The organism is Micromonospora chalcea (assembly GCF_002926165.1).
Taxonomy (GTDB): domain Bacteria; phylum Actinomycetota; class Actinomycetes; order Mycobacteriales; family Micromonosporaceae; genus Micromonospora; species Micromonospora chalcea.
On sequence record NZ_MAGP01000119.1, the window covers coordinates 1 to 56253 of the forward strand.

Annotated in this window: 55 protein-coding genes and 1 riboswitch; of the genes, 16 read left to right on the forward strand and 39 right to left on the reverse strand. The window is 74.0% G+C overall.

Going from position 1 to position 56253, the window contains the following annotated elements; genetic code table 11:
* Positions 1-568 precede the first annotated feature (568 nt).
* Complete coding sequence (tyrS, locus tag BAW75_RS17750) at positions 569-1852, reverse strand: tyrosine--tRNA ligase (RefSeq protein ID WP_104114322.1); 1284 nt, start codon at positions 1850-1852, stop codon at positions 569-571.
* Between the two features lie 101 nt (positions 1853-1953).
* Between tyrS and BAW75_RS17755 the strand changes: the two genes are divergently transcribed.
* The 4 genes from BAW75_RS17755 to BAW75_RS17770 all read left to right on the forward strand — a co-directional run bounded on the left by BAW75_RS17755 (position 1954) and on the right by BAW75_RS17770 (position 4322).
* On the forward strand, positions 1954-2343 hold the full coding sequence (locus BAW75_RS17755; protein WP_104114286.1) for a PaaI family thioesterase: 390 nt from the start codon (positions 1954-1956) through the stop codon (positions 2341-2343).
* Positions 2344-2414: 71 nt separating this feature from the next.
* On the forward strand, positions 2415-3641 hold the full coding sequence (locus tag BAW75_RS17760; protein ID WP_104114287.1) for an NRAMP family divalent metal transporter: 1227 nt from the start codon (positions 2415-2417) through the stop codon (positions 3639-3641).
* On the forward strand, positions 3638-4018 hold the full coding sequence (locus tag BAW75_RS17765; protein ID WP_104114288.1) for a hypothetical protein: 381 nt from the start codon (positions 3638-3640) through the stop codon (positions 4016-4018). The genes BAW75_RS17760 and BAW75_RS17765 overlap by 4 nt, the downstream gene beginning before the upstream one ends.
* Positions 4005-4322, forward strand: coding sequence for a hypothetical protein (locus BAW75_RS17770; RefSeq protein ID WP_104114289.1), 318 nt, complete (start codon positions 4005-4007; stop codon positions 4320-4322). The genes BAW75_RS17765 and BAW75_RS17770 overlap by 14 nt, the downstream gene beginning before the upstream one ends.
* 25 nt (positions 4323-4347) lie before the next feature.
* Here BAW75_RS17770 and BAW75_RS17775 read toward each other — a convergent pair whose 3' ends face one another.
* The 3 genes from BAW75_RS17775 to BAW75_RS17785 all read right to left on the reverse strand — a co-directional run bounded on the left by BAW75_RS17775 (position 4348) and on the right by BAW75_RS17785 (position 6987).
* A complete protein-coding gene (locus tag BAW75_RS17775; protein ID WP_104114290.1) occupies positions 4348-5703 on the reverse strand; it encodes a hemolysin family protein in 1356 nt (451 codons plus the stop codon).
* Between the two features lie 144 nt (positions 5704-5847).
* Positions 5848-6474 carry a hypothetical protein gene (locus BAW75_RS17780; protein ID WP_043324908.1) on the reverse strand — a complete coding sequence of 209 codons (627 nt, stop codon included), beginning with the start codon at positions 6472-6474 and terminating at the stop codon, positions 5848-5850.
* 9 nt (positions 6475-6483) lie between these two features.
* Positions 6484-6987, reverse strand: a complete 504-nt coding sequence (locus BAW75_RS17785; RefSeq protein WP_104114291.1) for a GNAT family N-acetyltransferase — start codon at positions 6985-6987, stop codon at positions 6484-6486.
* 133 nt (positions 6988-7120) lie between these two features.
* Between BAW75_RS17785 and ppdK the strand changes: the two genes are divergently transcribed.
* From ppdK to pflA, 5 genes are all read left to right on the forward strand, one after another.
* The gene (ppdK, locus tag BAW75_RS17790) at positions 7121-9781 is read left to right on the forward strand and encodes a pyruvate, phosphate dikinase (protein ID WP_104114292.1); all 2661 of its coding nucleotides are present in this window, start codon (positions 7121-7123) and stop codon (positions 9779-9781) included.
* Positions 9782-9793: 12 nt separating this feature from the next.
* Positions 9794-10237, forward strand: coding sequence for a hypothetical protein (locus BAW75_RS17795; RefSeq protein ID WP_104114293.1), 444 nt, complete (start codon positions 9794-9796; stop codon positions 10235-10237).
* Positions 10238-10407: 170 nt separating this feature from the next.
* A complete protein-coding gene (gene adhP / locus BAW75_RS17800) occupies positions 10408-11418 on the forward strand; it encodes an alcohol dehydrogenase AdhP (protein WP_104114294.1) in 1011 nt (336 codons plus the stop codon).
* A gap of 62 nt (positions 11419-11480) precedes the next feature.
* Positions 11481-13724, forward strand: coding sequence for a formate C-acetyltransferase (gene pflB / locus BAW75_RS17805; protein ID WP_104114295.1), 2244 nt, complete (start codon positions 11481-11483; stop codon positions 13722-13724).
* Positions 13721-14518, forward strand: coding sequence for a pyruvate formate-lyase-activating protein (gene pflA / locus BAW75_RS17810; protein WP_104114296.1), 798 nt, complete (start codon positions 13721-13723; stop codon positions 14516-14518). The genes pflB and pflA overlap by 4 nt, the downstream gene beginning before the upstream one ends.
* A 12-nt stretch (positions 14519-14530) precedes the next feature.
* Here pflA and BAW75_RS17815 read toward each other — a convergent pair whose 3' ends face one another.
* Entirely contained in the window at positions 14531-15001 is a 471-nt protein-coding gene (locus BAW75_RS17815) for a cyclic nucleotide-binding domain-containing protein (RefSeq protein ID WP_043324912.1), read from the reverse strand.
* 158 nt (positions 15002-15159) lie between these two features.
* Between BAW75_RS17815 and BAW75_RS17820 the strand changes: the two genes are divergently transcribed.
* Positions 15160-16068, forward strand: a complete 909-nt coding sequence (locus tag BAW75_RS17820) for a universal stress protein (RefSeq protein ID WP_043324913.1) — start codon at positions 15160-15162, stop codon at positions 16066-16068.
* A 71-nt stretch (positions 16069-16139) separates the two neighbouring features.
* On the forward strand, positions 16140-17024 hold the full coding sequence (locus BAW75_RS17825; RefSeq protein WP_069087693.1) for a universal stress protein: 885 nt from the start codon (positions 16140-16142) through the stop codon (positions 17022-17024).
* A 186-nt stretch (positions 17025-17210) separates the two neighbouring features.
* On the opposite strand, the gene BAW75_RS17830 is transcribed toward BAW75_RS17825, so the two are convergent.
* Both BAW75_RS17830 and BAW75_RS17835 read right to left on the reverse strand, forming a co-directional pair.
* Positions 17211-17837 carry a CE1759 family FMN reductase gene (locus BAW75_RS17830; RefSeq protein ID WP_043324915.1) on the reverse strand — a complete coding sequence of 209 codons (627 nt, stop codon included), beginning with the start codon at positions 17835-17837 and terminating at the stop codon, positions 17211-17213.
* Positions 17834-18934 (reverse strand): LLM class flavin-dependent oxidoreductase, encoded by a 1101-nt coding sequence (locus BAW75_RS17835; protein WP_043324916.1) that lies wholly within the window; start codon positions 18932-18934, stop codon positions 17834-17836. Before BAW75_RS17835 ends, BAW75_RS17830 begins: the two co-directional genes overlap by 4 nt.
* A 139-nt stretch (positions 18935-19073) precedes the next feature.
* Here BAW75_RS17835 and BAW75_RS17840 point away from each other — a divergent pair, with 139 nt between their 5' ends.
* The 3 genes from BAW75_RS17840 (at position 19074) to BAW75_RS17850 (ending at position 20712) form a co-directional block, all read left to right on the forward strand.
* A complete protein-coding gene (locus tag BAW75_RS17840; protein WP_104114297.1) occupies positions 19074-19712 on the forward strand; it encodes a DNA-3-methyladenine glycosylase in 639 nt (212 codons plus the stop codon).
* A gap of 146 nt (positions 19713-19858) precedes the next feature.
* The gene (locus BAW75_RS17845) at positions 19859-20293 is read left to right on the forward strand and encodes a hypothetical protein (protein ID WP_030502457.1); all 435 of its coding nucleotides are present in this window, start codon (positions 19859-19861) and stop codon (positions 20291-20293) included.
* A gap of 65 nt (positions 20294-20358) precedes the next feature.
* Complete coding sequence (locus BAW75_RS17850; protein WP_043324918.1) at positions 20359-20712, forward strand: MmcQ/YjbR family DNA-binding protein; 354 nt, start codon at positions 20359-20361, stop codon at positions 20710-20712.
* 50 nt (positions 20713-20762) lie between these two features.
* Here BAW75_RS17850 and argH read toward each other — a convergent pair whose 3' ends face one another.
* From argH to rpe, 25 genes are all read right to left on the reverse strand, one after another.
* Positions 20763-22226: an argininosuccinate lyase gene (gene argH, locus BAW75_RS17855; RefSeq protein ID WP_104114298.1), complete on the reverse strand. Its 1464-nt coding sequence runs from the start codon at positions 22224-22226 to the stop codon at positions 20763-20765.
* Positions 22227-22240: 14 nt separating this feature from the next.
* Positions 22241-23446: an argininosuccinate synthase gene (locus tag BAW75_RS17860; protein WP_104114299.1), complete on the reverse strand. Its 1206-nt coding sequence runs from the start codon at positions 23444-23446 to the stop codon at positions 22241-22243.
* Positions 23443-23955: an arginine repressor gene (locus BAW75_RS17865; RefSeq protein WP_104114300.1), complete on the reverse strand. Its 513-nt coding sequence runs from the start codon at positions 23953-23955 to the stop codon at positions 23443-23445. Before BAW75_RS17865 ends, BAW75_RS17860 begins: the two co-directional genes overlap by 4 nt.
* Positions 23952-24878: an ornithine carbamoyltransferase gene (gene argF, locus BAW75_RS17870; protein ID WP_104114301.1), complete on the reverse strand. Its 927-nt coding sequence runs from the start codon at positions 24876-24878 to the stop codon at positions 23952-23954. Before argF ends, BAW75_RS17865 begins: the two co-directional genes overlap by 4 nt.
* Positions 24875-26119, reverse strand: a complete 1245-nt coding sequence (locus BAW75_RS17875; protein WP_104114302.1) for an acetylornithine transaminase — start codon at positions 26117-26119, stop codon at positions 24875-24877. The genes argF and BAW75_RS17875 overlap by 4 nt, the downstream gene beginning before the upstream one ends.
* Positions 26116-27003: an acetylglutamate kinase gene (gene argB, locus BAW75_RS17880; protein WP_043324923.1), complete on the reverse strand. Its 888-nt coding sequence runs from the start codon at positions 27001-27003 to the stop codon at positions 26116-26118. Before argB ends, BAW75_RS17875 begins: the two co-directional genes overlap by 4 nt.
* Positions 27000-28172 (reverse strand): bifunctional glutamate N-acetyltransferase/amino-acid acetyltransferase ArgJ, encoded by a 1173-nt coding sequence (gene argJ / locus BAW75_RS17885; protein ID WP_104114303.1) that lies wholly within the window; start codon positions 28170-28172, stop codon positions 27000-27002. Before argJ ends, argB begins: the two co-directional genes overlap by 4 nt.
* Positions 28169-29170: an N-acetyl-gamma-glutamyl-phosphate reductase gene (argC, locus tag BAW75_RS17890; protein ID WP_104114304.1), complete on the reverse strand. Its 1002-nt coding sequence runs from the start codon at positions 29168-29170 to the stop codon at positions 28169-28171. The genes argJ and argC overlap by 4 nt, the downstream gene beginning before the upstream one ends.
* A 171-nt stretch (positions 29171-29341) precedes the next feature.
* Positions 29342-31888 (reverse strand): phenylalanine--tRNA ligase subunit beta, encoded by a 2547-nt coding sequence (pheT, locus tag BAW75_RS17895; protein WP_104114305.1) that lies wholly within the window; start codon positions 31886-31888, stop codon positions 29342-29344.
* Positions 31889-31914: 26 nt separating this feature from the next.
* Positions 31915-32976, reverse strand: coding sequence for a phenylalanine--tRNA ligase subunit alpha (gene pheS, locus BAW75_RS17900; protein WP_104114306.1), 1062 nt, complete (start codon positions 32974-32976; stop codon positions 31915-31917).
* A gap of 167 nt (positions 32977-33143) precedes the next feature.
* On the reverse strand, positions 33144-34028 hold the full coding sequence (locus tag BAW75_RS17905; protein WP_104114307.1) for a TrmH family RNA methyltransferase: 885 nt from the start codon (positions 34026-34028) through the stop codon (positions 33144-33146).
* Between the two features lie 32 nt (positions 34029-34060).
* Positions 34061-34453, reverse strand: a complete 393-nt coding sequence (gene rplT, locus BAW75_RS17910; RefSeq protein ID WP_043324928.1) for a 50S ribosomal protein L20 — start codon at positions 34451-34453, stop codon at positions 34061-34063.
* 32 nt (positions 34454-34485) lie between these two features.
* The gene (gene rpmI, locus BAW75_RS17915) at positions 34486-34680 is read right to left on the reverse strand and encodes a 50S ribosomal protein L35 (protein ID WP_026267805.1); all 195 of its coding nucleotides are present in this window, start codon (positions 34678-34680) and stop codon (positions 34486-34488) included.
* A gap of 19 nt (positions 34681-34699) precedes the next feature.
* Positions 34700-35347, reverse strand: coding sequence for a translation initiation factor IF-3 (gene infC / locus BAW75_RS17920; RefSeq protein ID WP_043324929.1), 648 nt, complete (start codon positions 35345-35347; stop codon positions 34700-34702).
* A 325-nt stretch (positions 35348-35672) separates the two neighbouring features.
* Entirely contained in the window at positions 35673-36146 is a 474-nt protein-coding gene (locus BAW75_RS17925) for a PH domain-containing protein (RefSeq protein WP_030502474.1), read from the reverse strand.
* Positions 36143-37105 (reverse strand): DMT family transporter, encoded by a 963-nt coding sequence (locus BAW75_RS17930; protein ID WP_069087685.1) that lies wholly within the window; start codon positions 37103-37105, stop codon positions 36143-36145. Before BAW75_RS17930 ends, BAW75_RS17925 begins: the two co-directional genes overlap by 4 nt.
* Positions 37102-37947 (reverse strand): ATP phosphoribosyltransferase, encoded by an 846-nt coding sequence (gene hisG, locus BAW75_RS17935; RefSeq protein WP_043324931.1) that lies wholly within the window; start codon positions 37945-37947, stop codon positions 37102-37104. The genes BAW75_RS17930 and hisG overlap by 4 nt, the downstream gene beginning before the upstream one ends.
* Before the next feature lie 43 nt (positions 37948-37990).
* Complete coding sequence (locus BAW75_RS17940; protein ID WP_043324932.1) at positions 37991-38254, reverse strand: phosphoribosyl-ATP diphosphatase; 264 nt, start codon at positions 38252-38254, stop codon at positions 37991-37993.
* Positions 38255-38298: 44 nt separating this feature from the next.
* Positions 38299-38796 carry a 6,7-dimethyl-8-ribityllumazine synthase gene (ribH, locus tag BAW75_RS17945; protein ID WP_104114308.1) on the reverse strand — a complete coding sequence of 166 codons (498 nt, stop codon included), beginning with the start codon at positions 38794-38796 and terminating at the stop codon, positions 38299-38301.
* 4 nt (positions 38797-38800) lie between these two features.
* Positions 38801-40066: a bifunctional 3,4-dihydroxy-2-butanone-4-phosphate synthase/GTP cyclohydrolase II gene (locus BAW75_RS17950; RefSeq protein ID WP_104114309.1), complete on the reverse strand. Its 1266-nt coding sequence runs from the start codon at positions 40064-40066 to the stop codon at positions 38801-38803.
* The gene (gene pnuC / locus BAW75_RS17955; RefSeq protein ID WP_104114310.1) at positions 40063-40758 is read right to left on the reverse strand and encodes a nicotinamide riboside transporter PnuC; all 696 of its coding nucleotides are present in this window, start codon (positions 40756-40758) and stop codon (positions 40063-40065) included. The genes BAW75_RS17950 and pnuC overlap by 4 nt, the downstream gene beginning before the upstream one ends.
* Positions 40758-41369 (reverse strand): riboflavin synthase, encoded by a 612-nt coding sequence (locus tag BAW75_RS17960; protein WP_064448497.1) that lies wholly within the window; start codon positions 41367-41369, stop codon positions 40758-40760. Before BAW75_RS17960 ends, pnuC begins: the two co-directional genes overlap by 1 nt.
* 1 nt (position 41370) lies before the next feature.
* A complete protein-coding gene (gene ribD / locus BAW75_RS17965) occupies positions 41371-42432 on the reverse strand; it encodes a bifunctional diaminohydroxyphosphoribosylaminopyrimidine deaminase/5-amino-6-(5-phosphoribosylamino)uracil reductase RibD (protein ID WP_104114311.1) in 1062 nt (353 codons plus the stop codon).
* A gap of 169 nt (positions 42433-42601) precedes the next feature.
* Positions 42602-42774, reverse strand: a riboswitch (FMN riboswitch).
* Positions 42775-42847: 73 nt separating this feature from the next.
* Positions 42848-43804, reverse strand: coding sequence for a response regulator (locus BAW75_RS17970; RefSeq protein WP_043324938.1), 957 nt, complete (start codon positions 43802-43804; stop codon positions 42848-42850).
* 1 nt (position 43805) lies between these two features.
* Entirely contained in the window at positions 43806-44486 is a 681-nt protein-coding gene (gene rpe, locus BAW75_RS17975; RefSeq protein WP_104114312.1) for a ribulose-phosphate 3-epimerase, read from the reverse strand.
* A gap of 261 nt (positions 44487-44747) precedes the next feature.
* On the opposite strand from rpe, the gene BAW75_RS17980 reads away from it, so the two are divergent.
* Together BAW75_RS17980 and BAW75_RS17985 are read left to right on the forward strand one after the other, a co-directional pair.
* On the forward strand, positions 44748-45635 hold the full coding sequence (locus BAW75_RS17980; protein ID WP_104114313.1) for a septum formation family protein: 888 nt from the start codon (positions 44748-44750) through the stop codon (positions 45633-45635).
* Positions 45636-45711: 76 nt separating this feature from the next.
* On the forward strand, positions 45712-46602 hold the full coding sequence (locus BAW75_RS17985; RefSeq protein ID WP_104114314.1) for a septum formation family protein: 891 nt from the start codon (positions 45712-45714) through the stop codon (positions 46600-46602).
* Positions 46603-46645: 43 nt separating this feature from the next.
* Here the strand turns inward: BAW75_RS17985 and BAW75_RS17990 are convergent, their stop codons facing one another.
* The 7 genes from BAW75_RS17990 to BAW75_RS18020 all read right to left on the reverse strand — a co-directional run bounded on the left by BAW75_RS17990 (position 46646) and on the right by BAW75_RS18020 (position 56243).
* A complete protein-coding gene (locus tag BAW75_RS17990; RefSeq protein WP_104114315.1) occupies positions 46646-48394 on the reverse strand; it encodes a M28 family peptidase in 1749 nt (582 codons plus the stop codon).
* A 224-nt stretch (positions 48395-48618) separates the two neighbouring features.
* Positions 48619-50202 (reverse strand): RsmB/NOP family class I SAM-dependent RNA methyltransferase, encoded by a 1584-nt coding sequence (locus BAW75_RS17995; protein ID WP_104114316.1) that lies wholly within the window; start codon positions 50200-50202, stop codon positions 48619-48621.
* Positions 50199-51125 (reverse strand): methionyl-tRNA formyltransferase, encoded by a 927-nt coding sequence (fmt, locus tag BAW75_RS18000; RefSeq protein ID WP_104114323.1) that lies wholly within the window; start codon positions 51123-51125, stop codon positions 50199-50201. Before fmt ends, BAW75_RS17995 begins: the two co-directional genes overlap by 4 nt.
* Positions 51126-51130: 5 nt before the next feature.
* Complete coding sequence (gene def, locus BAW75_RS18005; RefSeq protein WP_043324943.1) at positions 51131-51691, reverse strand: peptide deformylase; 561 nt, start codon at positions 51689-51691, stop codon at positions 51131-51133.
* Between the two features lie 42 nt (positions 51692-51733).
* Complete coding sequence (locus tag BAW75_RS18010; RefSeq protein ID WP_104114317.1) at positions 51734-52996, reverse strand: cytochrome P450; 1263 nt, start codon at positions 52994-52996, stop codon at positions 51734-51736.
* 94 nt (positions 52997-53090) lie between these two features.
* A complete protein-coding gene (locus BAW75_RS18015; protein WP_104114318.1) occupies positions 53091-54071 on the reverse strand; it encodes an AAA family ATPase in 981 nt (326 codons plus the stop codon).
* A gap of 225 nt (positions 54072-54296) precedes the next feature.
* Complete coding sequence (locus BAW75_RS18020) at positions 54297-56243, reverse strand: primosomal protein N' (protein WP_104114319.1); 1947 nt, start codon at positions 56241-56243, stop codon at positions 54297-54299.
* Positions 56244-56253: the final 10 nt, after the last annotated feature.

Consider the following 56253-nt stretch of genomic DNA (forward strand, 5'->3'; position numbering starts at 1 on the left):
AGGAATCCCAACCAGCAACCATTCCAAAGAACAGCCACCAGTCCGGGGTATAAAACAATTGGCACTGGCTTTACAAGCACCCTGTTGAGTTCTCAAAGAACAACCACACACCAACCAGAAACCCCGCGCCGCGGAGCCCCCAGCCGGGGCATTTCGTTCAACCACCCGCCGCTCTCGCGCCGGGCACTTTTACTACGTTACCCGGTGGTTTTTGCCGTGTCAAACCGGGGTCAACCGGTTTGTCGTGCATCACCTTTTTACCGGGCACCCCGATTCAACCGACTTCCGTCGGTCGTTCCGAGGAATTCGGCAGGCCGGCCGCCCGCGGTTTCCCGCTGGCTCGTCCGTTTCCCTGCCGGCCGATAACCTTACCCGGTCGGTTCCGCCTCGCCAAATCCGCCTCCCGGCGAATCCGGGGCACCACCCGGTTCTCAGGTCCTGCGCTCCGGCCTTCCAGGTCTTTCGCCCTGTTTCGTCCGTTCCGCGCTGGCAGAGAGAAAGTTACGCGCCCAGCGGAGTGATCGTCAAATCCGCTGGGCGCGTCCCGCGTCACATTGTCGACAACGGACTATCCGCGCAGCTCGACACCGGCGAACGAGCGCTTGCCCCGGCGCAGCACGAGGTACCGGCCGTGCAGCAGGTCGTCCGCCGACACGGTGGCGTCCACCTCGGAGATCCGGGTGTTGTTCACGTACGCGCCACCCTCGGCGATCACCCGGCGGGCCTCCTTCATGCTCGGCACCAAGCCGGACTCCTTGAGCAGGCCGGCGACGTCCGGCAGCTCGTCGAGACGCACCAGGCCGGCCTCGGTCAGCGCGGCGCGCAGCGTCTCCGGGGCCAGCTCGTCGAGCGAGCCCCGCCCGAACAGCGCCTGGCTCGCCGCGACCGCCTGGGCCGTCTCCCGCTCGCCGTGCACCAGCGTGGTCAGCTCCTCGGCGAGCGCCCGCTGGGCCAGGCGCGCCTGCGGGCGTTCCGCGGTCGCCTTCTCCAGCTCCTCCAGCTCCTCACGGGAGCGGAAGCTGAAGTACCGCAGGTAGCGGCTGACGTCGCGGTCGTCGGCGTTGACCCAGAACTGGTAGAACGCGTACGGGCTGGTCATCTGCGGGTCGAGCCAGATCGCGCCGGACTCGCTCTTGCCGAACTTGGTGCCGTCGGACTTCGTCACCAGCGGGGTGGTGAACGCCTGCACCGGCCCGGCGCCGCGCCGGCGAACGTAGTCCACCCCTGCGGTGATGTTGCCCCACTGGTCGGAGCCGCCGTACTGGAGCTGGCAGCCGTGCCGGCGGTGCAGCTCGAAGAAGTCGTTGGCCTGCAGCAGCTGGTAGCTGAACTCGGTGAAGCTGATGCCCGTCTCCAGGCGCGCCCTGACCACCTCGCGGGCGAGCATCTTGTTCACCGGGAAGTGCTTGCCGACGTCGCGGAGGAACTCCACCACCGACATCTCGCCGGTCCAGTCCAGGTTGTTGACCAGTTGCGCCGCGTTCTCCCCGGTGTACGTGACGAACGGCGAGAGTTGCTCGCGGATGCGCTCCACCCAGCCGGCGACCACGTCGGGCGAGTTGAGCGTCCGCTCGGCGCTCTCCTTCGGGTCACCGATCTGGCCGGTGGCGCCGCCGACCAGCAGCAGCGGACGGTGCCCGGCGAGCTGGAGCCGGCGCGCGGTGAGGACCTGCATGAGGTGGCCGACGTGCAGGCTCGGGGCGGTCGGGTCGAAGCCCACATAGAACGTGGCCTGCCCGCCCCCGAGCAGGTCGCGCAGCTCGTCGAGGCCGGTCGAGTCCTGGATCAGGCCCCGCCACAGCAGGTCGTCGGTCAGGGAGTCCCGCCCCTGCGGGAGGTTGCTGTCGGTCACGGTCACCGATTCTCCCCCATTCCCGGACCCGGGCCGTACCGGGTTTGCCGAGGTGCGGCCGACTAGGCTGGCGGCGCCGTCGAACGCGAGGAGGAACCGCGGTGGACATGCCGAACCTGACCGGTGGCTTCGTGGCCCTGCTGGGCCTGACGTTCGACGAGGTCAGCGGGGACCGGGTGGTGATCCGCTGGAAGGTGCGCCCGGAGCTGCACCAGCCGTACGGGATCCAGCACGGTGGCGTCTACTGCTCGGTGGTCGAGACGGCGGCCAGCATCGGCGGCGCGCTCTGGCTGGGCGACAAGGGCAACGTGGTCGGGGTGTCGAACCAGACCGACTTCCTGCGCGCGGACCCGGACGGCGAGCTGACCGCCGTCGGCACGCCCGTGCACCGGGGCCGCAGCCAGCAGCTCTGGCTCGTGGAGATCACCGACGCGGACGGCCGGCTGGTGGCCCGCGGCCAGGTGCGCCTGCAAAACCTGACCGCCTCCTGACGCATTCGCCCGAAACCGGGCACTGACGCCGATATCGTCGCCTCGGTGAGATCGTCCGCTCCCGAACCGACGTGAGGAAGCTGTTCGCCGCCACGCTCGGCGTGCTGTCGGCCGTCGGCGGCTTCGTCGACATCGGTGACCTGGTGGCGGCCAGTCAGGCCGGCGCGCTGTTCGGCATGGCCCACACCTGGGTGCTGCTGGCCGGCGTGGTCGGCATCTGCGCGTACGCGGAGATGGCCGGCCGGATCGCGGCGGTGAGCGGGCGGGCGGTCTTCGACCTGGTCCGGGAGCGGCTCGGGCCGCGGGTGGCGCTGCTCAACCTGGTCGCGTCGTGGCTGGTCACGGTGGTCACGCTCGCCGCGGAGCTGGGCGGGGTGGCGCTGGCGCTGCAACTGGCCACCCGGGTGAGTCACCTGTTCTGGGTGCCGCTCGCCGCGCTGGCCGTCTGGCTGGTGCTGTGGCGGCTGCGCTTCGAGCTGATGGAGCGGATCTTCGGCCTCGCCGGGCTGGCGCTGCTGGTGTTCGCGGTCGCGCTGGTGGCGCTGCCGACCGACTGGCCGGAACTCGGGCAGGGCGCGTGGCAGATCAGCGCGGCCGGGCACGGCTGGCCGCTGTACTGGTTCGTGGCGGTGGCGCTGTTCGCCGCCGCGGTGAGCCCGTACGAGGTGTTCTTCTTCTCCTCCGGCGGCGTCGAGGAGCGCTGGAGCGCGGCGGACCTGGCGCGGGCCCGGTCGAACGTGCTGATCGGCTTTCCGGTGGGTGGTTTCCTGGCGTTGTCGCTGGTGGCCGTGGCGACGGTGGCCTACCACCCGTCCGGGGTGTCGCTCAGTACGCTCGACGAGGTGGCGCGGCCGGTGGCCACGGCGCTCGGTGGGGCCGGCCTGGCCACCGCCGTGCTGGCGTTCTTCGCGGTGACGTTCGGCGCGGCGCTGGAGACGGGCCTGTCGGCGGCGTACGCGGCGGCGCAGTACTTCGGGTGGCAGTGGGGCAAGCGGGTCCGCCCCCGGGAGGCGGCCCGGTTCCACAGCGTCCTGCTGGTCGGTCTGCTGCTCGGCGTGGTGATGCTGATGACGACCGTGGACCCGGTGCGGCTGACCGAGTACATGCTGGTGCTGAGCGCTGTGGTGCTGCCGCTGACGTACCTGCCGATCCTGGTGGTCGCGAACGACAGGGGGTACCTCGGCGACCGGGTCAACGGGCGCTGGATGAACCTGCTCGGCGCGGTGTTCCTGCTGCTCATCGTCGCGGCGTCGGTGGCCGCGATCCCACTGGCGATCATGACGGGGATGGGTCCATGAGGGTTCAGCTGGCCAAGCGGCTGCTCGACCGGCAGATCGTCGACGTGGACGGACGGCTGGTCGGGCGGGTCGACGACATCGCGTTCGCCGTCGACGACGAGGGTTTCCCGTACGTGGACAGCCTGCTCACCGGGCAGAGGGCGCTCGGGGAGCGGATCGGCGGGCGGGTCGGTCGGCTGCTGATGGCGGTGGCGGACCGGTTCACCGACGACCCGCCGGTCCCGCCGTTGCGCGTACCGCTGTCGCAGGTCGCCCACGTGGACAGCGCGGTGCGGCTGCGCTGCCGGGCGGCGGACCTGCCGCCGTCGCCGGTGGAGGCGTGGCTGCGCCGGCACCTGATCGAGCGGATACCGGGGTCCGGCCGTGCGAGCGGGTGAGCTGCTCGGCCGTACCGCCTACGACCTGCACGGGCGGCGGCTGGGCCGGGTGGTGGACGTGGTGGTGCGCGGCGGGTGGCCGCCGGACCGGCTGCGGATCACCGACGTGATCGTCGCCGGGCACTGGTGGACCCGGGTGATCAGCCGCCTGATCGGCCCGGAGCTGCACCCGTCCGGGCCGTGGCTGCTGCGGATGGTGGCCCGGCTGGTCGGGCGGAGCACCCACCAGCTGCCCGCCGACGCGGTGCAGCTGCTTCCGCCGGTGCCCGGCTTCCCGTTCGGCCCGCCGGCCGGACGCCGCTGAGGCCCGAGTTGCCGGACGCCGTCCGTCAGCGGCGCGCCTCGTCGAGTTCCGGGGCGTCGGCCGGCTCGCCGGCGTCGTCCGCGGCGTCGTCGTCCGGGGAGTCGTCGCCGCGGCCGCGCCGGCGGACCCGCACCTCGGTGATGGCCCGCTGGTCGACGTCGGCCACCGCCAGCTCCCAGCCGTCGACGGTGACCTGCTCCCCCGCCACCGTCGGAATGTGCCCGAGGCAGATCAGCACCAGCCCGGCGACGGTGGTGTAGTCGCCCGCCGGCCGGTTCGGCAGCTCCACGCCCAGGTCGGTCAGGTCGTGCACCGGGAACGTGCCGGGCAGCACCAGCGTGCCCTCCGGCTCGGTGCGCACGGAACGCAGGTCGCGGTCGGTCTCGTCGTAGATCTCGCCGACGATCTCCTCGAGGATGTCCTCCAGCGTGACGATCCCGTCGACCGCGCCGCGCTCGTCGACCACGAGCGCGATGTGCTGGCGTTCGGCCTTGAACTGGCGCAGCGCGTCGACCACCGGCAGCGAGTCGGGCAGCAGCATGGGCGGGCGGGCGATCTCGTCGACCGGCCGGTCGTCGGAGACGCCGACCAGGTCACGCAGGTGGATGACGCCGACCGCGTCGTCCAGGCCGCCGTGGCGGACCACCGGCGCCCGGGAGTGGCCGGTCGCCGCCAGGACCAGCCGCGCGGCCTCGGCGGTGGTGCCGCTGTCGAGCGTGAAGACCTGCAACCGGGGTACGAGCACAGCCCGCAACTGCCGGTCCGCGATCTCCACCGCACCGGCGATGATCGTGCGCTGTTCCTTGGTGAAGCCGTGGTTGCCGGCCACGATGTCGCGCAGCTCGTCCGGGCCGATCTCGTCCGGCTCGGCCTTCGGGTCCAGGCCGAACAGGCGTACCACCAGGTCGGTGGTGGCCCGCAGCAGCCAGACGGCGGGCCGGGTGATGCTGGAGAGCAGGTCCAGCGGGCGGGCCACCAGCAGCGCCCACCGCTCGGCCGACTGCATCGCGATCCGCTTCGGGGCCAGCTCGCCGAAGACCAGCGTGACGAACGTGAGCACCAGCGTCACCGCGACGATGGCGACGGTCTCGGCGGCGTTGCCGAACACGCTGAGCAGCGGCACCAGCGGCCGGGCCAGCGAGACCGCGGCGGCGGCGGACGCGAGGAACCCGGCGAGCGTGATGCCGATCTGGATCGTGGCCAGGAACCGGTTCGGGTCCTTCGCCAGGCGGGCCAGTGTCCGTCCGCCCCGGCCGCTGCGCTCCAGCCGCTGCACCTGGCTGTCCCGCAGGGACACCAGGGCCATCTCGCTGCCGGCGAACGCCGCGTTGAGGATCACCAGCACACCGACCAGGGCCAGCTGGCTCCAGTAGCTCTGCACGACCGGTTATCTCCCTCGACCCGATCCGGGCCGGCCGACGGCCGACCCACCGGCCGGCAGATCCGGTCGGCGTGGCCCCTCTGTGCCCCGCGGGCCCGCCGCTGAATCATGACCGGCGCCGGTGTCACCCGCCGGGGCCGGGGTTCAGGCCGGTACGGGCAGGTCCAGCACGTACGCGCCGCCCTCGGGCCGGAATCCGAGCCGGTGGTAGTAGGGGGCGACCATGCCGGGCGGGCTGACCACGCGGCGGAAGCCCCGGTCGGTGAACAGCCGGCTGCGCCGGTAGACGAACTCGCCCGGGGTGAAGTCCCGGAACGGCGGGGTCACGTAGTCCAGGTCGATCTGGGCCACGCCGCCCGGTTCGGCGTGCGAGAGCATCACGCCGACCACCTCGTCGGCGCGTACCACCAGGAACGCCGAGCGGTCGTCGGCGTCGGCGTCCCAGCGGAAGCCGGGGTTGAAGCGGGCGATGTCGGCGGCGTGCACCCGCAGCGTGTGCGCCAGGAAGGCGTCGCCGGTGCCCACCTCGACCACCTGGTAGGTCTGCTCGTCGTGCCGGGTGGCCAGCAGCTTGCGCAGGTACCAGACGTTGATCACGGCGAGCACCACGTTCAGCCCCACCATCGGCCACACCTGCACTGCGGTGTTGTAGCCGATCAGGATGAGGCAGCCGACCAGGTTGAGCGCGCGCAGCCGCAGGATCCGGGTCTGCAGCAGGGACCAGACCAGCAGCGCGGAGCCGGCCCAGCCGACGAGTTCCAGCCAGTTCACCCGGGGAGACTAGCGGTCTGCCTGGTCAGGCCCCTCGGCGGGCAGCTCCAGCACGTACTCCTCGACCTCGGCGCCGCGCGTCGGGGCGTACCCGGAGTCCTCGCCGACCACGACGAAGCCGCACTTGCGCAGCACCGCGAGCGAGGCGGCGTTGTCCTTCGCGGCGCGGGCGTGCAGCGGCCGGTGCGGCACCTCGCGCAGCAGCGCGCGCAGCGCCGCGGTGGCGTGGCCGCGCCCCCAGTACGCCGCGTCGATCCAGTAGCTGACCTCGGTCTGCTCGCCGACCGGGAACGCCGCCACCCGCCCGACCAGCCGGCCGTCGACGGTGACCGCGCGGTTCACGATGCGCGCGTCGGCGCGGATGCGCGCCCAGTGCGCCTCGAACGCGGCCCGGTCGGACGGGTCCTTCGGGCCGAACGCGGCCATCCAGTTCGCCTGCGGGTCCTGCTCGTGGGCGAAGAAGGCGGGCAGGTCGTCGTCGCGCACCGGGCGGAGCAGCACCTCGTTTGTCACGGCCGGAACGATACGGGCCCCCTCCGACACGGTCGGGACCTCCGGCCCGGTGTGTGTCCCGTCCGGCCCTGCCGCACGGCCGGCCGGCCCGGTTACCAAGGAGGTGCAACGACGCAGTCGAGGAGGCCGGACCATGTCGAAGTACGTCTACGACTTCATCGAGGGTGACCGCAGCCAGGCCGACCTGCTCGGCGGCAAGGGCGCCAACCTCGCCGAGATGACCCGGCTCGGGTTGCCGGTGCCGCCGGGGTTCACCGTCACCACCGACGCGTGCCGGGCGTACCTGGCCACCGGGGCGCCGCCGGCCGGGCTGTACGAGGAGATGAACGCGCACCTGCGGGAGGTGGAGGCGCGGCTGGACCGGTGGCTGGGTGACCCGCGTGACCCGCTGCTGCTGGCGGTGCGCTCCGGCGGGCGGTACTCGATGCCGGGGATGATGGAGACGATCCTCGACATCGGGCTCAACGACACCACGGTGGCGGGGCTGGCCGCCCGCACCGGCGACGAGCGGTTCGCGTGGGACTCGTACCGGCGGCTGATCCAGATGTTCGGCCGCACCGTGCACGGCATTCCGGGCGACGAGTTCGAGCACGAGCTGGCCGCGCTGCGGGCCACCGCCGGGCCGGGCGGGCCGGGCGCCGGGCAGCTGCGCGACCTGGTCGACACGTACAAGAAGATCTTCGCCCGGCACGTCGGGCACGACTTCCCGCAGGCCCCGCACGAGCAGCTGTTCCTGGCCGTGCGCGCGGTGTTCGAGTCCTGGCACTCGGAGCGGGCCCGGATCTACCGGCGGCAGGAGCGCATCCCGGACGACCTGGGCACCGCCGTCAACGTGATGGCGATGGTGTTCGGCAACCTCGGCCCGGACTCCGGCACCGGGGTGGCGTTCACCCGCGACCCGGCCACCGGCGCACCCGGCGTGTACGGCGACTACCTGAGCGACGCGCAGGGCGAGGACGTGGTGGCGGGCATCCGCAACACCGTGCCGCTGACCGAGCTGGCGAACCTCGACCCGGTGAGCTTCCACCGGCTGCAGGAGATCATGGCGACGCTGGAGCGGCACTACCGCGACCTGTGCGACGTCGAGTTCACCATCGAACGCGGGAAGCTGTGGATGCTCCAGACCCGGGTCGGCAAGCGCACCGCGGCGGCGGCGTTCGTGATCGCCGCGCAGCTGGCCGAGGAGGGCCTGATCACCGCCGACGAGGCGCTCACCCGGGTCACCGGCGCGCAGCTCGCCCAGCTGATGTTCCCGGCCTTCGACACCGCCGGCGCGCCCGAGCCGCTCGCCGTCGGCGTCGGCGCCTCCCCCGGCGCCGCGGTCGGGCGGGTGGTCTTCGACTCGGCCGCCGCGGCGGCGTCCACCGGGCCGGTGATCCTGGTCCGGCCGGAGACCAACCCGGACGACCTGCCCGGCATGATCGCCGCGGTCGGGGTGCTCACCTCGCGCGGCGGGAAGACGTCGCACGCCGCCGTGGTGGCCCGCGGCATGGGCCGGACCTGCGTCTGCGGGGCCGAGGCGCTGACCATCGACGTGGAGCGCGGCGAGTTCACGGTGGGCGAGCAGGTGGTGCGCGCCGGCGAGGTGATCTCGATCGACGGCACCAGCGGGCGGATCTGGCGCGGCGAGGTGCCGGTGCAGCCGTCCCCGGTGGCCCGGTACCTGACCGGTGAGCTGCGGCCGGAAGCCGACCCGCTGGTCGCCGCCGTGCACCGGCTGCTCGGGCACGCCGACGCGGTACGCACGCTCGGCGTCCACGCCAACGCCGACACCCCGGACGACGCGCGCCGGGCCCGTGAGCTGGGCGCCGAAGGGATCGGTCTGTGCCGCACCGAGCACATGTTCCTCGGCGAGCGCCGGGAACTGGTCGAGCGGCTGATCCTGGCCGACGGCCCGGCCGAGGTCGGCGCGGCGCTGGACGCGCTGCTGCCGTTGCAGCGGGCCGACTTCGTCGGGCTGCTCACCGCGATGGACGGGCTGCCGGTCACAGTGCGGCTGCTCGACCCGCCGCTGCACGAGTTCCTGCCTCCGCTGGCCGAGCTGACCGCCCGGGTGGCGGGCGCGCAGGCGCGCGGCGAGGAACCGGGCCACGACGGCGTGCTGCTGGCGGCGGTACGGCGGATGCACGAGACGAACCCGATGCTGGGGCTGCGCGGCGTACGGCTCGGGCTGGTGGTGCCGGGTCTGTTCGCGATGCAGGTGCGGGCGCTGGCCGAGGCGGCCGCGCAGCGCGTCCGGGCCGGCGGTGACCCGCGCCCGGAGATCATGGTGCCGCTGGTCGGGGACGTGCGGGAACTCGCCGCGGTGGCGGACGAGGCACGGCGGGTCCTGGCCGGGGTGCCGGACGCGCCGGAGATCCCGATCGGCACCATGATCGAGACGCCCCGGGCGGCGCTGACCGCCGGGGACATCGCCGCCGAGGCGCGTTTCTTCTCCTTCGGCACCAACGACCTGACGCAGATGACCTGGGCGTTCTCCCGCGACGACGTGGAGGGGGCGTTCTTCTCCACGTACCTGGAACGGGGGATCTTCCCGGTGTCGCCGTTCGAGAGCATCGACGCCACCGGCGTGGGCCGGCTGGTCCGCCTCGCCGTCGCCGAGGGGCGGGCGGCCCGGCCGGACCTGACCGTCGGGGTGTGCGGCGAGCACGGCGGCGACCCGGACTCGATCGGGTTCTTCGCCGCGGCCGGCCTCGACTACGTCTCCTGCTCGCCGTACCGGGTGCCGGTGGCGCGGCTGGCCGCCGGCCGGGCCGCCGTCGAGGCCCGTACCGAGAAGTCCGACTCCCGCTAGGAGGGCAGCGTCATGACCGCCATCTTCACCCCGACCGGACCGGCTGTCACGCCGCTCCCCCGGCCCGCGCCGCCGTCGGCCGCGTCGCCGGCTCCCACCCCGGCCGGGCCGGTCGGCCCGGTGCTGGAGCTGCCCGGGGACGCCGCGCTGGTGCCGGTGAACCGCGACGGCCGTCCGGTCGGCGTGTTCGTCGCGGCCGGTGGCCGGGTCCGCTACCGGCGCGTGGTCGAACCGGACCAGCTCGTCGCCGCGGCCACCGGCGCGTTCGCGGTGGCCGCGCTCACCGCCGCCGTGGCGGTGTGGTCGCGGCGCCGTCCGCCGTCGGTCGGCACCGTCACCATGGGGCCGGGCGGCTGGGTCAGCCTGCGCGGCCTGCCGGCGCCCCGGCTGCGCCCGGACGACCGGCCATGGTGGGCGCGCGTGCTGCGGGCCCGCCGCCTGGTCGTCGACCGCTGACCACCCAGGGGTACGGCCGCCGGTACGTCACCGGCGGCCGTACCGCCGTTCTCCCGTCGGCCCTCGGCGGAGGGGCCGTTGGTCCCGGGTCACCGCGGTCCTGCGCCCCTGCCCGGCGGCGCCCGGACCGACGACGCTGAGGGTGAGAACGAGACCGAGGGAGGCCCCCGATGCGCGCCAGTGTCGTCACCGCGTTCGACCGTCCGATGGAGATCACCGAGCGTCCCGTGCCGGAGGTCGGCCCGGGCGAGATCCTGGTCCGCGTCGAGGCCAGCGGACTCTGCCACACCGACATCCACGCCGCCCGCGGCGAGTGGCCGGTGAAGCCCACCCCGCCGTTCGTACCCGGTCACGAGGGCGTCGGCCTGGTCGAGCAGGTCGGTCCCGGCGTCACCGAGCACGCCGTCGGCGACCGGGTCGCGCTGCCCTGGCTCGGCTGGGCCTGCGGCACCTGCGCGTACTGCGTGACCGGCTGGGAGACGCTGTGCGAGTCGCAGCGCAACACCGGTTACAGCATCGACGGCGCGCACGCCGAGTACGCGGTGGCCTCGGCCCGCTACGCGGTCCGCGTGCCCGACGGCGTGGACCCGTTCGAGGCCGCGCCGCTGACCTGCGCGGGCGTCACCACGTACAAGGCCGTGAAGGTCGCCGGGGTACGGCCGGGCGAGCGGGTCGCGATCTTCGGCATCGGCGGTCTGGGTCACCTCGCCCAGCAGTACGCGCAGATCTTCGGCGCCGAGACGGTCGCGGTGGACGTGACCGCCGAGAAGCTGGAGCTGGCCACCTCGCTGGGCGCCGCGCACACTGTCGACGCCGCCACCACCGACCCGGTCGAGCGGATCACCGCGCTGGGCGGCGTGGACGTGGCGATCGTGCTGGCCGCCAGCCCCCGGGTGATCGAGCAGGCGCACCGCTCGCTGCGCCGCGGCGGCCGGCTGGTGCTGGTGTCGCTGCCCGCCGACAACGCGGTCACCCTGCCCGTCTTCGAGACGGTGCTCAAGGGCATCACGGTGCTCGGCTCGATCGTCGGCACCCGCGCCGACCTGGCCGAGGTCTTCGCGCTGCACGCCGCCGGCCGCACCCGGGTCGCCTACGAGACCTGCAAGCTGGACGACATCAACGACGCGGTGGACGACGTCCTCGCCGGCCGGGTCGCCGCCCGGCTCGTGCTCCAGCCCTGACCCCCGCCCCCGGTCCCCGCACCCGCGGGGACCGGGCCGCCGACGCCCGGAGAGGGACCGACATGACCGCCACCGAACCCCTGGCCCCCTGGCGCGGATTCCACGCCGGCGCGTGGCAGGAGACAGTCGACGTGGCCGACTTCGTCCGCCACAACCACGAGCCGTACACCGGGGACGCCTCGTTCCTGACCGGGCCGACGCCGCGCACGCTCGCGGTGTGGGACCGGCTGCGGGACATGTTCCCGGAGGAGCGGCGCCGCGGCGTGTACGACGTCGACGCGGCCACCCCGTCGACGATCACCTCGCACGCCCCCGGGTACATCGACCGGGAGCGGGAGCTGATCGTCGGGTTGCAGACCGACGCGCCGCTGCGGCGGGCGATCATGCCGGCCGGCGGGCTGCGGATGGTGGAGACGGCGCTGCGCGCGTACGGGCGTGAGCCGGACCCGCGCGTGCACGAGATCTTCACCCGGTACCGCCGCACGCACAACGACGCGGTGTTCGACGCGTACCCGGAGACCGTGCTCGCGGCGCGGCGCTCGCACGTCATCACCGGCCTGCCCGACGCGTACGGGCGCGGGCGGATCATCGGCGACTACCGCCGGGTGGCGCTGTACGGGGTGGACCGGCTGATCGAGGAACGCCGCGCGCTCAAGGCGGCGCTGGACGACCGGCGCAGCACCGACGACGTGATCCGCGACCGGGAGGAACTGGCCGAGCAGCTCCGCGCGCTCGGCGAGCTGAAGGAGATGGCCGCCTCGTACGGCTTCGACATCTCCCGCCCGGCCGTCACCGGCGCGCAGGCGATCCAGTGGCTCTACTTCGCCTACCTGGCCGCCACGAAGGAGCAGAACGGCGCCGCCATGTCGCTCGGCCGCACCGCCGGGTTCCTCGACGCCTACCTGCGGCGGGACATCGCCGAGGGGCGGCTGGACGAGAGCGGCGCGCAGGAGCTGATCGACGACTTCGTGATCAAGCTGCGGATCATCCGCTTCCTGCGCACCCCCGAGTACGACCAGCTCTTCTCCGGCGACCCCACCTGGGTCACCGAGTCGCTCGGCGGGATGGGCGCGGACGGCCGCCCGCTGGTCACCCGCACCACGTTCCGCTACCTGCAGACGCTGTACAACCTCGGCCCGGCGCCGGAGCCGAACCTGACGGTGCTGTGGTCGCCGCGGCTGCCCGAGGGGTTCAAGCGGTTCTGCGCCCAGGTGTCGCTGGACACCAGCGCCATCCAGTACGAGAACGACGAGCTGATCCGCCCGGCGTACGACGACGACACCGCGATCGCCTGCTGCGTGTCGGCCATGCGGGTCGGCCGGGACATGCAGTTCTTCGGCGCCCGGGCGAACCTGGCGAAGGCGCTGCTGTACGCGATCAACGGCGGCCGCGACGAGCTGTCCGGCGCGCAGGTCGCCCCGCCGGCCGCGCCGGTCGGCGGCGAGACGCTCGACTACGACGAGGTGCTGGCCGCGTACGACCGCACGCTGGACTGGCTGGCGCAGACGTACGTGGACGCGCTGAACGTGATCCACCACCAGCACGACAGGTACGCCTACGAGCGGCTGGAGATGGCGCTGCACGACCACCCGGTGCGCCGGTTCATGGCCACCGGCATCGCCGGCCTGTCGGTCGCCGTGGACAGCCTGTCGGCCATCCGGTACGGCCGGGTCAAGGTGCTGCGTGACGAGTCCGGGCTGGCGGTCGACTACGCGGTCGAGGGCGAGTTCCCGACGTACGGCAACGACGACGACCGGGCCGACGAGATCGCGGTGTGGCTGGTCGAGACGTTCGCGGAGAAGCTGCGCCGGCAGCGCACGTACCGCGACGCGGAGCTGACCATGTCGGTGCTCACCATCACCTCGAACGTGGTGTACGGCAAGCACACCGGCAACACGCCGGACGGGCGGCGCGCCGGTGAGCCGTTCGCGCCGGGGGCGAACCCGATGAACGGGCGGGACACGCACGGCCTGGTCGCGTCCGCGCTGTCGGTGGCGAAGCTGCCGTACGACGCGGCCCGCGACGGCATCTCGCTGACCGGCACCGTCACGCCGGACGGCCTGGGCCACACCCGCGACGAGCGGATCGCGAACCTGGCCGGTGTGCTCGACGGCTACGCCGACGCCGGCGGGTTCCACCTCAACGTCAACGTGCTGGACCGGGCCACGCTGCTGGACGCGATGGCGCACCCGGAGCGGTACCCGCAGCTCACCGTCCGGGTCTCCGGGTACGCGGTGAACTTCGTCCGGCTCACGCCGGAGCAGCAGCGCGACGTGGTGTCGCGGACCTTCCACGGGTCGCTGTGACCGGCCGCCCGCCCGCGCCGCCGCAGGTCACTGCGGCGGCGCCGGGCCGCGCCGCGGAGGCCCTGACCGGCGCGGTGCACTCGTGGGACACCTCGGTCGGGGTGGACGGGCCGGGCACCCGGTTCGTGGTCTTCCTGGCCGGCTGCCCGCTGCGCTGCCGCTACTGCCACAGCCCGGACACCTGGTACGGCCGCAGCGGCCGCCGCCGCACCGTGGACGAGATGGTCGCGCTCGCCGGCCGGTACCGCCGGTTCATCCAGGTCGCGGGCGGCGGCGTCACGGTGAGCGGCGGGGAGCCGCTGCTGCAACCGGCGTTCACCCGGGAACTGCTACGGCGCTGCCACGTCGACCTCGGCCTGCACACCGCGCTGGACACCTCCGGCTTCCTCGGCGTGCGCGCCGACGACACGCTGCTGGACGCCACCGACCTGGTGCTGCTCGACGTCAAGGCGGGCAACCCGCAGACGTACCGGCGGGTCACCGGCACCGGCCGGCTCGCGCCGACGTTGCGGTTCGCGCAGCGGCTCGCCGACCGGGGTACGCCGATGTGGATCCGGTACGTGCTGGTGCCCGGCCTGACCGACGCGGTCGACGAGGTGGAGCGAGTGGCCGACATCGCCGCCGGGCTGGCCACGCTGCAGCGCGTGGAGGTGCTGCCTTTCCACCGGTTGGGCGCGCACAAGTACGCCGAGCTGGGGCTGACGTTCCCGCTGGCGGACACCGAGCCGCCGGACGCCGACCTGCTGACCCGGGTACGGGGTCAGTTCGCCGCCCGAGGTCTCACCGTCACCTGACCGCGCGCCGGTTCAGCTGGCTGCGGCCGTCGGGTAGCCGTAGAGGTCCAGCAGCCGGACCCGGGACGCCTGGAGGCGGTCCACCACCACGCTCATGAACCGGCTGGTGAGCTGGCGGCCGAGCGTGTCGTCGGACTCCATCAGCCGGCGTACCCCGTCGGCGTCGAGTTCCACGGCGGTGCTGCGCTGGGTGGCGACCGCGCCGAACTGCCAGCGGTACGGCGGGAACAGCCAGGACCAGCCGAGCACGCCGCCCGGGCCGATCGTCTCGATGCCCACGTCGCCGCGGCCCGGCACCGGGAAGTCGAGCGCCACCTGGCCGCCGCGGACGAGCCAGAACCGGTCGGCCGGCGCGCCGGCGCGGAACAGCCGGTGCCCGGGGTGCCAGACCACCGGGCGGGCGTACCCGGTGAGCCGGGGCAGCCACTCGTCGGGCAGCCCGGCCAGGAAGGGGTGGACGCGGAGCATTTCCAGCGGGGTCATCGCGCCTCCAGGATCGACAGGAGGGAGCACTGGTTTCCATTCCACCTCGCGAACGGCCCGGCCGGTAGGGGCCGATGGTCCCGGCCTTGCCGGGCGGATCGACTCTGCCCAGGTGGGAGCCGTCGGCGCAGGCTGAGGGGGAACCGAAGGAGGACGTGATGACCGACAGGACCGGTGCCCCCGTCGTGGTGGGCGTGGACGGCTCCCCGTCCGCGCTGGACGCGGTACGGCTGGCCGCACGCGAGGCGGTGCTGCGGCACCGGCCGCTGCGGGTGGTGAACGCCTTCCTGTGGCCGCTGGTCGGCACGCCGCTGGGCATGGTCGCCCCGGTGCTGCCCGACATCGAGCTGCGCCAGGAGGCCGAGAAGCTGGTCGAGGAGGCGGTGGACGAGGCCCGCAAGGTCGACGCGGAGCTGGCGGTGACCGGCGCGGTGGTCGACGGCGGGCCGGTCGCGGTGCTGCTGCGGGAGAGCCGCGACGCCGCGCTGCTCGTGCTGGGCCACCGTGGCCTGGGCGGCTTCGCCGAACTCCTGGTCGGCTCGGCGGCGGTGCAGCTCTCCGCCCGCGCGGACTGCCCGGTTCTCGTCGCCCGGGGCGAGGCCCGCGCCGACGGCCCGGTGGTGGTCGGCGTGGACGGCTCCGCGCTGTCCGACGAGGCGGTCGGTTTCGCGTTCGCCGAGGCCGCGGCGCGCGACGCCGAGCTGGTGGTGGTGCACACCTGGCTGTACCCGCAGCCGGTGAGCTACCGCGAGGCGTTCGGCGACGTCCTGCCGCTGGCGTACGAGCCGGAGCAGTTGCGCGCCGACGAGCAGCGGGTGCTGGCCGAGGCGGTCGCCGGCTGGACCGAGCGCTACCCGGAGGTCACGGTGCGGCCGAAGCTGGTCGCCGCCGCCACGCCGGCCCGGGTGCTGGTCGAGGAGTCCGTCGGGGCGCAGCTGACGGTGGTCGGCGCGCACGGGCGGGGTAGCCTCGGCTCGCTGCTGCTCGGCTCGGTCAGCCACGCCGTGCTGCACCACTGCCACAGCCCGCTGGCCGTCGTCCGGCACCGCGGGGGCCGGGAACGCTGACCCCGGTTCGGCGGTCCCGGCGCCGCCGGGACCGCCACAATGGCCTGAGCCGACCGGAGGGAACAGACCTGATGAACCGACCCGTCGTGGTGGGAGTGGACGGATCGCCGTCCAGCCTGGCCGCCGCCGACCTGGCTGCCGCGACCGCCGTGGCACGTTCCCGGCCGCTGGTGCTGGTGCACGGCTACCTGCACCCGCTCGGCTACGGCGTGCCGCTCAACCCGTACGACCTGGGGGTGCCGGCGCCCACCGCGGAGGCGGAGAAGATGCTCGAGTCGGTCGCCGCCGACCTGACCGAGCGGCACCCGGGCCTGCGGGTGCAGGTGCGCCAGGTGGCCGGCGGTCCGGGCGCGACGATGGTCGAGGAGTCCCGCCGCGCCGAGCTGGTCGTGGTGGGCAGCCGGGGCGTGGGCGGTTTCGCCGGCCTGCTGCTCGGCTCGGTCAGCGGGCAGCTCGCGCAGCACGGGCACTGCCCGGTGCTGATCGTCCGCCCGGAGGAGCAGCCGATTCCGGTGGACGGGCCGGTGCTGGTCGGCGTGGACGGCTCCGACTCGGCCGCGTACGCGATCGAGCTGGCTGCCGACGAGGCCGAGCGGCGCGACGCGGAGCTGGTGCTGATGCACGTCCGGTCGCCGGAACGCGGCGCGGTGGCGCCCGAGGTCGCGGCGGAGGCGTCCACCGCCGAGCGGGCCGAGGCGGCGGGACTGCTGGCCGAGGCAGCGGAGCGGGTCCGGTCGGCGCATCCGGGCCTGCGGGTGACGGAGCGGTCCGTCACCTCCCCCTCGCCGGAGACTGCGCTTGTCGAGGCCAGCGGCGAGGCGGCGCTCGTGGTGGTCGGCTCCCGGGGCCGGGGCGGCTTCGTCGGGCTGCTGCTCGGCTCGGTCAGCCAGGCAATGGTGCAGCACTCCCACTGCCCGGTGCTCGTCGCCCACCGGCCCGAGCCGGCCGACGACTGAGCCGCCTCGCGGGCGGCGGCCCCCGCGCCGGCCCTGTCCGCCGGGCCGCCCGGCGCGAGAGATGTCTTCCGAGCGATATGACTGAGAGGCATAAATATGCCTCTCAGTCATATCGAGTTTCCGGCGTGGTTTCGCCGGGACGGTAACGCTCGGTAGCGGTCGGTTCGCGCCGCACCGCCCGCGGCGTCAGGCCGGGTCGCGGCCGGCGAGCAGGTCGGCGAAGTCGGTGGTGAGCGCGAACGGGTCGGCCGGGCCGGTCGCGGGCGGGCGGCGGTCCACCTGCTCGGCCAGCTCGGCGGCGGCCCGGCGGATCCGGGACCGCAACGCGCTGTCCCCGTCGTCACCGGCCCAGTCCTCCGGCGCGGCGAACACCGCAGTGGGCAGTGTCGCCGCCCGCAGGTACGTGAACATCGGCCGGACCGCGTGCTCCAGCGCGAGGGAGTGCCGGGCGGTGCCGCCGGTCGCCCCGATGAGCACCGGCTTGCCCGCGAGCGTGTCCCGGTCGATCACGTCGAAGAACGACTTGAACAGCCCGTTGTAGGACGCGTTGAAGATCGGCGTCACCGCGATCAGCGCGTCGGCGGCCGCCACGGCGTCGAGTGTCTGTCGCAGCGCGGCCGGCGCGAAGCCGGTGAGCAGGTGGTTCACCACGTCGTGGGCGTGCTCGCGCAGCTCCACGGTGCGCAGTTCCACCGTCGCGCCGCGCCCGGCCAGCTCGTCGCGGGCGGCCGCGGCGAGCTGGTCGGCGAGCAGACGGGTGGACGACGGCTGGGCGAGCCCGGCCGAGACGACCGCCAGGGTACGACGGGTCATCGCTGCTCCCCGTCGGCCGGAGCGGCGTCGCGGGCGGCCAGCAGGCCGGCGTGGGTGGGCGCCTCGGGCACGTGCGCGGGACGCAGCGAGTCGAACTCCTTGCGCAGCACCGGGACCACCTCCTCGCCCAGCAGGTCGAGCTGCTCCAGCACCGTCTTCAGCGGCAGGCCGGCGTGGTCGATCAGGAAGAGCTGCCGCTGGTAGTCGCCGACGTACTCGCGGAAGCCCAGCGTCCGGTCGATGACCTGCTGCGGGCTGCCCACCGTCAGCGGCGTCTCGCGGGTGAACTCCTCCAGCGACGGGCCGTGCCCGTAGACCGGGGCGTTGTCGAAGTAGGGGCGGAACTCGCGTACCGCGTCCTGGGAGTTGCGGCGCATGAATACCTGCCCGCCGAGGCCGACGATGGCCTGGTCGGGTGAGCCGTGGCCGTAGTGCGCGAACCGCTCCCGGTAGAGGCCGACCATCCGCTGGGTGTGCTCCTTGGGCCAGAAGATGTGGTTGGCGAAGAAGCCGTCGCCGTAGTACGCGGCCTGTTCGGCGATCTCCGGGCTGCGGATCGAGCCGTGCCAGACGAACGGCGGCACGCCGTCGAGCGGGCGCGGGGTCGAGGTGAACGCCTGCAGCGGCGTACGGAACCGGCCCTTCCAGTCGACCACGTCCTCGCGCCAGAGCCGGCGCAGCAGGTCGTAGTTCTCGATGGCCAGGGGGATGCCGTTGCGGATGTCCTGGCCGAACCACGGGTAGACGGGCCCGGTGTTGCCGCGCCCCATCATCAGGTCCACCCGGCCGTCGGCGAGGTGCTGCAGCATCGCGTAGTCCTCGGCGATCTTCACCGGGTCGTTGGTGGTGATCAGCGTGGTCGCGGTGGACAGCAGCAGCCGTTCGGTGCGCGCGGCGATCCAGCCGAGCATGGTGGTCGGCGACGACGGCACGAACGGCGGGTTGTGGTGCTCGCCGGTGGCGAAGACGTCCAGGCCGACCTCCTCGGCCTTGAGCGCGATGGCGGTCATGGCCTTGATCCGCTCACGCTCGGACGGCAGTCGCCCGTTTGTCGGGTCGGGGGTGACGTCACCGACGGTGAAGACTCCGAACTGCATGACCAGCTCCTCGCGTGGGGTCCGGACCGGTCGGCCCGGGATCGCTCCTCACAACATATTTGACGAGTCAACTATTCCGGTGGCCGCCCGCCCCGGCGTGGCCCGGATCACGCGCCTCCCACCGACTACCCTTGCCGCGATGACGTACCCCTGGCTCTCCGCGCCCGCCGCGCAGGTCGCGCAGACCGCGCGGACGCTGCTCGGCTGGACCGTGTCGGCCGGCGGCGTCACGGTACGCCTCACCGAGGTGGAGGCGTACGCGGGCACCGGCGAGGACCCGGCGTCGCACGCCCACCGCGGGCCGACGCCGCGCAACCAGGTCATGTTCGGGCCCGCCGGGCACGTCTACGTGTACTTCGTGTTCGGCATGCACTGGTGCGCGAACATCGTCTGCGGGCGCGACGGCGAGGCGGCGGCGGTGCTGCTGCGCGCGGGCGAGGTGGTCGGCGGCGTCGAGACCGCCCGCGAGCGCAGGCCGCGCGCCGCCGACCGGGATCTGGCCCGCGGGCCGGCCCGGCTCGTCACCGCGCTCGGGATCGGGCGGGACGCGAACGGCACCTCGGCTATCGACGGCAGCGGCCCGCTGCTGCTGACGCCACCGGCGAGCCCGGTCGACCCGGCGCACATCGTCGCCGGGCCGCGTGTCGGGGTCGCCGCCGCGCACGACCTGCCGTGGCGGTTCTGGCTGGCGGACGAGCCGAGCGTGAGCGTCTACCGGCGGCACACCCCGCGTCGCCGGCCCGCTCCGGCCGCCCCGGTGCGGAACTCGCCGGCCTGAATCGGCCGTTCCGGGCAACCCGGGACACCCCGCGGCGCGTCTGTGGTGGCATGACGCGCCGACCCTTCACCATGCGTTGAGGTCACGGTGTTTTACACGAAGGGCTTTCAACGGGGTGTTGACAACGGGCCATTCTTGGGTGTGGGATGGACGACATGGTCACCGTGGACAACGACCCGTTCACCGCTCCGGATGCTGCCCAGGCACGGGCGCACCGCAACTACGCGGCGCTGCTGCGGATCGCCGAGCGGCACGCCGGCACCAACTCCCGCCGCCGTCGCTACGCCCACCCCGACGTGCCCGACGCCTACGAGGCGGCCACGCTGGTGATGGCGCTCGCCGGGGGCGCCGAGCTGGACGAGGGTGAGGAGCCGGTCGACCAGGCCGACCTGATGGCCGCGCTGACGCTCATCCCGCACGTGCGCTCCGAGGTGGACGCACTGGAGGCCGGGCTGCTCCAGGTGGCCCGCGGCCGGGGCATGACCTGGCAGGCGATCGCCTTCGGGCTGGGGCTGGGCAGCGCCCAGGCGGCCCGGCAGCGCTACGAGCGGCTCACCGTCCGCACCGGCACCGGCGACTGACCGGCGGCGCGCACTGTCACAGCCGCGGGCAAGACTGTGCCCGACGACGGCACGGGGAGGACGCGATGACGCGCGAGGAGATGCTCGCCTACTGCCTGGCCAAGCCGGGAGCCTGGCTCGACCGGCCGTGGGAGGGCGACGAGGTGGTGAAGGTGGGCAGCCGGATCTTCGCGTTCCTCGGCTCGCCCGACGGTGAGGCGCGGGTCGGGGTGAAGTGCGGGGCGTCCCGCGAGGTGGCCGACGAGTGGCTGCACCGGTTCCCGGCCGACGCGCGCCCCTCCCCCTACATCGGCCGGTCGGGCTGGAACACGCTGCGGCTCTCCGGCGGCATCCCCGACGACGAGCTGGTCGAGGCGGTCGACGGATCGTACGACGCGGTGGTGGCGAAGCTCCCCAAGCGCGAGCGCCCCACCGGTTGACCGGTGTGATCCGGGGGCAGGCGGGTGCCTGCCCCCGGATCAGCCGCAGGTCAGCGGGGGACGACCCGCTCGGCGGCCCACTCGCGCCAGCCGGTCAGCTTGTCCGCCGCGGCGGCGAGCTGGTCGGCGACCGGGCCGGGCCCGGTGGAGCCGGGCGTGATGCGGGCGGCCAGCGCCGAACGCACCGACAGCACGTCGCGCACCGAAGGTTCCAGGTGCTCGCTGACGGCGGCCAGGTCGGCGTCGGACACCTCGTCCAGCGCGCAGTCCCGGGCCGCGCAGAGCGCCACCAGCTTGCCGGTGATCTCGTGCGCGTCGCGGAACGGCACGTTGCGCCGGACCAGCCAGTCGGCGACCTCGGTGGCGAGCGAGAAACCCGACGGGGCGCTCGCCACCAGCCGGTCCACCCGGACCGTCATCGTGGAGATCATCCCGGCCAGCGCGGGCAGCAGCAGCTCCAGCGTGTCGACCGCGTCGAACGCCGGCTCCTTGTCCTCCTGCATGTCCCGGTCGTACGTCATGGGCAGGCCCTTGAGCATGGTGAGCACGCTCATCAGGCCGCCGACCAGGCGGCCGGACTTGCCCCGGGCCAGCTCGGCGATGTCCGCGTTCTTCTTCTGCGGCATGATCGACGAGCCGGTGGCAAACGCGTCGTCCAGCTCGACCCAGCCGAACTCCTGCGACGTCCAGAGCACCACCTCCTCGCCGAGGCGGGACAGGTGCACGCCGATCATCGCGGTGACGAACAGGAACTCGGCGACGAAGTCGCGGTCCGCGACCGCGTCCATCGAGTTGGCGAACGAGGTACGGAAGCCCAGCTCCTTGGCGACCGCCACCGGGGCCAGCGGCAGCCCCGACCCGGCCAGCGCGCCCGCGCCGAGCGGGCTGATCGCGGTCCGCTCGTCCCAGTCCCGCATCCGCTCCAGGTCGCGCAGCAGCGGCTGCACGTGGGCCAGCAGCCAGTGCCCGAACGTCACCGGCTGGGCGTGCTGCAGGTGCGTCATGCCCGGCGCGGCGGTGTCCACGTGCCGCTCCGCCTGCTCGACGAGAGCCTCGGCCAGCTCGACCAGCCGGGCCGCCACCCCGCGGGCGTGGTCACGCAGGTAGAGCCGTAGGTCGGTGGCGACCTGGTCGTTGCGGGACCGGCCGGCGCGCAGCTTGCCGCCGAGGCTGCCCAGCCGCTCCAGCAGGCCACGCTCCAGCGCGGTGTGCACGTCCTCGTCGTCGACGGTCGGGCGGAACGCGCCGGAGGCGCACGCCGCCTCCAGGTCGTCCAGCGCGGCAAGCATCCGGCCCAGTTCGTCCGGGTCGAGCAGGCCGGCGCCGGCGAGGACCCGGGCGTGCGCGCGGGAACCGGCGATGTCGTACGGGGCGAGGCGCCAGTCGAACTGGACACTCACCGACAGCCGCGCGAGCGCCTCGGCGGGGCCGCCGGCGAACCGGCCGCCCCAGAGGCTCGTCCGGTTGGCGGGGGCGCTGTTCTCGGTCAGGCTCTTGTCGTCCACCCCACCCATTGTGGTGCCCCCCATCAGACTCCTCCCATCCGGGCGTCCCGCGCCGCCGCCATCCGGCTGGGCAGGCCCCACAACTGCACGAAACCCTTCGCCAGCGACTGGTCGAACGTGTCACCGGTGTCGTACGTGGCGAGGCCGAAGTCGTACAGGCTCGCCTCGGAACGCCGGCCGGTCACCACGGCCCGGCCGCCGTGCAGCCGCAGCCGCACCTCGCCGCAGACGTGCCGCTGGGCGTCGTCGATGAACGCGTCCAGCGCGCGCTTCAGCGGCGAGAACCAGAGCCCGTCGTAGACCAGCTCACCCCAGCGCTGGTCGACGCCGCGCTTGAACCGGGCCAGGTCCCGCTCGACTGTCACCGCCTCCAGCTCCTGGTGGGCGGTGATCAGCGCGACCGCGCCGGGTGCCTCGTACACCTCGCGGCTCTTGATGCCGACCAGCCGGTCCTCGACCATGTCGAGCCGGCCCACGCCGTGCGCCCCGGCGCGCCGGTTCAGCTCCCGGATCGCCTCGTACGGGGTGACCGTCTCGCCGTCGATCGCGACCGGGACGCCGGCGTCGAACGTGAGCACCACGTCGTCCGGGTCGCGTTCCGACGCCGGGTCGACGGTGTACGCGTAGAGGTCCTCGACCGGGGCGTTCCAGATGTCCTCCAGGAAGCCGGTCTCCACCGCGCGGCCCCACAGGTTCTGGTCGATCGAGTACGGCGACTTCGCCGACACGTCGATCGGCAGCCCCTTCTCCTCGGCGAACGCGATCGCCTTGTCCCGGGTCCAGGCGAAGTCCCGGGCCGGCGCGATCACCTTCAGGTCGGGCGCGAGCGCGCCCAGGCCGACCTCGAAGCGGACCTGGTCGTTGCCCTTGCCGGTGCAGCCGTGCGACACGATCGTGCCGCCGTGGGCGCGCGCCGCGGCGACCAGGTGCTTGACGATCAGCGGCCGGGACAGCGCGGACACCAGCGGGTACCGGTCCATGTAGAGGGCGTTGGCCCGGATGGCCGGCAGGCAGTAGTCGGCGGCGAACTCGTCGCGCGCGTCCACCACCTCGGCCTCGACCGCGCCGCAGTCGAGCGCGCGCTGCCGGATCACGGCCATGTCCTCGCCGCCCTGGCCGACGTCGACCGCCACCGCGATGATCTCCGCGCCGGTCTGCTCGGCCAGGTACGGAATGGCGACCGAGGTGTCCAGGCCCCCGGAGTACGCCAGCACGACCCGCTCGGTCACGTCGTGCTCCCTTCGACTGTGTCGTCCCGGCGGGCCCAGGCGGCGAGCCGCTCACCCAGCGCCGCCCCGCCGTCGGCCTCCCGGGCCACGACGAGGATGGTGTCGTCGCCGGCGATGGTGCCGACGATCTCGGTGAGGCCGGCCCGGTCCAGCGCGCTGGCGAGGTACTGGGCCGCGCCCGGCGGGGTGCGCAGCACCGCGATGTTGCCGCTGGAGTCGACGCCGTTGAGCAGCTCACGCAGCAGCCGGACCAGCCGGGCCGGCGCGCCCTCGGCGTCGCCGTGCGGCCGGTGCCCGTCCTCCGGGATCAGGTAGACGCCCCGCCCGTCACCGCCGCGCGCGGTCACCGCCCCCAGTTCCTTCAGGTCCCGCGACAGCGTGGCCTGGGTGACCTGGATGCCGTCGCCGGCGAGCAGGTCGGCCAGCTCGGTCTGCGAGTGGATCGGGGTGTCGCGGATCAGCTCGACGATGCGGGCGTGCCGCGCGGCGCGGGTCAGCGGAGCGGTCATGCGGATTCCTCCAGGAGAAACGTCAGCAGCGCCTTCTGGGCGTGCAGACGATTCTCCGCCTGGTCGAACACCGCGCTGTGCGGGCCGTCGAGCGCCTCGTCGGTGATCTCCTCGCCCCGGTGGGCGGGCAGGCAGTGCAGCACGATCACGTCGGCGTCGGCGTGGCCGAGCAGCGCGGCGTTGACCTGGTACGGCAGGAACGGCGTGATCCGGTCCAGCCCGTCGGCCTCCTGTCCCATCGACGTCCAGGTGTCGGTGGCGACGACGTGCGCGCCGCGTACCGCCTCGGCCGGGTCGGTGAGCACCTGGACCGAGCCGCCGGTGGTGGCGGCGATCTTCTCCGCGCGGGCCACGATCTCCGGGTCCGGCTGGAACCCGGCCGGGCCGGCGATCCGCACGTGCATCCCGGCGGTCGCGCCGGCCAGCAGGTACGAGTGGGCCATGTTGTTCGCCGCGTCGCCCACGTACGCGAGGATCCGCCCGGCGGTGCCGCCGAAGCGCTCCCGCACGGTGAGCAGGTCGGCCAGCAGCTGGCAGGGGTGGTACGTGTCGGTGAGCGCGTTCACGACGGGCACCGTGGCGTGCTCGGCGACCTCGGCGATCCGGTCGTCGCCGTGGGTGCGCAGCACGATCGCGGCGACGTAGCGGGACAGCACCCGGCCGGCGTCGCCGAGCGTCTCGCCCCGGCCGAAGTGGGTGACCTGGGTGTCCACCACCAGCGGATGCCCGCCCAGCTCGGCGATGCCCACGTCGAACGAGATCCGGGTACGCAGGCTCTGCTTGTCGAACAGCACCGCCACCGACTTCGGTCCGGCCAGCGGCTGGTGGCCGTACCGGTCGGCGTTCATCCGGGCGGCGAGGTCGAGCACGGCGGCCTGCTCGGCGGGCGTGAGGTCGTCGTCGCGCAGGAAGTGGCGGATCATGCGGGAGCCTCCGTCGGGGTCGTGGCGTCGGACGCGGCGTCGTCGGCGGTCGCTGCCGCGTCGGTGGAAGGGTGCGGCGCGGCGGCGGACAGCGCGGCGGGCAGCGCGGCGACGAAGGCGTCGGCCTGCGCCACGGTGAGGATCAGCGGCGGGGCGAGCCGGATCACGTCCGGCTGCACCGGGTTCACCAGGAAACCCGCGTCGCGCAGCGCTGCCGCCGCGGCGGCGGAGACCGGCTGGTCGAGCACGATGCCGAGCAGCAGGCCGGCGCCGCGCACCTCACGGACCAGCGGGTGACCGAGCGCCTCGACGCCGCGCCGCAGCCGCTCGCCGACGCGCTTGACGTGGTCGAGCAGGCCCTCGTGCGCGATCGTGGAGACGACCGCGAGCGCGGCGGCGCAGCTGATCGGGTTGCCGCCGAACGTGGTGCCGTGCGAGCCGGGGGTGAGCAGGTCGGCGGCCCGGCCGAAGGCCAGGCAGGCGCCCAGCGGCAGGCCGCCGCCGAGGCCCTTGGCGAGCGTGATGACGTCCGGCTCGACTCCCTCGGCCTGGTGGGCGAACCAGTGGCCGGTCCGGCCGATGCCGGTCTGCACCTCGTCCAGCACCAGCAGCGCGCCGTGCGCGGCGGTGATCCGCCGGGCCGCGGCGAGGTAGCCGGGCGGCGGGACGACCACGCCGTTCTCGCCCTGGATCGGCTCGATGATCAGCATGGCGGTGTCGTCGGTGACCGCCTCGGCCAGCGCGTCGGCGTCGCCGAACGGCACGTGCGTCACGTCGCCTGGTAGCGGGCGGAACGGGTCGGCCTTGGCGGGCTGCCCGGTCAGCGCCAGCGCGCCCATGGTCCGGCCGTGGAAGCCGCCGTGGGTGGCGACCACGTGCCGGCGGCCGGTGAGCCGGGACAGTTTGAACGCCGCCTCGTTGGCCTCCGCGCCGGAGTTGGCGAAGAACACCCGGCCGGGGCGGCCGGCCAGCGCGAGCAGCAGCTCGGCCAGCGCCACCGGCGGCTCGGCGACGAACAGGTTCGACACGTGCCCGAGCGTCGCGACCTGCTTGCTGACGGCGGCCACCACCGCCGGGTGGGCGTGGCCGAGCGCGTTGACGGCGATGCCACCGAGCAGGTCGACGTACTCCCGGCCGGTCTCGTCGGTCACGACGGCGCCGGAGCCGGAGACGAGCGCCAGCGGCGGCGTGCCGTAGTTGTCCATCATGGTGGCGTTCCACCGCTGCACCAGCGTGCTCATGAGTCGATCACCATGGTTCCGAAGCCCTCCGACGTGAACACTTCCAGCAGCGTGGAGTGGGCGACCCGGCCGTCGACGACGTGCGCGGCGGGCACTCCCCCGCGCACCGCCCGCAGGCAGGCCTCCATCTTCGGGACCATGCCCGACTCCAGGGACGGCAGCAGCTTCGCCAGGTCGTCCGCGGTGATCTCGCTGACCAGGCTGGACGTGTCCGGCCAGTCGGCGTACAGGCCGGGCACGTCGGTCAGCACGACCAGCTTGCGGGCGTCCAGCGCCACCGCGAGCGCGGCGGCGGCGGTGTCCGCGTTGAGGTTGTGCAGCACCCCGTCGGCGTCCGGCGCGACTGTCGAGATGACCGGGATCCGGCCGGCGGCGATCAGGTCGGTGACCGCCGAGACGTTCACCGACTCCACGTCGCCCACCTGGCCCACGTCGACCGCTTCGCCGTCCACGTACGCGGGACGGCGCACGGCGGTGAACAGCCCGGCGTCCTCGCCGGAGAGGCCGACCGCGTACGGGCCGTGCGCGTTGATCAGCCCGACCAGTTCCCGGCCGACCTGGCCGACCAGGACCATCCGGACCACGTCCATCGCCTCCGGCGTGGTGACCCGCAGGCCGCCCCGGAACTCGCTGGCGATGCCGAGCCGGCCGAGCATGGCGGAGATCTGCGGGCCGCCGCCGTGCACCACCACCGGCTTCAGGCCGGCGTAGCGCAGGAACACCATGTCGGCGGCGAACGCCCGCTGCAGTTCCGGGTCGACCATGGCGTTGCCGCCGTACTTGACCACGACGGTGGCGCCGGAGAAACGGGCCAGCCAGGGCAGCGCCTCGATCAGCGTGGCGGCCTTGGCCTGGGCCCGGGTGAGGTCAGCACTCAGATTCATGTGGAATAGGCCGAGTTCTCGTGTACGTACGCGTGGGACAGGTCGTTGGTCCAGATGGTGGCGGTGTCGACGCCGGCGTGCAGGTCGATCCGGACGGTGACGCCGCGGCCGGTGAGGTCCACCTTGGCGCGGTCCTCGGCGGCGGCGCCGCCCCGGCACACCCAGATGCCGTTGACCGCGACGTCGACGCCGTCCGGCTCGAACACGGCGGTGGTGGTGCCGACCGCGGCGAGGATGCGGCCCCAGTTCGGGTCGTTGCCGAACAGCGCGGTCTTGACCAGGTTGTTGCGGGCCACCGTGCGGCCCACCTCGACCGCGTCGTCCTCGCTGGCCGCGCCGACCACCTCGATCGCGACCTCCTTCGTCGCGCCCTCCGCGTCGGCCAGGAGTTGCTGGGCCAGGTCGTGGCAGGCGGCGGTGACCGCGGCGGTCAGCTCCTCGGCGGTCGGCTCGATCCCGGACGCGCCGCTTGCCAGCAGCAGCACCGTGTCGTTGGTGGACATGCAGCCGTCGGAGTCGATCCGGTCGAACGTGATCCGGATGGCGGCGCGCAGCGCGGCGTCCAGGGCGTCCGGCCCGGCCACCGCGTCGGTGGTGAGCACGCAGAGCATCGTGGCCATGGCCGGGGCGAGCATGCCCGCGCCCTTGGCCATGCCGCCGACGGTCCAGCCCGTACCCTGCGCCACTGTCGTCTTGGGCCGGGTGTCGGTGGTCATGATGGCCTCGGCGGCCGCCGGGCCGCCGTCGCGGGACAGGCCGCGCACCGCGTCGCGTACGCCGGGAAGCAGCTTGTCCATCGGCAGCCGCTCGCCGATCAGGCCGGTCGAGCAGACCGCGACCTCGCCCGCGCCGACGATGAGCCGCGCGTTCGCCGCGGTGATCGCGGCGGCGGTGTGCTCGGCGGTGGCGTGGGTGTCCTGGAACCCGGCCGGGCCGGTGCAGGCGTTCGCGCCGCCGGAGTTGAGCACCACGGCGCGCACGACGCCGCCGTGCACGACCTGCTGGCTCCACAGCACCGGCGCGGCCTTGACCCGGTTGGCGGTGAAGACACCGGCCACACCGGCGTCCGGGCCGTCGTTGATCACGAGGGCGACGTCGGGCGCGCCGGAGGACTTCAGTCCGGCCGCGACACCTGCGGCGCGGAACCCACGGGGGACGGTGACGCTCACGGGGCCACTCCAAACACGGACAGACCGGTGGTCTCGGGGAGACCCACCATCAGGTTGGCGTTCTGCACGGCCTGGCCGGCCGCGCCCTTGCCCAGGTTGTCGATCGCGCTGACCACGATCGCCCGCCCCGAGTCGACGTCCACCGTCGCCTGGAGGTGGCAGGAGTTCGACCCGGCGGTGGCGGCGGTGTGCGGCCACGCGCCCTCGGGCAGCACGTGCACGAACGGCGCGTCGGCGTACGCGGCGGCCAGCACCGCGCGCGGGTCGGCGTCGCCGGTGGGCACGGCGGACTCGGTGGCCAGGATGCCCCGGGGCATCGGCGCGAGCACCGGGGTGAAGGACAGGCCGGTCGCGCCGGTGGCCTGCTTGATCTCCGGCACGTGCTGGTGCGCGCCCACCTTGTAGGGCGACAGGTCGCCCATCACCTCGCTGCCGAGCAGGTGGGTCTTGGCGGCCCGGCCCGCGCCGGAGGTGCCGGAGGCGGCGACCACCACCACGTCGTCGGGGCGTACCGCGCCGGCCGCGATCAGCGGCGCCAGCGCCAGCGTGGTCGCCACCGCGTAGCAGCCGGTGCTGGCCACCCGCGACGCGGCGGCGATCTCGGCGCGCTGGCCGGGCAGCTCGGGCAGCCCGTAGGTCCAGGCGCCGGCGTGCTCCCCGCCGTAGTAGCGGGACCAGGCGCCGGCGTCGCGCAGCCGGTGGTCCGCGCCCAGGTCGACCACCTTGACCGTGTCGGGCAGCGCCGCGGCGAGCGCCGCGGACTGCCCGTGCGGCAGGGCCAGGAAGACCAGGTCCGCGTCGGCCAGGGTCGCCGGTTCGGTCGCGGCGAAGACCAGGTCCAGGCCGGCGAGCTGCGGGTGTACGGCGGTGACCGGCTGACCGGCCTGGGTGTGCGCGGTGGCGGCGATCAGCTCGAACTCGGGGTGACCGGCGAGCAGGCGCAGCAGTTCGCCCCCGGCGTATCCACTCGCCCCGGCCACCACTGTTCGAATGCCCATACCCACCTCCGCATGACTATGCAGAGAAGGGTACCGGTCGGGGCGACCTCATCGCAAGGTCATACGACGCGCTGCATAGCCATGAGACGACGTTCACGGGCGGCTCGCGTGCGCGCGGTGTTAAAAGGGGCCCCCTCCGCTGCCGGAGGCGTTAAGAGGGGGCCCCTCCTTTCAGGCGCCGCGCAGGGTGGCGCCGAAGCGCTCGGCGGCGACGGCTACCGCCGCGTCGCGCGCCGCCACCGCCTCCTCGCCCGCCAGGGTCCGGTCCGGGGCGCGGAACGTCAGCTTGTACGCCAGCGACTTGCGCCCCTCGCCGAGCTGCTCGGAGGTGTAGACGTCGAACAGGCGGACGTCCTCCAGCAGCGCGCCCGCGCCCTCGACCAGCGCCGCCCGCACCTCGGCGGCCGGCACCGCGTCGTCCACCACGAGCGCCACGTCGATCAGCGCCGGCGGGAACGTGGAGATGGTCGGGCCGGCGACCAGGGGGGCGGCGGGCAGCGCGTCCAGGTCCAGCTCCATGGCGCTGGTACGCCGGGGCAGCTCCAGCGCGGCCAGCACGGCCGGGTGCAGCTCACCGGCGTGGCCGACGACCACGTCGTCCACCACCAGTTCGGCGCAGCGGCCCGGGTGCCAGGGCGCGCGCTCCCCGGCCCGTACCGTCACCCGGTCGGCGGGGATCCCGGCGGCGTCGAGCACGGCCCGGCCCGCCTCGATCGCGTCGGCCCAGCCGGCCGTGCGGCCCGCGCCCCACCAGCCGGCCGGCTCGATCTCACCGGTCAGCGCGACCGCGACGTGCCGGGGCTGGGCGGGCACCACCGCGTCGGCGGCGGCGAACTCCTCGTCGGTGGGCCGCCGGTCCACGCCCATCGCGGGCGGGGCGCCGGCGCCGGGGCGCGGGTGGAAGACGGTGCCGATCTCGTAGATCGCCACGTCCCGCTGGCCCCGTCCGACGTTGCGCCTGACGATGCCGAGCAGCGGGCCGAGCAGCGTGGTGCGCAGCAGCGGCTCCTCCTCCGACAGCGGGTTCGCCAGGCGTACCGCGGGGCGGCGCGGGTCGTCGGCGGGCAGGCCGAGCTGGTCGACCAGTTCCGGCGCGACGAACGGCTGCGCCAGCACCTCGACGTAGCCGCGCTCGGCGAGCGAGCGGGCGACGGCCCGGCGGCGCTGCTGCTGCCAGGTCAGGCCCCGGCCGGGCGGCGCGGTGGGCAGCACCGACGGCACCCGGTCGTAGCCGTCGAGGCGTACCACCTCCTCCACCAGGTCGGCCGGGTCGGTCAGGTCGGGACGCCAGCTCGGCGGCGTCACGGTCAGCACCTCACCCGCGCCGGAGCCGACCCCGGCCGTGCCCGGGTCCTCGGCGAGCCGGTCCGCGCCGCGCGTGACCGTGCAACCGACCTGCTCCAGCAGCTCCACCACGCGGTCCGGCGAGTAGGACACGCCGACCCGCCGCGACGGCAGGTCCACCGGCAGCGTCACCGGCGTACGCGGCGCGACGTGGTCGATGTCGAGCACCTCCTCGCCGGCCGTGCCGCCGGCCAGGTCGGTGAGCAGCCGGACCGCCTTGTCCAGCGCGACCAGCGGCAGCGCCGGGTCGACGCCCCGCTCCCACCGCTTCGCCGCCTCGCTGAACAGCTTGTGCCGCCGCGCGGTACGGCCGACGGTCGCCGGATCCCAGTGCGCCGCCTCGAACAGCACGTTCGTGGTGGAGGCGAGCACTTCGCTGGTCTCGCCGCCCATCACCGCGGCCAGGGAGATCGGACCGGTCTCGTCGCAGATCACCAGGTCCTCGGCGGACAGCGTGCGGCTCACGCCGTCCAGCGTGGTCAGCTTCTCCCCCGGCTCGGCGCGGCGCACCACGAGCGGCCCGGCGATCCGGTCCGCGTCGAAGGCGTGCATCGGCTGGCCGAGTTCGAGCATCAGGTAGTTGGTGATGTCGACGGCGAGCGAGATGCTGCGTACGCCGGCCACGGTGAGCCGCTGCCGCATCCAGCCCGGCGTCTCCACGGTCGGGTCGACGCCGCGCACCATCCGCGCCGCGAACCGGTCGCAGCCGACCGGGTCACGGACCTCCACCGGGTACGCGGGCTCGGCGGTTGCGCCGGGCGCGCGGGCGTTGGCCGGGTCGCGGAACGGCACGCCGAGCGCGTGCGACAGCTCCCGGGCGATGCCGCGCACGCTCAGCGCGTACCCGCGGTCCGGGGTGATCTCCATCTCGACCACGACGTCGTCCAGGCCGACGACGGGCCGGGCGTCGTCGCCGGGCTGGGCCTTGACGTCCTCGGGCAGCACGACGATGCCCGAGTGGTCGTCGCCCAGCCCCAGCTCCTGGGCCGAGCAGATCATGCCGTGGGAGTTGCGCCCGTACGTCTTGCGCGCGCCGATCGCGAACCCGCCGGGCAGCACGCCGCCGGGGAGGATCACCACGACCTTGTCGCCCTGGGCGAAGTTGCGCGCCCCGCAGACGATCTCCTGCGGCTCACCGGTGCCGTTCGCGGCGCCGACGTCGACCCGGCAGAAGCGGATCGGCTTCTTGAAGCCGGTCAGCTCCTCGATCTCCAGGACCTCGCCGACGACCAGCGGGCCGGTGACGGACTCGCGCAGGTCCACCACGGACTCGACCTCGATGCCGAGGTCGACCAGCGCCTGCTCCAGGTCGCCGGTGGGCAGGTCGGCCGGCAGGTCGACGTACTCGCGCAGCCAACTGACAGAAACTCGCATGACTGTTAAACCACCGTTCCCGTAGCTCAGGCGCCGAACGCGCGGGTGAACCGCACGTCGCCCTCGGCCATGTCCCGCATGTCGCTGACGCCGTGCCGGACCATCACGGTCCGGTCGATGCCCATGCCGAACGCGAATCCGGAGTAGACCTCCGGGTCGATGCCGCAGGCGCGCAGCACCCGCGGGTTGACCATGCCGCAGCCGCCCCACTCGACCCACTGCGGACCGTCCCGGTGCTCCGGGAACCAGACGTCGAACTCCGCCGACGGCTCGGTGAACGGGAAGTAGTGCGGCCGCCAGCGGGTCTTCGCGCCCTCGCCGAACATGGCCCGGGCGAAGTGGTCGAGCGTGCCGCGCAGGTGCGCCATGGTGATGCCCTTGTCCACCACGAGGCCCTCGACCTGGTGGAAGACCGGCGCGTGGGTGGCGTCCAGCTCGTCGGTGCGGTAGACCCGGCCGGGCACCACCACGTAGATGGGCGGCTTGCGGCTGAGCATGGTGCGCGCCTGCACCGGCGACGTGTGGGTGCGCAGCACCAGGCCACTGCCCTCGGGTGCGATGTGGAACGTGTCCATCAGGCCGCGCGCCGGGTGGTCGGCCGGGATGTTCAGCGCGTCGAAGTTGGTCCACTCCAGCTCGACCTCGGGGCCCTCGGCCACCTCGTAGCCCATGCCGATGAACAGGTCACTGATCTGCTCCATCAGCACGCTCAGCGGGTGGCGGGCGCCGCGCGGCCGGCGGTCGTACGGCAGGGTCACGTCGACCCGCGCCTCGACCAGCACCCGCTCGGCCTGCTCGCGCTCCAGGATCTCCTGCCGGGCCGCGTACGCGCTCTCGATGGCGCGGCGGGCCTCGTTGACCCGCTTGCCGGCGTCGGCCTTCGCGGCCGGCGGCAGCGCGCCGATCTCCCGGCGCGCGAGCGACACCGGGGACCGGTCGCCGAGGTGCGCGGGGCGCAGCGCGGTGAGCGTGTCCGGGTCGGTGGCGTCGGCGAACGCCTTCTCGGCGTCGGCCACTGCTCCGGCCAGGGCGTCCGGGTCGAGCAGGGCGACCTGCTTCGGGTCGTACGGATCGTTGCGGTAGCTCATGGTGAACGGGCACTCCCTCACGGCGGCGCCGACCCTCACGGGTGGCTAGGCGAGTCTACGGACGCGCGGCTTCGCCGCAGCCCGCCGGTGGGGAGTCGTGCAGGGGAAGGGTCAGGCCCGCCGCCCGCCGACACCGGCGGGCTGGCTAAACGAACGCCGTGGCGCGTTCATGACGAGGCGGACTCCCCTGCTGTCTCTCGCGCGCCCCGGGGGACACGCAGTGCTCTGGCGGAAGAATACAGGCAGACGGCGGCCGCCGCAGCCAGGTTCAGGCTCTCCGCGCGCCCGTGCAGCGGCACCCGGACCCGGGCGTCGGCGGCGCGGGTCAGCTCGTCGGGCAGGCCGTGGGCCTCCGATCCGAACAGCCAGGCTGTCGGTGCGGCCAGCCTTCCCGCGTCGGCGAGGTCGTGCAGGTCGCTGTCGCCGTACCCGGTGGTGGCGAAGATCTTCAGGCCCGCGGCCCGCAGCGCCTCGACGGCGGCGAGCGGGTCGGCGGCGCGCACCACGTCGACGTGGAAGAGGCTGCCGGCGGAGGCCCGCACGCACTTGCCGTTGTAGGGGTCGACCGCCTCGCCCGCGAACACCACGGCGCCCGCGCCCGCCGCGTCGGCGGTGCGCAGCACGGTGCCGGCGTTGCCCGGGTCGCGGATCCCGGCGAGCACCGCGACCAGTCGCGGTCCGCGCGCCACGGCCTGCGCCAGGGGTACGTCGAGGTGCCGGCACACCGCCACCAGTCCCTGCGGCGCGACCGTCTCGGCCAGCGCGGCCAGCGCGTCGTCGGTCACCTCGGAGACGGGCACGTCGGCCCGGGCGGCGGTGGCGGCGAGGTCGGCGTACCTGTCGAGCGCCGCCGGGGTGCCGAACAGCTCGACCACGGTGCCGGCGCGGGCCAGCGCCTCCCGGACCGCCTGCGGCCCCTCGGCCAGGAACCGGCCGGCCTGGTCGCGGTCGCGCCGGCGGTGCAGCCGGCGGGCCGCCACGACCCTGGGGGTACGCGGGGTGAACGGTCCGGGAACGGCGTCGAGACGCCTCCCCTGCGAATGTGACTGCATGGGAGACGCCTCGATCTGCCGTACGGGGTGGGTCAGGCGGCCTGAGCCGCGGCGCCACCGGTGCCCTCGGCCGCCACGGCGGCGCGGGCCAGCTCGACGATCGCCGCGAACGAGGCGGCGTCGTTGACGGCCATGTCGGCCAGGATCTTCCGGTCGACCTCGATGCCGGCCAGGCGCAGGCCCTGGATCAGCCGGTTGTAGGTCAGGCCGTTGGCCCGGGCGCCGGCGTTGATCCGCTGGATCCAGAGCTGCCGGAAGTCGCCCTTGCGGTCGCGACGGTCCCGGTAGGAGTACTGCATCGAGTGCAGCACCTGCTCCTTGGCCTTGCGGTACAGCCGGGAGCGCTGACCGCGGTAACCGCTCGCGGTCTCCAGCAGGGTACGACGCTTCTTCTGGGCGTTCACAGCCCGCTTGACGCGTGCCATCTCAACTCCTTCTTCGGTTCAGGTGGCTCGCGTCAGCGGCCGAGCAGCTTCTTGATGCGCTTGACGTCGGCCTTGGCCAGCTCGACGGTGCCGGTCAGCCGACGGGTCTGGGTGCTGGGCTTCTTCTCCAGGTTGTGGCGAAGGCCGGCCTGCTGGGCAACGATCTTGCCCTTGCCGGTCACCTTGACCCGCTTGCCCATACCCGTGTGGCTCTTCATCTTCGGCATTGGAACGTCTTCTCCCCTGTTACTGGCCGCTGGTCTCAGCGGTCGTACCGGTCTCGCCGGCTGCTGCGGTGTCGCCGGCCGCCGGGGTCTCGCCGGCCGGAGCGGCCGGTTCCTCCGCGGCCCGGTCGCGCGGTCCACCGCGGGACGCCGTGGCGGCGACCGCGGAGGCCTTGACGGCCCGGTGCGGAGCGAGAACCATGATCATGTTGCGGCCGTCCTGCTTCGGAGCGGCCTCGACGTATCCCAGGTCCGTGATCTCGGACTCGAGCCGGCGCAGGAGCCGGTAACCCAGCTCCGGGCGGCTCTGCTCCCGACCGCGGAACATGATCGTCACCTTGACCTTGTCGCCGGCCTTGAGGAACCGCACCACGTGACCCTTCTTGGTCTCGTAGTCGTGCGGGTCGATCTTCGGCCGGAGCTTCATCTCCTTGATGACGGTCTGCTGCTGGTTACGCCGCGCTTCGCGCGCCTTGAGTGCGCTCTCGTACTTGAACTTGCCGAAGTCCATGAGCTTGCACACCGGCGGGCGCGCCATCGGCGCAACCTCGACCAGGTCCAGGTCGACGTCCGCGGCCAGCTGCAGGGCGCGCTCAAGCGGGACGATGCCCACCTGCTCACCCTCAGGGCCGACCAGTCGGACCTCACGTGCCCGGATCTGCTCGTTCACGCGTGGTTCGACGCTGATGGGGCCTCCTCGAGTCGAGTCTCCTACGGTGCCGACTCCGCGGGCTCCCGGGCGGGAGCCGACCCGGAAAGCAGAAGGCCCCGGCGTATGCCAGGGCCCACTCGACCGGTCGGCACGATCACAGGATCGCGCATCCGGCGCCGGGACGTGCCCGAAACCGGGGACCGGACCCGGCCACCGTGGCGGCGACTCGGGTGGGAGCGGGCGCTCCGCTTCACGACCGCCCGCGCGTCAGGGACGGGGGCAGTCTGGTCGACTCCGCAACACTACACCCTCGGCCCAGGCCCGCCCAAACCGGGCTCGCTGGTCAGCGGGGTGCCGACTGGCCGGCGGACAGCGCCGCCAGATGCGCCTGGTGCAGCCGGCGCAACGCGCGGACCGCCTCGACCGCGCTCTCCTTGTCGGCGGCCTGCAACGCGACCATCGGCAGCAGGTCGTCGTCGTGCAGCTCCAGGCTGGCCCACGGGGCGCCCCTGTCGAACCGGACCCCGCGGATCACCTCCCACGGCAGCTCGTACGAGCTGAACACGTTGCGCACCCGGACGCCCTTGGCGTCGGCGACCACGCGCGGGCGGGTGAACAGCAGGAAGCCGAGCGCACCGAACACGCCCAGGCCGATCATGGCGAACTGGTCGCCGCGCTGGAACGTGCCGTAGCCGTTGCCGGTGGCGCCGGTCAGCGACGTCGCGACGAGGCTGAACACGACGAACAGCGTGACGGCCGACACCCAGCAGACGACCCGGACGCGGCGGGGTCGCACGGTCACCACGGAATCGCTCACCCGACCAGTCTGCCATCCGGTTCGCGCGCATCTTCGGCCGCCACACGGTCCGGGCCGCGCCGGCGCAGGCTGGTGACCACCACGGCGAGCAGCGTGAGCAGGGCGCCGGCCAGCACCGGCAGCCGCACGCCGGGCCCGCCGGGCAGGACCAGGTCCAGCAGCAGCGCGCCACCGAGCTGCCCGGCCACCAGCGCCAGGCCGGTGCGCAGCACCCCGGCGGCGCGTACGCCGACCAGCAGGGAGAGCACGATGCCGACGCCGAGCAGGCCGCCGACGTAGAGCCACCACTGGCCGGGCCAGCGGGGCTGGCTCGCGAGCGCGCCGGTCAGCGCCGCCACCGCGCCGATCACCACGGTGCTGACCGCGAAGTTGACGGCGAGCCCGGCGGCCGGGCCCACGGTGGCGGCGACCCGGCCGTTGAGCGCGGACTGCGTCGCCACCGCCAGCCCGCCCAGGACGCAGAGCAGCACCAGCCCGACCGCCAGTTCGCCGACCGGGCGGCCGAGCTGGGCGAGCGCGACCGCGCCGACGCCGAGCACCGCCCCGCCGACGCGGGGCACGGTGAGCGGCATCCGCCCGGTCGCGGCCAGCCCGGCCCGGTCCACCGCCAGGCCGCCGAGGCTGCCACCGGCCACCTGGGCGATGGTGAACACCGCCACCCCGAGCACGGGCACCACCACCGGCGCGACCAGCACGATCACCGCACCGCCCACCCCGCCCAGGTAGGTCCACCAGGGCAGGCCGGAGCGGCGCAACGCGGCCAGCCCGGCGCGCATCGACGGCAACGCCACGATCCCGGCCAGCACCAGCAGGCAGCCGCCGAGGTTGTTGACGACCGCGCCGAGGACCGGGGCGCCGGTCCGCTCCCCCATCTCGGCGTTGACCACGCCCTGGGCGGCGGAGGCCACACCACCGGCCACGACCACCGCGAGCGCGGCCGGGAGCGGCAGCGGCCTCACAGGCGGCAGGCGTGGATGTTGGTGACCAGGATCGCGCGGGCGCCCAGCTCGTACAGCTCGTCCATGATCCGGTGCACGTCGTCGCGGAGCACCATCGCCTGCACCGCGACCCAGCCCTCCCGGTGCAGCGGCGAGACCGTCGGCGACTCGATGCCGGGGGTCAGCGAGCTGGCCCGGTCGAGCAGGCCGGCCGGTACGTCGTAGGCGAGCATCACGTAGCGCCGGGCGACCAGGACGCCGTGCAGCCGGCGCAGCAGCTGCTCGTGCTGGGTGCCGCCGGGCGTGCCGGCGCGGCGGACCAGCACCGCCGAGGAACGCAGCAGCGGCTCGCCGAACACCACCAGGCCGGCCTGGCGCAGCGTCGCGCCGGTCTCCACCACGTCGGCGACCACGTCGGCCACGCCGAGGCGGATGGCGTTCTCCACCGCGCCGTCCAGGCGGATCACGTCGGCCTTGACGCCCAGCTCGGCCAGGTGCCGCTCGACCAGACCCGGGTACGCGGTGGCGATCCGGTGCCCGCCCAGATCCCGGACGTCGTCCACGTCCTGCGGGCGTGCGGCGAACCGGAAGGTGGCCTGGGCGAAGGCGAGGTCCACCACCTCCTCGGCCGGAGCGCCGGAGTCGATCAGCAGGTCCCGCCCGGTGATGCCGACGTCGAGGTCACCGGAGCCGACGTAGGTGGCGATGTCCTTGGGGCGCAGGTAGAAGAACTCGATGTCGTTGGGCTCGTCCCGGCAGACCAGGTCCTTCGGGTCGGTGCGCTGGCGGTAGCCCGCCTCGCGCAGCATCTGGGCCGCCTTCTCGGCCAGAGCGCCCTTGTTGGGTACTGCGACACGCAGCATGGGAGTGCTCCTTCGTTCGATCGGATGATCAGCGGACGGGCACTCACAGATGTCGGTAGACGTCCTTCAGTTCCAGACCGGTCGCGAGCATCAGCACCTGCGCCTGGTAGAGCAGCTGGGAGATCTCCTCGGCGGCCCGCTCCGGGCCCTCGTGCTCGGCGGCCATCCACGACTCGGCCGCCTCCTCGACGACCTTCTTGCCGATGAAGTGCACGCCCTTCGCGAGCGCGTCGACCGTGCCCGAGCCCGGGGTGCCGGCGGCGGCCTTGGCCTGCAGCTCGGCGAACAACTCCTCGAACGTCTTCACGGAAGGCGATTCTTCCAGCCGCTGCTGGTGACGGGCCGGGTGGGTCAGGCGAAGCCGACGCGGTGGGCGGACTGGGCGTCGAGGGCGCGCACGGCCAGCGCGGCGTCCAGCGCGGCCACCGTCGCCGACCAGCCCTTGTCCTCGGCCGAGCCGGGCAGCGCGGCCCGGTCCCGGGCCTGCTCGACGGTGTCCACCGTCAGCACCCCGTGCGCCACCGGCTTGCCCTCGTCCAGCGCCACCCGGGTCAGCCCCTCGGTGACCGACTGGCAGACGTAGTCGAAGTGCGCCGTCGCGCCGCGTACCACGACGCCGAGCGCTACCACCACGTCGAAGCGGCGGGCCATCGCCTGGGCCACCACCGGCAGCTCCACCGAGCCGGCCACCCGGGCCACCACGGCCCGCGCCCCGCACGCCTGCGCGGCGGCCACCGCCCGCTCGGTCATGTGGTCGGTCAGCTCGCCGTGCCAGCGGGCGGCCACCACGCCGACAGTCATGCCGGCGGCGTCCACCGCGCTCACGCCCGGCTCCCCGAAACCCGCCATCGCCCTACGCTCCGATCTCGTCACCGGCGACCGGGCGGCCCATCGGCGCCTCGGTCACCTCGTCCAGTCCGTCCAGCAGGTGACCCATCCGGTCCCGCTTGGTGCGCAGGTAGCGCACGTTCTCCGGGTTGGACCGCACGGGCAGCCCCTCCCGGCCGGTCACGGTGAGCCCGTACCCCTCCAGCCCGGCCCGCTTGGCCGGGTTGTTCGTCAGCAGCCGCATCGAGCGGACGCCCAGGTCGTAGAGGATCTGCGCGCCGGTGCCGTAGTCGCGGGCATCGGCCGGCAGGCCCAGGTCGAGGTTCGCGTCCACGGTGTCGCGGCCCTGGTCCTGGAGCTGGTACGCCTGCAGCTTGTGCAGCAGGCCGATGCCCCGGCCCTCGTGCCCGCGCACGTAGAGGACCACGCCGCGGCCCTCGGCCGCGACCCGGGCCAGCGCGGCCTGCAACTGCGGCCCGCAGTCGCAGCGCAGCGAGCCGAACACGTCGCCGGTGAGGCACTCGGAGTGCACCCGCACCAGCACGTCCCTCCCGTCGCCGAGCTCGCCCATGACCAGCGCGACGTGCTCGGCCGGGTCGTGCTCGGCGCGGTAGCCGAGCGCCTTGAACACGCCGTACGGGGTGGGCATGCGCGCCTCGGCGGCCAGCTCGACCTGCTTCTCGGTACGCCGCCGGTAGGCGATCAGGTCCGCGATGGTGACCAGCGTCAGGCCGTGCTCGGCGCAGAACTTCTCCAGGTCCGGCAGGCGCATCATGGTGCCGTCGTCGTTCACCAGCTCGCACAGCACCCCGGCCGGGCGCAGCCCGGCCATCCGGGTCAGGTCCACCGCCGCCTCGGTGTGCCCGGGTCGGCGCAGCACCCCGCCGGCGCGGGCGCGCAGCGGCACCACGTGGCCGGGCCGGGCCAGGTCGGTCGGGTCGGTGGCGGCGTCGGCGAGCAGCCGGATGGTGTGCGACCGGTCGGCGGCCGAGATGCCGGTGCTGACGCCCTCCCGGGCGTCCACCGTCACGGTGTACGCGGTGCCCCGCCGGTCCTGGTTGGTGTGGTGCATCGGCGGCAGGTCCAGCCGGTCGCACTCGTCCTCGGTCAGCGGCACGCAGATGTAGCCGGAGGTGTAGCGGACCATGAACGCGACCAGCTCCGGGGTGGCCAGCTCGGCCGCGAAGATCAGGTCGCCCTCGTTCTCGCGGTCCTCGTCGTCGACCACGACCACGGGGCGCCCGGCGGCGATGTCCGCCACCGCCTGCTCGATCGAACCGAAAGTGGTCATGCCACTGCCTCCGAGTACGTCGCCGGGATCGGGGCGGGCGCGGTCGCGACGGCCCGGGAGGTGCGCCACCAGCTGTACAGGCCGGCCGCGCAGAACGCGCCGTAGACCAGGTACATGGCGGCCGACGGGTAGAAGCCGCCGCGCAGCAGCAGCGGCACGCCGACCGCGTCGACGGCGATCCAGATCAGCCAGAACTCGACCCAGCCGCGGGCCATGCCGTACGTGGCGAGCAGGCTGCCGACCAGGATCCAGGCATCAGGCAGCGGCCCCCACGAGCCGAGCGCGGCGAGCACCGGGTACGCGGCGGCGGTGCCGACGACGGCGGCCACGAGCAGGCCGAGCCGCTCCGTCCAGGTGGCCCAGCGCGGCACCACGGCCGGCTCGTCCCCGCCACCGGCACGCCGGTTGCGCGACCAGCGCCACCAGCCGTACACGCTGACGGCGAAGAAGAAGACCTGCCGGCCGGCCTGGCCGTAGAGGTCGTGCGCCTGCGGGGTGACGAAGACACCGCCGAGGAACACGGTGAGCAGCAGCGCGTTGCCGATCATGCCGACCGGCCAGGCCCACACCACCCGGCGCAGCCCGAGCAGCGCCGAGGCGAGCCCGAAGCCGTTGCCGACGATCTCCCGGACCAGCACCGGCGAGCCGGCCACGTGCACCTGGGCGTCGAGCAGCCAGCCGAGCGGGCCCATCACCGCACGCTTCCCGCGCCGCGGTCGCCGAGCAGCCGTTCGACGTACTTGGCCAGCACGTCGACCTCCAGGTTGACCGGGTCGCCGACCTGCTTCGTGCCGAGCACGGTGAGCTTGAGCGTGGTGGGGATCAGGCCGACCGAGAACCAGTCGTCGCCCGCCTCGGCGACGGTCAGCGACACGCCGTCGACGGTGATCGAGCCCTTCTCCACCACGTACCGGGCCAGCCCGTCGGGCAGCCGGAACCGGACCGTCTCCCACTGCGCGGCCGGCTCCCGGGCGACGATCTCGCCGACGCCGTCGACGTGGCCCTGCACCAGGTGCCCGCCGAGGCGGCTGTTGAGCGCGGCGGCGCGTTCCAGGTTGACCGGGTCGCCGGGGCGCAGCGCCCCCAGCGCGGTGCGGCGCAGCGTCTCGCCCATCACGTCGGCGGTGAACACCCCGCCGTCGACGTCGACAACGGTCAGGCAGACGCCGTTCACCGCGATGGAGTCGCCGTGCCGGGCGTCCGAGGTGACGAGCGGGCCACGGATGGCGACCAGGGCGGAGTCGTCGCCGGTCTCGGTGCTCCGGACGATCTCGCCCAGCTCCTCGACGATGCCGGTGAACATGTCAGGCCTCCCTCTTCCGGGGCAGCGCGGTGATCCGCAGGTCGGGACCGACCCGCGTAACGTCGGTGATCTCCAGATCGATGGCGTCGGCGATGGTGCTCACGCCGGCGTCGAGCAGCGCGGTCGGGCCGGCGCCGAGCAGCTTCGGCGCGACGTACCCGACGATCTTGTCGACCAGGCCGGCGGCGAGGAACGCGCCGGCCAGCGTCGGCCCGCCCTCCAGCAGCGCGGCCCGCACGCCGCGGTGGTGCAGCTCCGCGAGCAGCGCCGCCAGGTCGACCCGGCCGTCCGGCCCGGCGCCGACCTCCGCGGCGGTGGCCACCCAGGTGCGGGCGGCGCCGTCGCGGACCCGGGCCTCGGCCGGGGTACGCCCCGAGCTGTCCACCACCACCCGCAGCGGCTGCCGGATGGCCATGGTTCCGTCGCGCAGGTTGCGGGCGGTGAGCCGGGGGTCGTCGGTGAGCACGGTGCCCACCCCGGCGAGCACCGCGTCGACGGTGCCGCGCAGCGCGTGCACGTCGATCCGGGCCGCCTCGGAGGTGATCCACATGCTGGTGCCGTCGGCGGCGGCCGAACGCCCGTCGAGCGTGGCCGCGTACTTCCAGATCAGGTACGGCCAGCCCCGGCGCATCGAGGTGAGCCAGGCGACGTTGCCGGCCTCGGCTTCCTGGGCGCGTACCCCGAGGGTCACCTGGACCCCGGCGGAGCGCAGCGTGGCCGCGCCGCCGGAGGCGACCGGGTTGGGGTCGGGCACGGCGACCACGACGCGGGCCACCCCGGCGGCGATGAGCGCGTGGCTGCAGGGGCCGGTGCGGCCGGTGTGGTCGCAGGGCTCCAGGGTGACCACAGCGGTGCCGCCGCGGGCGCGGGCGCCGGCCTGGGCCAGCGCGACGATCTCGGCGTGCGGGCCGCCGGCGTAGGCGTGGAAGCCCTCGCCGACGACCTCGCCGGCGGTGTCGAGCAGCACGCAGCCGACGACCGGGTTGGGGCTGGTGGCGCCGAGGCCGCGCGCGGCCAGTTCGATGGCACGACGCATCGCCTCGTCGACGGAGACGCTCGCCATGGCCGTCTGTCCTCCCGCTCGCCGGTCGCGCGCGGGCGGGTTCGGGAGCAGCGGCCACGAAAGCCGCGGACACGCGGCGGCGGAGAACCCGGGGACGGCGTCGCCGACCCCGGGGAGCCCACGCGGCGGCTGAGGGTGCTCAGCGGCCGGCAGGGGCCTCCCCCGTTCCGCGCGCTGTCTCCCATCCGGACTGTCTGGGGGCGGACGAGCCGCACCCCAACCGTCGGCCCCGGATTCTCACCAGGTCCACCGTCCGGCCGAAGCCGTCCGGGTCGCGGGCTTACCACGGTCGGACCGTGGATCACCGCCGGTTCGGAATTTCACCGAGCCCCGCCAGCGCGTGGTGGGTATACGGGAAGTCTTACACGTTCCGCCCGGGTGCGCGCCAGAGAGGCGAGCTACCTCACAGACGCGCTCAGGTAACGCCGCGCCGGCGGTCCACCGCCACGTACGAGCCGGGCTGGCTCTTGGCCACCGTCTTCATCTCCGAGGCCACCGCGATGGCCTCCAGCGGGTCGGTGAACCGCTTGCCGGAATCGGACAGCGACACCCCGATGGAGAGCGTGACGAGCGCGGCGCGGCGGATGTTGCCGCGCCGGTCCTTCAGCTCGACGAAGCCGCGTTCCCGGTCGGTGGCGTCGTAGAGCGCGTCCGCGGCCTTCTCGAAGTCGACAACGGCCCGGCTGGTCAGCGGCCGGACCTGGCTGGGCGCGCAGACGATCACGAAGTCGTCGCCGCCGACGTGCCCGAGGAACGCCGGCGGCAGCCCGATCGACACCACCGCCCGGTGCAGGCTGCGGGCCAGCGCCGAGATGAACTCGTCGCCGCGCACGAAGCCGTACCGGTCGTTGACGCTCTTGAACCGGTCGATGTCGATGTAGCCCACGGCGTAGTCGACGCCGTTGCGGACCCGGTCGCTGATCTCCCGCCGGATGCGGCTGTTGCCGGGCAGGCCGGTCAGCGGCGAGACCTCGCGGAACTCCTTGTTGCGCCGCAGCGTGGAGTTGACCCGGGCCACCAGCTCCAGCGTGTCGAACGGCTTGACCAGGTAGTCGTCGGCGCCGACGCTCAGCCCGTTGACCTTGTCCTGGGTCATCCCCTTGGCGGTCAGCATGATCACCGGCAGCGCGGAGGTCATCGGGTCGGCGCGCAGCCGCCGGGTCAGCTCCAGGCCGTCGACGCGCGGCATCATCAGGTCCACCACCGCCAGGTCGGGCCGCTGCCGCTCGATGATCTCCAGCGCCTCCTGGCCGTCACTGGCGTGCAGCACCTCGAAACCGTGCAGGCGCAGGTTGAACTCGACGAAGCGGGCGATGTCCTCGTCGTCGTCGACGACCAGGATGACGTCGGGGCGCTCGCCGGCCGCGTCCATCTCAGGCCCCGGTCATCGCACGTTCCGCCAGGCCCCGCAGGCGGCGTACCGCCTCCGCGGGATCGTCGGCGCCGTAGACGGCGGTGCCCGCGCCGACCGCGTCGGCCCCGGCCGCGGCGGCCTGCTCGATGGTGTCCGCGGCGATGCCGCCGTCGACCTCGATGCGCAGCTCCAGGTGGCCGCTGTCGACGTGCCGGCGGGCGGCGCGCACCTTGTCCAGCAGCTGCGGCAGGAACCGCTGGCCGCCGAAACCGGCCTTGATCGTCATGATCAGCAGCGTGTCGAAGCTCGGCAGCAGCTCCAGGTACGGCTCGATCGGGGTGTCCCGGTCGATCGCCAGGCCCGCCTTCGCCCCGGCCGAGCGCAGATCCTTGGCCAGCGCCACCGGGTCGTCGCACGCCTCGGCGTGGAACGTGACGTTGTACGCCCCGGCGTCGGCGTACCCGGGCGCCCAGCGGCGCGGATCGGTGATCATCAGATGCACGTCGAACGGGATCTCGGTCACGGCGCGCAGGCTCTGCACCACCGGCAGCCCGATGGTCAGGTTGGGCACGAAGTGGTTGTCCATGACGTCGACGTGCAGCCAGTCGGCGGCGGGCTCCACGGCACGGACCTCGTCGGCGAGGCGGGCGAAATCGGCGGCCAGGATGCTCGGCGCGACGATCGGCGGCGGTACGGTCACCGGGCCAGTGTACGAACGCGGTGATCCGGAGGTCGCGGCACGGCTCCCGGAGCGACAGGTGGTGAGCCTTCCGTCACCCGTGGTGCATCATCGGGCCATCCGGAGCGGAAAACGGCACGAATAGTCGTCGGTGACTAGCCGATCGATTGAAAGATGACGAAACTCCTACAGGGACGGTCACGTATGCTGCACGCCCGGGCGCGGGGGACGCCGGTCGGGCCTATGGCGACCGGCTGCCATCTCTCCCGGAAGGGGCGGACGATGCGACGGTGGCTCCACGTGCTCGCGCTGGCCGGCGCCGCGACTGCGATGCTCGCCGGCTGCGCTCAGACACACCGGGCCGACGGCGACCTGATCGACGACTGGACGGCGCTGCCGGCGCCGCGGCTGTTCGTACCGGCGACAGACGCGTGCCTGCCCCGGCTCACCACGGTGGTGGCCGCCGCCACGTACGAGACCGTCGACTGCGCGGGCAGCCACCTGGCCGAGACGGTGCACGTCGGCACGTTCACCGGGCCGGAGACGCTCGGCGACCGCCCCGAGCCGGGCACCCCCGCGCTGCGGACCGCGCGCGCCGAGTGCGACCGGAGCGCCCGGGAGATGATCGGCGGGGACTGGCACGCCGCCCGGCTCACGCTGAACATCGCGCTGCCGACTGTGGCCGCCTGGGGCGCCGGCGCGCGCTGGTTCCGCTGCGACCTGGCCGAGACCGACAGCATCGACAACACCCGTCCGATCAACCGGGTCGGCAGCCTGCGCGGCGCGCTGGTCGGCGACAACCCGCTCGTGCACAGGTGCTTCGACCCGAAGCTGATCGGCAAGAACCTCAACTACATGGCCCCGGTGCTCTGCACCGAGCCGCACCGCGCGGAGTTCGTCGGCGTGTACGAGGAACGCGACATGAGCTGGGCGGAGTTCACCAAGGGCGCGCCCGCCACGCACCGGCGCTGCATGACGCTGATCGCCCAGTTCGCCGAGGTGCCGGACAACGCCGAGCTGCCGTACCGGGCCGGGTCCATCTACTACCCACCGTCGCAGCGGGAGTGGGAGGAGGGCGACCGGGGGGTGCGTTGTTTCCTGTGGAGCGACGACCGCAAGCTCAACCGATCGGTGCGCGGCGCCGGTCCCGAGGGGCTCCCGGTGACCTGATCGGCTGCCGTATGCTGCACCGCCGAGGCGTACCGGGGGGCCGGTCGGCTCCGGACGCACGGGGAGGTCGGTCGCGATGCGGCGTTTGTGGGTGGCGGTCACCGTGTCAACGGTGGCGGCGCTGGCGCTCGGCGGCTGCGCCGCGCCGGCCGGAGTGGACCGCGACCTGACCGACGACTGGCCCGCGTTCGCCGCGCCGGTCGGCTTCGTGCCGAGCACCGGGGCCTGTCACCCCACCGTCGCCGACGTCGGCTACCTCAGCGGCTACCAGCCGGTCGACTGCGCCGCCACCCACCGCGCCGAGACGCTGCACGTCGGCACGATGAGCGGCCCGGAGGCGGAGCGCTCCGCCCCGCCGCGCACCGGCTCGGCCGGCATGCGCGCCGCGCACGGCGACTGCGCCCGCCAGGTCACCCAGGCCCTCGGCGGGGACTGGCGCTCCGGGCGGCTGCGGCTGTCGGTGGTCTTCCCCTCGGCGCTCGCCTGGTCCGGCGGGGCCCGCTGGTACCGCTGTGACGTCGCCGAGGTGACCGACCTGGACCGGGGCGACGTGGCCGAGCGCACCGGCAGCCTGCGGGGCGCGCTGAAGCCCGGCTCGAAGCTGGCGCTGGGCTGCTTCAACCCGAAGATGAGCAAGGACGACGTGCAGGAGATGCGGCCGGTGGCCTGCACCGCGAAGCACCACGCCGAGTTCGTCGGCGTCTACCAGGCGCCGGACATCAGCTACGCCGAGTTCGAGCGCACCCCGCTGCGTACGCACAAGGCGTGCCGCGGGCTGATCGCCAAGTACGCGAAGCTGCCCGACGACGGCAACATGCAGTACCGGGCCGGCACCATCATCTACCACCCGTACGCGGAGCAGTGGCGCGACGGCGACCGGGGCGTGCAGTGCTTCCTCTGGGTCTCCGACCGGGCGCTGACCCGCTCGGTGAAGGGCGCGGGCGCCAAGGCGCTGCCGATCACCTGAGCCACGGGCGGGGCGGGCCGGCGCCCACCCCGCCCGTGTCCGCTCAGCCGACCTGCAGCGTCACGTCGTCCACGACGAAGCTGGTCTGCAACGACGAGTCCTCGACCCCGGTCCACTTCAGCGTGACCGTCTGCCCGGCGTACGCGGCCAGGTTGAAGGTGCGCTGGGTGTAGCCGGTGGCCTTGTTCAGGTTCGAGTACGTGGCCAGCGTGGTCGAGCCGACCTGCACGGTGAGCTTGTCGTACGCGGTCGAGCTGGTCGTCTCGGCCGAGTCGATGTGCAGCCAGAACGAGAACGTGTAGCTGCTGCACCCGGACGGCAGCGTGACCGACTGGGACAGCGTGTCGGTACGCGAGGAGCCGTACCCGTTCAGCCACGCCTTGTACGACCCGGTGCGGGCCGCCTGGCTGGAGCTGTTGGTGATCACGCCGGAGCTGGCCGTCCACGGCGTGGTGCCGGACTCGAAGCTGCTGTTGCCGATGAGCTGGCCGCCGGTGCAGCCGCCGCTCCCGCCGGTCACGGTGATCGTGTAGCTGGCGGTGCGGGTGGCCGAGCCGGTGCCGGTCACGGTGAGCGTGAACGTGCCGGTGGTGGCCGTTGACGAGGCGCTGACGGTCATGGTGGACGAGCCGCCCGAGGTGACCGAGGACGGGCTGAAGCTCACCGACACGCCGCTCGGGGCGCCACTGGCGGACAGCGCCACGGTCTGCGGGCTGCCGGAGGTGGTGGCGGTGCTGACGGTGGCGGTGGTGGAGCCGCCCCGGGCGACGCTGCCGGAGGTGGGGCTCACCGAGACGGAGAAGTCGTTGGCGGGTGTGCCGCCGCCGACCGCGAGCGCCCAGATCGTGTACGCGACGCCGTCCGCGGCCCGGTTCAGGATGGTCGTGTTGATGTTGCTGGTGTTGTCGCAGGAGCGGTGGTAGCAGCCGTCGTACGCCGCGCCCGCGGTGCCGCCCCACTTGCTGGCCTGCGCCGACGTCTTGGTGTAGCTGGCGCCCGCCGCGTAGCCGGAGGTCTGGATGCCGGCGTTGGCGAACGAGTAGTCGTCGGAGCGGCCCTGACCCTCGGTGTTCTCCTCCGGCGAGATGCCGAACGAGTCCCAGTACGCCTTCAGCGGCGCCGCGGTGGCCGAGGTGATCCGGTTGATGAAGTAGCCGCCGTTGGGCGAGCCGACCATGTCGAAGTTGTAGTAGCCCTTGATGTAGCCGCGCTGGGTGGAGCTGAGCTGGTTGACGTAGTGCTTGGAGCCCTGCAGGCCCTGCTCCTCGCCGTTCCACCAGGCGAACCGAACCCGCTTGGTCATGGTCGGGTTCTGCGCGGCCAGCACCAGCGCGTTCTCCAGCAGCACCGACGAGCCGGAGGCGTTGTCGTTGATGCCCGGCCCGGCGGCCACGCCGTCCAGATGCGCGCCGAACATGACGACCTGGTCCGACGGGCCCTGCGGCCACTCGGCGATCAGGTTGTTGCCCGGGTAGGTGCAGGTGGAGCAGTTCTGCTCGGTGACCGTGTAGCCGGCCGCCTGGAGCTTGCCCTTCACGTAGTTGACCGACGCGGTGTAGCCGGCCGAGCCGGCGCGCCGGTTGCCGCCGTTGCTGGTGGCGATGGAGTTGAACTGGGTGAGGTGGGCCTGGATGTTGCTGAGGGAGACGTCCGGCGCGGCGAGCGCGGCGACGGCCGGGGCAGGGGCGGCGGCCGGCGCGGGCGCGGCGGAGGCGGTGCCGGCCAGGCTCGCCGTCGTCAGGGTGGCGACGAGGGCGAGCGCGAGGCTCGTGGTCGGCGTTCTGCGTCTCATGGAGACTCCTCGTGGGGGTTCGGCGGGCGGGGTGCCGGGACCGGTGGTCGAAACAGTTACATGCATCGATCAGACAGTCAACGGGCTGTCACATCCCACCGGCCCCCTCCCCCCACCGGGATGCCGCACACGCTCCATCGCTCCCCATTTCTCCGCATGACGAGCAAGGAGTTCGTGTCCGGGCACGGCGGACACGAACTCCTTGATCGACTGCGAGAGGTGGGTCAGTTCCGGCGCAGGACCGCCAGGAACATGGCGTCGGTGCCGTGACGGTGCGGCCACAGCTGCACCGTGGGGCCGTCCCCCAGGCCCGGCATGCCGGCCGGCAGCAGCGGCCGCGCGTCGACGAAATCGACGCCGAGGCCGCAGCCCGGGGCCGCCTCGGTCACCGTCACGTGCGTCTCCACCACGTGCGGCGAACACGTCACGTACGCGACCAGGCCACCCGGCCGGGCCGCCCGCAACGCGGCGGTCAGCAGCTCACGCTGCAACCGGGTCAGCGGCGGCAGGTCCGACGGCTGGCGACGCCATCGCGCCTCCGGCCGGCGGCGCAGCGCGCCCAGCCCGGTGCACGGCGCGTCGACGAGCACCCGGTCGAAGTGCCCCTCCGGCAGCTTCGGGTCGCTGCCCACGCTGCGCCCGTCGGTGTTCAGCACGGTCACCGGCAGCCCACGGGTGGCCTGCTCCACCAGCCGCGCCCGGTGCTCGGCCACCTCGACCGCCGTCAGCCGCGCGCCCCGCGTCGCGGCCAGCGCGCCGAGCAGACCGGACTTGCCGCCCGGACCGGCGCACAGATCCAGCCACCGGCCGTCCGGGCCGTCCAGCGGCGCCGCCGCCAGCGCGTCCGCCACCAGCTGGGAGCCCTCGTCCTGCACGTGCGCGCGGCCGTCGGCCACCGCCGCCAGGTCACCCGGCGCGCCGCCGGGCAGATAGACCGCGTACGGCGAGAACGCGCCGGGCGCGCCGCCCACCTCGTCGGCCAGCGCCACCGGGTCGGCCAGGCCCGGCCGGGCGCACAGGTGCACCGGCGGGCGCTCGTTGTCCTCGATGAGCAGCCGGGTCGTCTCGCCCATGTCGCCGCCGAGCGCCTCGGCGAACGACCGCACGATCCACTGCGGATGGCTGTACGCCAGCGCGAGGTGCCCGACCGGGTCGGTCTCCTGCGCCGGGGCGAGCTTGGCCACCCAGGCGTCGGCGTCCCGGCTGGTGATCTCCCGCAGCACCGCGTTGGCGAACCCGGTCGCGCCCGGCCCCACCGACCGGACCAGGTCCACGGTGGACGACACCGCGGCGTGCGCGGGCACCCGCATGTGCAGGATCTGGTACGCCCCGAGCCGCAGCGCGTCGCGCACCGGCGGGTCGATGCGCTGCACGTCCCGCCCGGCCGCGTCGGTCACGATCGCGTCGAGCGTGCCGGTGTGCCGCAGCGTGCCGTAGGTCAGCTCGGTGGCGAACGCGGCGTCCCGGCCGGTCAGACCCGCCTCGCGCAGCATCGCCGGGAGCACCAGGTTGGCGTACGCGTCGTCGCGGTGCACCGCCGCGATCGCCTCGTAGGCGACCTGCCGGGGCAGGTCCACGGCCGGACGGGCCGGACGCCCGCCCCGCCGGTCGCCACCGAACCGGTCCCCGCCGCGCCGGTCGCCGCCGGGCCGCTCGGAGCGCTGCCGGTCGGAGCGCTGCCGGTCGCCGAACCGCTCGTCGCCGCGCTGACGCTCGCCACCAGGCCGGTCACCGGAGCGCTGGCGGTCGCCGTACCCCCGCTGACGCTCGCCCTCGACGGGCCGGTCCGGACGCGACGGCCCCGTCACGCGAACACCTCGCCGGCGGTGACCCGGGCGCCGCGCGCCCAGTCGCCGGCGGGCATGGCCTTCTTGCCCGCGGCGCGCACCTCACCGAGGCGCACCGGCGTGGTGGCGGTGCCGACGAGCACACCGGACTTCGCCACGTGCAGCTCCCCGGGCTTCAGCTCCGGGCCGTCGTCCACCGGCGTGACCGGACCGAGCTTGACCCGGTCGTCGCGGAACGTCGTCCACGGGCCGGGCGCGGGGGTGCAGGCGCGGACGCGCCGGTCCACCGCGAACGCGGGGTCGCCCCAGCGGACCCGGGCGTCCTCGACCGTCAGCTTCGGGGCGAGCGAGACGCCGTCGACCGGCTGCGGCACGGCGCGGGCGGTGCCGGCGCCGATCGCGTCGAGCACCGCGACCAGCAGCCCGGCGCCGGAGTGCGCGAGCCGCTCCAGCAGGTCGCCGGAGGTGTCGGACGGGCGGATCTCGTCGGTGACCGTGCCGTAGACCGGGCCGGTGTCCAGCCCGGCCTCCAGCTCGAAGACGCTGGCCCCGGTCACCTCGTCGCCGTGCAGCACCGCGTGCTGCACCGGCGCGGCGCCGCGCCAGGCGGGCAGCAGCGAGAAGTGCAGGTTGATCCAGCCGTGCCGGGGGATCTCCAGCGCCACCGGCGGCACCAGCGCGCCGTAGGCGACCACCGGTACGCAGTCCGGCGCCAGCTCGCGCAGCCGGTCGAGGAACTCCGGCTCGCGCGGGCGGGCCGGGGTGAGCACCTCGACGCCGTGCGCGTCGGCCCACGCGCCCACGGGCGAGCGGACCAGCCCCCGGCCGCGCCCGGCCGGGGCGTCGGGGCGGGTGACCACGGCGAGCAGTTCGTGTCCGGAGGCGGCGATCGCGTCCAGGGCCGGTACGGCGACGGCCGGCGTGCCGGCGAAGACCAGGCGCATCCGGGTCACCGCCCCAGGCCGAACGGGTTGCCGGCGGCGTGCGGGCTGAGCTTGACGGTGGGCGGGGCGGCCTGGTCGTACCACTCGGCCTGCCGGATCGCCTTCATGGCCTCCTTGCGGCCGGCCGGGTCGAGCCGGTCGACGAAGAGCACGCCGTCGAGGTGGTCGGTCTCGTGCTGCACGCAGCGGGCCATCAGGCCGGTGCCGACGATCTGCAGCGGGTCGCCGTAGCCGTTGAAGCCCTTGGCGATCACGTTCTGCCGGCGCTTGGTGTCGAAGTAGAGCCCGGGGATGGACAGGCAGCCCTCCGGGCCGTCCTGCTCCTCTTCGTCGGGGAACTCCAGCACCGGGTTGACCAGGTGGCCGAGGACGTCGTCGACGTCGAAGGTGAACACCCGCAGGCCCACCCCGAGCTGCGGCGCGGCGAGGCCGGCGCCGCTCTGCTCGCGCATCGTGTCGGTCAGGTCGGCGATCAGCTTGCGCAGCTCGGCGTCGAAGTCGACGACCGGGTCGGCCGGCGTGCGCAGCACCGGATCGCCGAACAGACGGATGGGCTGGACGGTCACTCGGCGTGGCTCCTTGTCTGGGTCGAACGATGCGCGTCCAGTCTACGGAGTCGGCCCGGCCGCCCCGGGTGGCGTACCGGGAACGGTGACCGGGGACGCCTCCCGGCCGACGCGCACCGGCAGCGTGGCGTGACCACGCAGCGTGAGCCGGACGCGCCGCTCGGGCCGGCCCGCCACGGCGAGGCCGGGCAGCCGGCGCAGCAGCAGCGGGAACGCCACCTGCGCCTCCAGCCGGGCCAGCGCCGCGCCGAGGCAGTAGTGCGGCCCGGCGCCGAAGGACAGCGGGTGGACCTGCGGACGCCACGGGTCGAAGCGCGCCGGCTCCGGATAGCGGCGCGGATCACGGTTGGCCGCGCCGAGCATCACGATCACCCAGCTCTCCGGCGGCAGGTCGACGTCGCCGTACCGGGCCGGCGCGGTGCTCATCCGGGACGTGAGCTGCACCGGCGAGTCGTAGCGCAGCAGCTCGTCGACGTACCCGGGGGCGAACTCCGGGTGCTCGGCCAGCGTCGCCGCCGCGCGCGGGTGCTCCAGCAGCGCCACCAGGCCGTTGCCGAGCAGGTTGGTGGTGGTCTCGAAGCCGGCCACCAGCAGCACGATCAGGTTGGCCAGCAACTCGTCGCCGGAGAGCCGGTCACCGCCGTCGTGCGCCTGCACCAGCGCGCTGGTCAGGTCGTCGGCCGGCGCCCGGCGGCGCGCCGACACCAGCTCGGTGAAGTAGGCGCGCAACTCGCTCGCGCCCCGGTCGGCGACCGCCAGCTCCTCTTCGGTGATCTCCGGTTCCAGCACGCCGGTCAGGTCGGTGGCCCAGCGCCGGAACAACGGCCGGTCCGCCGCCGGCACGCCGAGCAGCGCGCAGATCACCCCGACCGGCAGCGGGTACGCGAACCCGGCCATGAAGTCGACCGGCCCCTCGGCGGCGAGCATCGCGTCGACCAGCTCGTCGGCCTGCGCCCGCACCACGTCGTGCATGGCGGCGATCCGGCGCGGGGTGAACGCGCCCGCCGCCAGCCGCCGCATCCGGCTGTGGTCGGGCGGGTTGGTGCGCAGCATCGACCGGGAGATCGACAGAATCGCCGGGCTCTCCCGCCAGCCGGGCATGAACTGGTCGCGCAGCGCGTCGTCCAGCACCCCGAACCGGGCGTCGCGCAGGATCGCGTCGGCCTCGGCGTACCCGGTGACCACGAAGAAGACCGGGCCGGCCTGGACCACCGGGCCGTGCGCGCGCAGCAGCTCGTACGTCGGGTAGGGGTCGACACGACCCTCGGGGGACATCAGCAGCGCGAGCGCGTCGGCAGGATCCACGGTCCGCCTCCCCAGGCGTCGGAGACCCCCATCATGCTCCGCGCCGCCCGAGGGTGGTCAACCCGTCACGGCGAGACGGCGGTATCCACCGCGGTCAGGCGCCCCCGCCCGGCTCCCCGGCCAGCACCGGGCCGCCGTCGAGCAGCGCGTGCTCGGGCAGCGGCAGCGTGATGCCGTGGGCGTCCTCCCAGTCGTGGATCAGCCCCGGCCGGGCCTGCGTGGTGAAGAAGTCGACGGCGCTCATCCCGCCGACCACCGGCTCGTCCACCTCGGCGACCAGCCGGGCGGGGACCATCGGCAGGCCGGCGCGCACCGCCGAGCTGAGCCGCCGGTGCCCGTCGACGACGAAGAAGTACTCGCCGGTGTAGCCGATGCTCAGCGGCTCCGGCTCCTCGCCGCTCTCGGCCAGCTCGGCGGCGAGGTCGGCGTCCCACAGGCCCCGCAGCGCGGACACGTCCTCGGTGGGGTAGACCCGGGTCGGGTCGAGCAGCAGCAGCGGCTGACCGGCGCGCAGCACGTCCGCGCCGAGGCGGCCCTCGTAGACGTCGATGACGTGCTGGATGACCTGCTCCGGGTTGGCCCGGGTGGTGTCGCAGATCAGGTCGTAGTTGCGCAGGCGGGCCTTGTCGACGCCGTAGCGGACGATGAACCGGCCCCGCTCGCTCTCGCTGCGCTCGCGCAGCTTGGTCCGCGCCTCCTCCAGCGAGGTGTAGCTCTCGGCCGGGCCGGACGGGCGGGCCAGCACGCGCCGGGCCGCCTCGGTCGGCTCGGTGATCATGTGCACCTTGAGCGCGTCGGTGAAGAAGTGCCAGGCCAGGCGGGAGTCCATGACCAGCGACTCGCCGGAGGCGGCGATGTCGCGCTGGAGCTGGTCGACGTAGCCGTCGACCGCCTGGTCCAGCTCGGCGTGCAGGTTGAGCTGCAGAGCGGTCATCTGCCGCTCCTGGGCCATCTGGCGGTAGAGGTCGCCGACGCTGACCCGGCGCAGCCCCAGCCGCTTGGCGATCTCGACCGAGACGGTGCTCTTGCCACTGCCGAGGTCACCGTTGAAGACGATCGACTGACGAACGGTCACGACTGGTCCACCCCTGCTCACCGGCTGACTGACGACATCGAGTGTCGGCCCGACGTGCTCTGGCACCCGCCGCGCCGCGTCCCGCGCGGGGAAACCGCGCGGCTGGGCATGACGGGCGATGCTATCACCGCCCGCTACCCAATTGCCGGACCAGGTGTGCGGCAAACCCCAGCTCACGACCGTGCGCGAGGGGCCGCGTGCGCAGTGTCACGCGGCGGCGGCCGGTCAGAACAGCACGAGCGGATCGACCTGCAGGCGTACCGGACCGGCGGCCTTGCGGGCGCTGCGCTGGCCGGCGGCGGCGTGCAGCGCCTCGGCCAGCGCGGCGGCCCGGGACCGGGGCACCCGCACGAGCATCCGCTCCCGGCCCTCGTCGGCCGGCACCGGTCCGAGCACCTCGGCGCCGTCCGGCAGCCGGGCGCCGTCCAGCAGGTCGCTGACCGCCTCGGCGACACCGGTGACGCTCGCCATCCGCACCGCCGGGGGGAAGCCCAGCTCGCGCCGCTCGGCCAGCTCGCGGGCGGCGAACCAGGCGGAGTCCCAGCGCAACAACGCCTGCACCGGCGCGAGCGCGCCGTCCGCGACCACCACCACCCGCCCGCCGGCCGTACCGGGCCGGGCCAGCGCGGCGGCGGCCATCCACCGCCGCAGCGCCTCCTCACCGGCCCGCAGGTCGGCCCGGGTCAGCAGCGCCCAGGAGTCGAGCAGCAGCACCGCGCCGTAGCCGCCGTCGGCCACCGGCTCGGCGCCCGGCGTGGCGATCACCAGCCCGGCCCCGCCCGGCACCGTGGCGAGCACCTCCTCCCGCCCCGAGGTCCGCACCGGCACGCCCGGGAACGCCCGGCCCAGCTCCTCGGCCGTGCGCCGGGCGCCGGTGACCGAGGCGCGCAGCCGCCGCCCACCGCACTCCGGGCAGGCGTACGCGGCGGCCACCCGGCCGCACCAGCGGCAGGCGGGCGTGCCCTGCGCCGAGGGCAGCGCGAGCGGCCCGGCGCAGTGCGGGCAGCGGGCCGGGGTCCGGCAGTCGGCGCAGGCCACCGACGGCACGTAACCCCGGCGCGGCACCTGCACCAGCACCGGCAGGTCCGCGCGCAGCGCGTCCCGGGCGCTGGTCCAGGCCAGGCTCGGCAGCCGCGCCGAGGCCGCGCCGGGATCGCGGGCCAGTTGCGGGTCGTCGCCGGTGGGCGCCATGGCCGGGGTACGCGCGCGCACCACCGCCCGGTCGGCCACCACCTCCCGGGCCCAGGACGTCTCCACCAGCAGCTGCGCCTCGGCGCTGCGGGCGTACCCGCCGACCAGGGCGGCGGCGTCGCCGAGCCGCGCCCGGGTGAGCAGCACGTCCCGGGCGTGCGGGTAGGGCGCGCGGGGCTCGGCGTGCAGGTCGTCGCCGTCGTCCCAGATCGCCACCAGGCCGAGCCGCTCCACCGGGGCGAACATGGCCGCCCGGGTGCCGATCACCACTGCCACGTCGCCGCGCCGGGCCGCCAGGAACGCCCGGTAGCGGCGGGCCGGGCCGTCGGCGGCGGTGAGGCGCACGTGCCGCCCCGCGCCGAGCACGGCGGTCAGGGCGGCGTCGAGCCGGTCCAGGTCACGGGCGTCGGCCACCACGACCACTGCGCCCCGGCCACCGGCCACGGTGGCGGCCACCGCGTCGGCGTACCGGCCGGCCCAGTCCTCCCCCGGCAGCGCCGACCAGACCGCGCGGGCGGGCCGGCCGTCGGTGAGCGCCCGCAGCAGCGCCGGCCCGGCCGGGTAGTCCCGCCAGCCGCGCGGGTCCACCTCCGCCCGGCCTCCCGGCCTGGCGTCCGCGTCGGCGGGCGCGTCGGGGTCGGCGGGCGCGTCCGCGTCGGCGGTGACGGCCTTCTCGGCGCGGGCGTGCCGGGGCGGCACCGCCAGCCTCAGCACGTCGGCGAGGCTGCCCGCGTACCGGTCGGCGACCGCACGGGCCAGCCGGGCCACCTCCGGGGAGAGCACCGGCACCGGCGAGACGATCTTCTCCAGGTACGCCAGTTTCGGGTGCGCGGAGGACTCGGCGCGCTCCAGCAGCCAGCCGTCGACCAGCTGCCCGGCGAAGCGCACCTTCACCCGTACCCCCGGTTGCGCCTCGGCGTCGAGCGCCTCCGGCACCAGGTAGTCGAACGGGCGGTCCAGGTGCGGCAGGGGCACGTCCACGCAGACGCGC

Coding starts and splice junctions, on each gene's coding strand:
- ribD (WP_104114311.1), bottom strand. CDS start 42,432: ATGGCGAGCGTCTCCGTCGACGAGGCGATGCGTCGTGCCATCGAACTG.
- pheT (WP_104114305.1), bottom strand. CDS start 31,888: ATGCGAGTTTCTGTCAGTTGGCTGCGCGAGTACGTCGACCTGCCGGCC.
- BAW75_RS17865 (WP_104114300.1), bottom strand. CDS start 23,955: ATGACCGCTCCGCTGACCCGCGCCGCGCGGCACGCCCGCATCGTCGAG.
- BAW75_RS17820 (WP_043324913.1), top strand. CDS start 15,160: ATGACCGACAGGACCGGTGCCCCCGTCGTGGTGGGCGTGGACGGCTCC.
- rplT (WP_043324928.1), bottom strand. CDS start 34,453: ATGGCACGCGTCAAGCGGGCTGTGAACGCCCAGAAGAAGCGTCGTACC.
- BAW75_RS17835 (WP_043324916.1), bottom strand. CDS start 18,934: ATGCAGTTCGGAGTCTTCACCGTCGGTGACGTCACCCCCGACCCGACA.
- BAW75_RS17765 (WP_104114288.1), top strand. CDS start 3,638: ATGAGGGTTCAGCTGGCCAAGCGGCTGCTCGACCGGCAGATCGTCGAC.
- fmt (WP_104114323.1), bottom strand. CDS start 51,125: ATGCGCCTGGTCTTCGCCGGCACGCCGGCCGTCGCCGTACCGGCCCTG.
- BAW75_RS17815 (WP_043324912.1), bottom strand. CDS start 15,001: ATGACCCCGCTGGAAATGCTCCGCGTCCACCCCTTCCTGGCCGGGCTG.
- BAW75_RS17980 (WP_104114313.1), top strand. CDS start 44,748: ATGCGACGGTGGCTCCACGTGCTCGCGCTGGCCGGCGCCGCGACTGCG.
- pflB (WP_104114295.1), top strand. CDS start 11,481: ATGACCGCCACCGAACCCCTGGCCCCCTGGCGCGGATTCCACGCCGGC.
- BAW75_RS17970 (WP_043324938.1), bottom strand. CDS start 43,804: ATGGACGCGGCCGGCGAGCGCCCCGACGTCATCCTGGTCGTCGACGAC.
- argH (WP_104114298.1), bottom strand. CDS start 22,226: ATGGGTGGGGTGGACGACAAGAGCCTGACCGAGAACAGCGCCCCCGCC.
- BAW75_RS17985 (WP_104114314.1), top strand. CDS start 45,712: ATGCGGCGTTTGTGGGTGGCGGTCACCGTGTCAACGGTGGCGGCGCTG.
- BAW75_RS17960 (WP_064448497.1), bottom strand. CDS start 41,369: ATGTTCACCGGCATCGTCGAGGAGCTGGGCGAGATCGTCCGGAGCACC.
- rpmI (WP_026267805.1), bottom strand. CDS start 34,680: ATGCCGAAGATGAAGAGCCACACGGGTATGGGCAAGCGGGTCAAGGTG.
- ppdK (WP_104114292.1), top strand. CDS start 7,121: ATGTCGAAGTACGTCTACGACTTCATCGAGGGTGACCGCAGCCAGGCC.
- BAW75_RS17840 (WP_104114297.1), top strand. CDS start 19,074: ATGACGTACCCCTGGCTCTCCGCGCCCGCCGCGCAGGTCGCGCAGACC.
- BAW75_RS17990 (WP_104114315.1), bottom strand. CDS start 48,394: ATGAGACGCAGAACGCCGACCACGAGCCTCGCGCTCGCCCTCGTCGCC.
- argB (WP_043324923.1), bottom strand. CDS start 27,003: ATGAATCTGAGTGCTGACCTCACCCGGGCCCAGGCCAAGGCCGCCACG.
- argF (WP_104114301.1), bottom strand. CDS start 24,878: ATGATCCGCCACTTCCTGCGCGACGACGACCTCACGCCCGCCGAGCAG.
- argC (WP_104114304.1), bottom strand. CDS start 29,170: ATGGGCATTCGAACAGTGGTGGCCGGGGCGAGTGGATACGCCGGGGGC.
- ribH (WP_104114308.1), bottom strand. CDS start 38,796: ATGGCGGGTTTCGGGGAGCCGGGCGTGAGCGCGGTGGACGCCGCCGGC.
- BAW75_RS17795 (WP_104114293.1), top strand. CDS start 9,794: ATGACCGCCATCTTCACCCCGACCGGACCGGCTGTCACGCCGCTCCCC.
- pnuC (WP_104114310.1), bottom strand. CDS start 40,758: ATGGGCCCGCTCGGCTGGCTGCTCGACGCCCAGGTGCACGTGGCCGGC.
- hisG (WP_043324931.1), bottom strand. CDS start 37,947: ATGCTGCGTGTCGCAGTACCCAACAAGGGCGCTCTGGCCGAGAAGGCG.
- adhP (WP_104114294.1), top strand. CDS start 10,408: ATGCGCGCCAGTGTCGTCACCGCGTTCGACCGTCCGATGGAGATCACC.
- BAW75_RS17850 (WP_043324918.1), top strand. CDS start 20,359: ATGACGCGCGAGGAGATGCTCGCCTACTGCCTGGCCAAGCCGGGAGCC.
- BAW75_RS17905 (WP_104114307.1), bottom strand. CDS start 34,028: ATGCAGTCACATTCGCAGGGGAGGCGTCTCGACGCCGTTCCCGGACCG.
- BAW75_RS17845 (WP_030502457.1), top strand. CDS start 19,859: ATGGACGACATGGTCACCGTGGACAACGACCCGTTCACCGCTCCGGAT.
- BAW75_RS17830 (WP_043324915.1), bottom strand. CDS start 17,837: ATGACCCGTCGTACCCTGGCGGTCGTCTCGGCCGGGCTCGCCCAGCCG.
- BAW75_RS17875 (WP_104114302.1), bottom strand. CDS start 26,119: ATGAGCACGCTGGTGCAGCGGTGGAACGCCACCATGATGGACAACTAC.
- BAW75_RS17950 (WP_104114309.1), bottom strand. CDS start 40,066: ATGACCACTTTCGGTTCGATCGAGCAGGCGGTGGCGGACATCGCCGCC.
- pheS (WP_104114306.1), bottom strand. CDS start 32,976: ATGAGCTACCGCAACGATCCGTACGACCCGAAGCAGGTCGCCCTGCTC.
- BAW75_RS17825 (WP_069087693.1), top strand. CDS start 16,140: ATGAACCGACCCGTCGTGGTGGGAGTGGACGGATCGCCGTCCAGCCTG.